Origin of the sequence: Butyrivibrio sp. TB (genome assembly GCF_900110805.1) — a bacterium.
GTDB classification, from domain to species: domain Bacteria; phylum Bacillota; class Clostridia; order Lachnospirales; family Lachnospiraceae; genus Butyrivibrio; species Butyrivibrio fibrisolvens_C.
Genome location: NZ_FOER01000006.1, coordinates 115,343 through 173,013, shown reverse-complemented (window position 1 = coordinate 173,013; position 57,671 = coordinate 115,343). Strand labels below are relative to the sequence as shown.

Genomic DNA, 57,671 nt, shown 5'->3' with positions numbered 1-57,671 from the left:
TGCGCTCATCGCTATTTTTAATGTCAAGTATTTCCCTAAGTCTATTAACAACCGCCTTCTCATCAATATAATCCAGAACACTTTCTTTACCTTCCTTGGCTTTTTTCTTCCTATCCATCTGTCTGGCAGAGCCAAAATCATGCGATACAAAATCTTTTTCCAAAACAGCTATTAAAAAACGGTGATTCATATCCTCGATTATTCGATTGATAGCGCCTGTTAATTCTCCGCATTCATACAAGTCAAGAAGATGTCTGAAATGTCCGCCTGATCTATAGCAGGCAAGGCTGTGCTGAATATTCCTTGCTATAGCAGTATCAATATATCTTCGGGCTGTTTCATCATCCCTAAAGGAAGCTTCTTCGTCCAAAAGATCATCTTCAAAATGTGTCTCGCCAGCTTTAAAGGTGCCTCCGTATCTAATGTATTCATCTATATCATCTATGCCAAGGAGCTGTGAATACTCTCTAAAAGGGATAAACGTAGTATGAATAGTATAAGATCTGTCATATAGCTCATCATCTGTAGATAGCAGAAGTCCCAGTGAATCCGTTCCGGAGAGAATGATCTTCATGCCAGTCATTGCATAGACATCAGACAATATGGATGCTGAATCAATAAAATCACTTATAAGTGTGACTTCATCTATAAAAACGTATTTGATACCAGATAATTCTAACTTCCTAAGATCTCTGTTGAGCATTGCCATTGTATCTGTTGTAAGCGCTTTGATATAAGCAGTTTGATTTAAAGGAAGTTTAGATATAGCCTGCAATACAAGAGTAGTTTTTCCTGTACGTCTTAGTCCATATACAAGGCAAACCTTACCATAAGAGTCATTTTGTATAAACTTCTCTAATAAGTCAAAACATTCTCTATGTCCGAACTTGCCAACACCTTTGTACATAGATTCAAGTGAACTTCCCATCACTACTCGCATTTCATAAAAAGCACCTGTATTCACCTTCTCTATATCGCTTAAATACAAAGTACTTGCTGTATTCATCTGGGACGTTAGTTCGGTATCCTCATAATCATTTATCAGAGTGCTCTTAAGGATTTTCTCTAATTCTTTACGTCTCTTAACTTTGTATATAACATCTTCTTCGTCAGCTTTTTTGACATAAGAACTCTTCTTAACGCCATCTTCATACCATTGAAGATACATCCTGCGCTTGCCTCGAATAGTCTTATATGTAATATTACCCTTAGGTAATTTTTCTATTGCATTTTCAATCTTTATGTCGCGTCTGTTTTCATACATATGGCAGTTCCTCCATATTTTTATTTTAATCCAAAGGCAGCCCTAAAGCAACCCCATCAACTCTGCTATGGAGTTGCTACAGGGTTGCTTTAAGGCTGCTTGATGGGACTAAAGGACAGCTTGATGATGCTAAAGCTACCATATCCGAGAAAGATGTTGCTATATCTATGAAAGACGCTGTCACCATTGATCTACAATTAAGAATCAAAGAATTAGAATCCAGATTACTTAAATAATTAATTTAAAAGGGGTTGTCCCCTGTAATTTACGTTTAAGAAGTCATACTTTGCATAACATGAAGCATATATAAAGCATATGGGGTTTTCTTCCTTGCAGTATATACCAAAAGCCAAACTATCGTAACTAATTTAAGACTATACATCCCGAACAGTATATGCTAAAATATCCTTCGTGTTCACATCTAGAGCACTGTTATCACAGTCTTTTGACTGTCATGGCGAATTCTCGCCAGTATTCCACTAACCGTTAGGTAGAACTGGAACTATATTTTTTACAAGGAAGGAAACTGTATGCAAAGTAAATACCAAAGTTTAAAGCACTATTTTCCTGTCATTAGGACACGTGAAGAGATACTTATGGAGATAAGGAGGTCACCTAAGCTTAGTACTATCTTCGATTCGTGGACTACCGAACATCAAGATCTGTTTCTTGATATCTGCACTGGATCCAAAGGGGTTAAGATGCTTTATGACAGCTATTTTAAGGAAATTCTGAATCCCGAGACAAAACCCGAGAGATTATCATGGCTTCTTTCTGTTATTCTGTCTCAGAAGGTAACTGTAAAGCATCAGCTTGCTAATGATAACAACAGATTAGGCGACGAAGCATCTCTTGTCATCACTGACATAGTCGTAGAACTTGAAGATGGGACAATCGCCAATATAGAAGTTCAAAAAATCGGCTACAAATTCGCCGGCGAAAGGGCTTCTTGCTACATGGCAGATCTTCTGATGCGTCAGTACAAACGCATCAAGACGAAGTGTAAGGATTTCGGCAAGAAATTTAATTATAAAGACGTGCCACCTGTCTATACCATCATATTCATGGAATCAAGTCCATCGGACTTCAAGAATTATCCTAACGTTCTGATGCACACCTTCAGGCATAGATCTGATTCCGGTTTAGAGCTAAAAATGCTTGAAAACTGTATTTTTATTCCTATTGATATTTTTAGGGATAGACTCCATAATGAAGGTATAAAAGATGACTTCGATGCCTGGCTCACATTTCTTGGGTGCGATGATATTGAGTATATCAGTACTCTGATAGAGAAGTATCCGGATTTCAAGCCAATGTATCAGGATCTTTATGATATATGTCTCAATGTGGAAGAGGTGATGCAGATGTTTTCCAAAGAACTCCAAGAACTGGATCATAATACAGTTATATATATGATTGATGAGCTTCAGGATCAGCTCGATGAAGCTAACGCTACCATATCTGAGAAAAATGCTGCTATATCTATGAAAGATGCTACCATCGCTGAGCTTCAATTAAAGATCAAGGCATTAGAATCCAGATTATCAAAATAAAAAAAGTAAAAACGGTCTGCCAATGCAGACCGTTTCATTATATACAAATGTAAACAAAGTGTAGTTGGCAGAGGATATATTATAGCCGTAGTCCCGCTTCATTCCAAAAACTGATCCACCAGGGCATAGACATCATCTATCGTATAGGCAGGAGTTCCTACAACGCCTGCTCCGCCGCCTGCTACGCTTTCTGCAGAGTATCCGTCAAAATATACTGTGCTTTCAAGATTCTTGGAAGAATTGTACTGCTCACATCCTGCCATGTTGCCTTCTGCATCATACAGATACATGTCATATGCTATGACGCTTCCACCATAAATAGTTTCTATTCCGGTCATGGTGCCATCTTCGGACCACATAGGGATGCACACGTTCCAAGTGTCAGAGCTTGTATACATTCCGTATACATACTGATTTGTTCCTTCATAGAAATTGAAAGCGCAAGCCAGCATGGTACCTTCTGCATTATAAGATATTATAATATCCGGTTCATACTCGCCATACTGATAACAGGCATAAAACAAAGCTGATGCTACTGCTCCGTCCTGACCGTATACAGTTTTATATCTGACTCTTCCTGTACTGTCCGAGTATGTATCAGACATAAGTTCATCTATTCTTCTTTGTATATCATCTTCGCTTGCCATGAAGATCTCAGCTATTCCTGAATTATAGCGCGCCGCTTTATTAGCAGCATATTCACTATTATCTGTTTCTGAAGATGAGTCTTCATCATTATCTGCAGAATGGCTGTCACCAGATTCATCATCTAAATCCGAATCAGAGTCTTCCTCTTCTGCATCACCGGATGATTCCACGGTATCTTCAGAATTACCATTTTCACCATCTCCATTGCCTGCTGCGCCATCTTTAGCAGCAGATTCCGATTCGTCACCTGATTCTTGCATAGAAATCTCTTCATCAGAAGTTTCGTCATCAGAAGTTTTTTCATCAGATGCCCCTTCCAAGCCGGAACTATCCTCTCCCGATGAATTCTCAGATGAATCATTTGATGTTGCAGCCAAGCTTCCTCCAGTCGCTGAACCTGCGCCTGTTGCACCAGCGTTACTTTGTTTCTGGGCTTTAAGCAGTTCATTGGCCTTATTAAGAAGCTCTATCGCTTCATCCTTATGCCCTTTTCTAATAAGAACCTCTGCCTGGCCCAGATATCCATCCGGATTATCAGGATCTAATTCCTGCAACTTGATAAAATCAGCTTCTGCGCTGTCAAAATGCTCTATGCTATCTCCAAGGCACAGATAGGCACTGCCTCTGGCCTTATAAGCATCTGTAAGGCCATCATCTATCTCTATCGCCTTATCGATATACTCAATAGCTTTGCCTGCAGCCACATCGTTGACACATTTCCAGCTAAGGATCTCCAGCGCAGGATCAAGATACTCATAAGGATCCTGCAAGGGTTCTTCTAGTGTTGATGCACTGCCTGCAGCATCACTTACATCTTTTGGCGAACCATCCGGATTTATAGCGATAGCTTCTGATCCTATATCAGGGTCTTTATGCACGCATCCGCTTGCAAAAGTCATATATACCGATAATGTTAAAACGCTAACTATTAGTAGTGATCTTCTTTTCAAAAAACTCTCCCTGTTTTATGTATTTTTTATCCCATTCATTACTATACTAACATCTTAACCTTTAATAATGCTTAATTATCCTCAAATGCATGTATGAACAGTCCGCTAAGGAGCTTTGGTTCAAACCATGTAGACTTAGGCGGCATAAGTCTTCCGGCATCAGCAACTGCAAACAGCTCACTAATAGCTGTCGGATACATTGCAAATGCTACCTTCATATCCTCATGGCATCTTCTTTCAAGCTCCTTAAGTCCCCTTATTCCACCTACAAAGTCAATTCTCGAGTCGTTCTTAGGATCTTTAATACCAAGAACAGGTCCCAGTATCTCATTTTGAAGTATTGATACATCAAGTCCCTCCACCGCATCATCTGTGCGCACAGACTCTTTGGCAACAAGTTTGTACCATTTATCATTCATGTACATTGATACATGGTATTTGCCGGAAGGCTTAACAGCATCACTCCCTGCTTCTTCCACATCATACTTTTCCGTAATTTTGTCCATGAATTCCTGATCTGTAAGACCATTCAAGTCCTTAACCACACGGTTATAGTCCATTATCATGAGCTCATTTTCCGGGAAAAGAACTGATAGGAAAAAATCATATTCCTTGTCACCTGTAGGGTTCGGATCCTCCCCGCGCCTTTTAAGTGCAACCTTAACAGCTGACGCGCAGCGGTGATGACCATCTGCAATATATATTGAATCTATAGTTTCAAAAGTATCGCTGATCTTCTTGACATCATCCTCATCTGCGCAGACCCAAACTCTGTTAAGTGTCCCGTCACCTGATGTGAACTCATAAACAGGTCTTTGCGTATACTTTATCTTCTCTACAGTTTTGTCTATCTCTTTGTTATTCCTATATCCCAGGAAAATAGGTCCTGTCTGAGCATTACAGCTATCGACATGGCGGATACGATCCTGTTCTTTTTTCTCAAGAGTATTTTCATGCTTTTTGATCACATTATTTATATAATCATCAACACTTGCACATCCTACAAGGCCTGTCTGTGTCCTGCCATTCATAGTCTGTTCGTATACATAAAAGCATGGAACAGAGTCCTGAACATAAGTTCCATCATCTATACGCTGCCATAGAAGATCATGCGCCTTCTGATACACATCGTCTGCATACATATCGTGTCCTACTTCAAACTGAGTTTCAGGACGGTCTATCGCAAGAAATGAAAGCGGCTCCTTGTCCACTTCTTTTCTGGCTTCTGTGGAATTATATACATCATAGGGAAGTGCTGCGCATCTTGCAGCAAGTGATACTTCAGGTCTAAATGCTTTAAAAGGTCTTATCGTTGCCATATTTACCTCATCTTCTCTTCATAGCCGGTGTACTATTTCAAAAAACGGCTGCTACACCTTGTTATTTAATGATTAAAAATATATCTTATTCAGATCTGTTACTGAAAAAATATATGACTCAAACTTTCCTCTTGGACAGTGAAGTTTGAATATATGAATCTAAAAAAACAAACACATATACAATGATATCAAATTTTGAGTATCATTTGGCATTTTTTATGTGTTTTTTGGTATGTTAATATTTTCTTTTACAACATAACAATGATCTATAAACAGATTGTCCCGGCATATCCATTGGTAATACTGCCACGGCTGATCGAGTAGGCTGACTCCTACTCGATTTCGCACACGAACATTCCGCACTTAGTGCTCCATGTTCTTACGACCGGCAAATGAATTTGTAGGTCTTGTGCAACAAAAAGGATGCCACGCCAAAACGCGACATCCTCTATCCGATGCTAAGGACTATGCTATTACCTGTACATCGCAGTGTTGGTTAAAGAACCCAAAATCCGGGTCTGTAAGAGATAACTCAATAAATCGAGTTATCTCTGGACCTAAAATCCAGGTCTGTTGGAGATAACTCAATAAATCGAGTTATCTCTGGGCCTAAAATTCAGGCCTGTAGGAGATAACTCAATAAATCAAATTATCTCCGGACCAAAAATCCAGGTCTGTTGAAGATAAATTGCTATATAGATCAACCTATCTCCAGCCCCTCATAGGGCTTATCGAAAAAGTCTGCAATATAATATCACAGATCCTTACGAACTACTCTTACGCGGAATACGCCTTCGATCTCCTGAAGCTTCTTAACAGTTTCATCCTTAATGGCATCTTCGAAATCCATGATTGTATATGCATATTCACCCTTGGACTTATTAGCCATATCAGTGATGTTGATGCCTTCATTACCAAACTCTCTTGTGAACTTGGTGATCATGTTAGCAACATTCTTATGGAAGATTACAATACGAGGTCTTACACATACACCGAGGTTTACATCAGGATAGTTAACTGAGTTGGAGATATTACCATTCTCAAGATACTCCATCATCTCCATAACAGCCTTGATAGCGCAGTTATCTTCAGACTCTTCTGTTGATGCGCCAAGGTGTGGGATTACGATGCAGTTGTCATGACCTGCAGTAGTTGTATTCGGGAAGTCAGTTACATACTTGCGGATCTTGCCGGAATTGATTCCTGACAGTACTGCAGCTTCATCGCACAGAATATCCCTTGCAAGATTAAGAAGGATAACACCCTTTTTCATCTTAGCAATAGCTTCTGTACCGATCATGCCCTTGGTAGATTCAAGAAGAGGTACATGAATAGTAATAATATCACACTTTGAGTATATATCATCTACATTAGTTACATGGTGAACATCTGAAGACATGTTCCATGCAGCATTAACAGAAAGGTATGGATCATAACCATATACATCCATTCCAAGAAGCTTAGCAGCATTGGCAACTCTTACGCCGATAGCACCAAGTCCGATGATACCGAGCTTTTTACCCATGATCTCATTACCTGCAAATTTCTTCTTAGCTTTCTCTGTAACCTTGGCGATCTCAGGATCTCCGGCATTGGCCTTAACCCATTCTACGCCACCGATGATATCACGTGATGCAAGGAGCATAGCAGCTATTACCATCTCCTTAACACCGTTGGCATTAGCTCCGGGTGTATTAAATACTACGATACCCTTCTCAGCACACTTCTCAAGTGGGATATTGTTAACGCCTGCACCTGCTCTAGCAATACAAAGAAGATTGTCTGAGAACTCCATATCATGCATTACAGCACTTCTTACAAGAATACCATCTGCATCGTCTACATTATCAGTTGCTTCAAAATTCTCTGTGAAGTTATTAAGACCGATCTTGGCAATCGGATTTAAACATTTATATTTGTACATAGCTCCTCTTTCTGATGCCTGAATGCATCAAGTATATGATCTAACGACTTATTGACCGTATATATCAAAAAAATATATTTTGCATGTTTCGTGATTCAGTGAATCGGAAAGCAATAAGGCCTTTCGAACAATTCAGATCACGCCTTATCATTCACTGTGTTTTAGAAAAAATCAGCCATTAGCCTTCTCGAACTGATCCATGAATGCAACAAGCTTCTCAACACCTTCCTTAGGCATTGCATTGTAGATAGAAGCTCTCATACCGCCAACTGTTCTGTGTCCCTTAAGTGATACAAGCCCCTCAGCAGTAGCCTCTTTGATAAACTTGGCATTGAGCTCTTCAGAATCTGTTACGAACGGAACGTTCATAAGAGATCTGTCTTCTACGCGAACTGTTCCCTTGAACATCTTGGACTGATCAAGATAGTCATAGAGGATCTTGGCCTTCTCTTCATTTCTCTTCTGCATCTCTACAAGACCGCCCTGAGCCTTAAGCCACTTGAATACAAGGCCGCAGATATAGATAGACCAGCAGTTAGGTGTGTTGTAAAGTGAACCATTGTCTGCCTGAGTCTTAAACTTGAGCATTGTAGGTGTGAACGGAAGTACATCATCACGGATAAGATCTTCACGAATGATAGAAATAACAAGACCAGCAGGTCCTACATTCTTCTGAACACCGCCGTAGATAATTCCATACTTAGAGATATCTTCAGGCTCAGAAAGGAAACATGAAGATACGTCAGCAACAAGGTCTTTACCCTTAGTATTAGGAAGTGTATTGAAGTGAGTTCCATAGATCGTATTGTTCTTGCAGATGTATACATAGTCCATATCATCTGTGATAGGAAGGTCAGAACAATCCGGAAGATATGAGAATGTCTTATCAGCGCTGGAAGCAAGCTGCACAGCTTCACCATAGATAGAAGCTTCCTGACATGCCTTCTTAGCCCACTGACCTGTGATAATGTAACCTGCTTTCTTATTCTTCATAAGATTCATAGGGATTGCTGCGAACTGCTGACTTGCTCCTCCCTGAAGGAAAAGAACTTTATAGTTATCAGGGATGTTGTACAGATCTCTCAAGTCCTGTTCAGCTGTCTGGATAATAGAATCAAAAGTTTTGGAACGATGGCTCATCTCATTAACTGACATGCCACATCCATGATAATCAAGCATTTCTCTCTGTGCTTCTAAAAGAACCTCTTCCGGAAGAACTGCCGGACCAGCTGAAAAATTGTAAACTCTAGACATTTCAACCTCCACCTGAATATATATTATTTTTCACACCGCCGCTTTAATCTGCGAAAATTTAAATGTTAAATATATTCTAGTCTTTAGTCTGAAAATGTCAATATCACAAAATTAATTTATTTTGATTTATGAAAAATTATTTTTGCACATTCGTCTTAAATTATCACTTGTTATTTTATTCTGTGAAAATTCCTGCTTTCGTTGCTGATACTGGCTTTTCAGTAATTTAACATATTTATTTCAACCTCTTATCAGCTGATTTTTCGGGCCATTTTTTTAAAATTATCCAATGCATTTATCTAATTTTTGAGGAATTTTTCAATATTTTTTTCATTTTTTCTTTTGAAAACACAGATTAAATTCACTCTATCATAATCTATATTTACGTTTTACGATACCCTTATTCTTTTTATACCGATATTTTGCACATCCCCGTATTCTCTAACAGCTTGCATCCATGCATTTTTATGCACCAATTACACCTTAATCATGCATTTTTACCCCCATACCACATACCAAGCAAGCAACTACCAGTTAAGCTTAATGAATCTCGCGACATCAAGTCAGTTTTAAAAATGGATCATTTCTTAACCTCATGTAGCGAGCAAAGCGAGTAACTAATGGCTCAAATTGGTAGAACTCGCGACACCAATTTGTTTTTGAAAGTGGAAAACTTTCAAACTTCAGCCTTTAATCTAATGCCGCAAGCCAAGCAACTAACAATTAAGCTTAAGGAATCTCGCAACATCAAGCCGAATTAAAAAACGGATCATTTTCAATCTTTTCATCTATCACTAATCCACTAATCTTTCTTTATTGAACCCGCGTTATTTCCGAGTCGAAGGGATGTTCTCAACTTTACTCTGGGCCGCAGCGGTATACTCGAAAACTTTGCCGAGACTGACGGAATATAAAACATTGCCGCGCTATTTAATTGTTTTATAAAATTCATGAGCGTGATAGATGGAGCTTTTTATTCTGCCAGGGGTCCACATGTCTGAGCGAAGCGAGTTTGGACCCCAGAATAAAAAGCTTCAGATATCATGCCATGAATTTATAAAACAATTAACAGCGCGGCAATGTTTTATATTCCGCCAGCCTCGGCAAAGTCTTCGAGTATACCGCGACTCAATGATCAAGCCAACTCACCAGTCGAAGTTTAACTGTCGATCATAGGTATGCCTACTTGCTTTTTACTGTCGTTATGTTATTATAGAAATAGTCGTCATATCGTTTCTTTTTCAAAATGAAAGGACTAGGAATATGGCAGTTGGAGCTATAAAAGCAATGCGTGCATATAGCAGTGTTTCTTTTACTCAGCCTCTTAATTATGCCCTTACCAATAATTCCGAGGTATCATCTGCATATGCACAGTCTGTACAAAAACCATCAGAAGTATCTGGTACTATTGACCCTGTAAGTCCTGTCGGATATCCCAATGCTCAAAAGATCACCAAGAAACTAGATCCCACCAAAGCCAGTGCTATGTTCAATGAAGTTGCCAAGTCTTTTAATGGCAGCATAACTGGTTACGGATCCAAAGGAACAGGCAATTCCTACAATACAATCGGACAAAACATCGACATAATGGTCTAAGAAAAGCCACCGCCTAATTATGTTTTTTCTGCAAAGCTGATCACATATCAGTCAGCCATCTTACAATAGCATTTGTATCTTTTTACTTGAACAAACAGAGCAGTCATATAATGATTGCTCTATTTTCAATTAAAAGCACCAAGGAGGTTGCATATGATGGATTTCTCAATCACTCTCAAACCTGACAATTCCCAGATATCCGAAGCAATTGAATTCGTAGAATCTTCTCTATCCAAATGCAATATCAAAGGTAACGATATGACAAAGCCTTTACTCCTTACAGAAGAGCATCTTGTAGAACTTGTAAAAGTCGTTCCTGCTGATAATTCCATAACAATTAAAGTAAGAAAGTTTTTAGGAAAGACAACTATAACCATGCAGGCTAAAAGTACATCCCCGATAAGTGTTGGCACCCCTGATTCCAATATCAGTTTTGATGGATATGAATCCGCTCCAAATGCTGAAGCCGCTATCAGAAGCATGATCATAAATGCTAACAGAGATGTGCTACGTCATAGTTACAGAAACGGAACCAGTACAATAGTTATAACAGCGGGCGAATCCAGCCAGAAGAACCTCATGCGCGTTCTTTTCTCTATGGTTCTCGCATTAGTAACCTGCATTATAGCACGTCTTTTGTTGCCTGCCTCTGTCTGTACCTTCATCAACGACTACATCTTTATAACGATCAAAACGATATTTCTCAATGCCCTAAAAACGATCATAGCGCCACTTATTTTCTTCTCAATAGCAGCTTCCGTCTCATCGATCACTGATCTTAGCGAATTTGGCAAGATCGGCATTAAAGTAATGGCTTTCTATACATTCACCACTATAGTAGCTACTATTATCGCTTTAGTTGCATATGGCATTATAAATCCAGGTTCTTTTAACGAATTATCATATATGGCTCAAGGAGCAGAAGTTACTGAAAGTCAGGAAATGGTAAGTTTTCTTGATACTGTGATAGACATTATCCCTGACAACTTCCTCGGAGCATTTGTTAATTCTGCAACTCTCCAACTCATTTTCCTTGGATTGCTTGTAGGAGCTGTAGTTCCTCTTATGGGGGATCAAAGAGAAAAAATAGCTTCTTTTCTTTCTTCAGCAAACGAATTATTTTTGCGCATTGGAACTGTCATCACAAAGTGTCTTCCTATAGCTGTATTTGCTTTTATAGGATCCATGGTCCTGACTATGGATACCACTGTGATCAAGACTCTCCTGACAGTTTTTATATGTATCATTTTAAGCATGGTAGCGATGATGATCTTCTACCTGGCAGTCATAGCCATACTAACCAAATCTAATCCTGCCACTTTTTTCAAAAATGCACTTCCTGCCTGGCTCAATGCTTTTGCACTTTCGTCAAGTAATGCTGCCATGACATTTACAATGAACACTTGCGACAAAAAACTCAAAATATCCCCAAAGCTTTATTCATTCTCCATCCCACTTGGAGCAACCATTAACATGGACGGCTTTGTAATCGTCCTTACTATATCTTTCCTGTTCCTTGCCAAAGCATTTGGTCTTGAACTTACCGGCGGTGATATCTTCACCTTGATAATAACCATAATACTGTTATCATTTGGTGCTCCGGGAATCCCAGGAGTTTCTACTATATGCATGTCGGTTCTTCTGATGCAATATCACATTCCAATGGAAGCTTTAGCTCTGTTTATAGGTATAGATGCTATAGCAGATCCCTTATGTACAGCCAATAATGTTTTTGGAGATATAGTCGGAACCTTCTGTATAGCCCGAAGAAACGGCATGGTTCAAGACTAAGTATCAGGAAGCATCCACTATTTGCAACTCACTGCATATAGTTCAATAAACATTACTGAATTCTCCCATCATTTGCATCTAAGGCACACAAAAAGGATGCCGCTTGATTGCTTTTTGCAATAGCGGCATCCTTTTATCATGTCTTAAGAGTATATTTGGGTTTGAAAGTGGAACACTTTCAAACTTTCATTTCCTGAGATATAGATCACTCTTTTTCGAAAGTAGTATCATGAATCTCAATTTCATCATCGTCAAATTCAAAATTTGATGTGTAATATGTGTGATAGAATTCGGAATCTTCGAACTCTAAGCCATAGAATACAACATATACATCATGGCCATCATCATAGCAATAATAGGATAATGTCTCATCATCACCATCATTATCATATGTAAGTTCACCATTCTTGAATGTAAGTGTTACATCTTCTGCGTCATCAGAAACATATGTTCCGTTTGGTCCTACCTTATAGTTCTCTGCATAGTAATACTCTATTCCGTCCATAGTAAGGACCTTTTTCTTCTTGTCATACTTGTAGCTTGCAGATGGATCATCTTCCATATCATCTACAAGATCGTCAAGCTCATCCTGGATATCATCCTCATCCATATCAAGCTCATCTTCAAAATAATCAAGAGCTTCTTCTGTAAATGCAATAGACTTTGGATCTAATACAATCTTGTCCTTTTTAACCTTGTACTTGGCAGTAAACTCTACGCCCATCATGTTAAATGTTATCTTGCTGCCTTCAAAAGTCATAGTTGTATAACCATTAGTGTAAGTGCCCTTTAATCCACTTCCTCCAAAGATTGCCTTTAAGATAAAGATAACTACGATAACAGCAACAATACCTGCGCCGATCATGCCAAGCTGCTTGTTGTCAAGCTTCTTGACAGCATCCTTAGCCTTAGTTCCTGCTGCATTCAGGCTCTGACCTGCATTCTGAAGTGCCTGATTCATCTGCTGAGCCTGAGACTTTGGTGCCATTGCTGCTCCGCAATTAGGACATGTAGATGCTCCTTCAGGTACCTGTGTTCCACAATTTCCACAAAACATACTTTTCTCCTCCATTTGAGTAATACTTTTTTTCAATCTTACATACTTTACCATATATCACATACAAAGGCAACTGCAACGCTACATATTAATGCAATCTGATTTTCCAATATATACATATCTAAAACACAAACTTGCTTCATAAGCTTTTAATTATCAACTCAAACTCCCCACTTGCAAAACACGCACCGCCCTTTGCCCCTCATAACCACAAAAAACGGTATAAAGGCACCAAAGTCTAGATGCCTTTATACCGCACATTAAAACTATTCAGATATAAACATGATCACTTCTTATAATCTGTACTGCCAATAGTAAACTTATCTTTCTTGGCATTAAATGAAAATCCGCTTACATAGTATTCAGCATAAAAATCCGACTCATCAAATTCCTCTCCGTAGAATACTACATATACATCTTTTTTATCAACATATACATAATAAGTAAACTGCTCATCATCGCCATCATCGTCATATGTAACTGTGCCATTCTTGAAGGTCATGGTGATGTCATCATCATCTTTGTTTGTATACTTGCCACTTGGACCTTCCTTGTACTGCTGTGCATAGAACAACTTTTCTTTGGTCTCTTTATTTTTCAGAGTATTGGCTTTCTTGTCATAGACATAGATAAACTCATCTTCATCAACATCCATTTCTTCGAGTAACATCTCTATAAGCGCATCCATATCGTCATCTTTGTATGCATCATACAAAGCCTCGCCATACTCACTGTATTCTGCCATTTCTTCAAGAGAGTCTTCGAGTTCATCCTCATCGATATCTAAAGAATCAGCTACAACTTCCCAGAAATTATCTGAAAGCTCCATTGATTCAGGATCAACGATTATCTGGTCTTTCTTCTGAGTGTACTTAAAAGACATCTCCATACCGGAAAAAGTAAAGCTCATACGACCTTTCTCAAAGACAGCGATAACCTCTCCGTCCGTATAAGCTCCCTTAGGTCCGCCACTACCACCAAGAACAAACACTAAAACAATAGCAAGTACTGCAACAGCTACGCAGGCGCATATAATACCTATAAGCTTACCACTTATCTTCTTGGAGGAGCCGTCTCCTGCACCTGTCTGGCTTGTTGATCCTCCCTGAGGATTCTGGTACTGATTATTCTGATACTGCGCACTCTGTACAGGATCCTGAGTCCGAGATTTTGGCGCCATCTGTGCTCCGCAATTAGGACATACGCCAGATCCGTCCGGAACCTGTGCTCCACAATTTCCACAAAACATTCTAATACCCTCCGAAATAGTTTTTGAATAGATTAACAACACCATCACTTTAGCGCCATCACCGGATTATAAGCAAGGCAATCCGGCAAATTACAGAATTATATGTGACGCCTATATCATTATACCATATTTTACTTTATATAATATATTAATGCGTGTTATATAGTTATTTAATCATATTGTTTATAGTTTCATTGTAACATTCAAGGTATATCCATCCCCCCAAAAAAGCCCCCACATAACCAGCACAACGTCCTCGAAGACATCATGGGGGTATGTACCCTCTAGCATACAGAAAACAAATTATTGCCACGCTTTTTATCATTTTATAAAATTCATGAGCATGCTAGATGGAGATTTTTATTCTGCCCGGGGTCTGCATGTCTGAGCGAAGCGAGTTTCAGACCCCAGAATAAAAATATCCAGATAGCATGCCATGAATTTATAAAATGATTAAAGCGTGGCAATAATTTGTTTTCTGTATGCTTGAGGGTACATACCCCCACGATGTCTTCGAGGATGTTGTGCCATCAAACTATAATTTAGTTTTTGTGTTACAGATTCTTTTTCTGCTGAGCAAGCTCTTCCATCTTCTCATCAGTAAGTATATATTTCTTACGGAACCAGAAGAAAGCGACTACAAGAAGTGCTATAGGAATAAGAGTCATTATCATACGAAGGCCCATCTTAGCGCTTTCCGGAACTGCCAGTGAGAAATCGATATTGTGCTCTTCTTCCGTTGTAGCAGCATCACTTAAATTAAAGATTCCAAGTGCAACTGAAGCTACAAACGCAGCGATACCACTTGCAAGCTTAACAACAAAGGTCTGCATAGAGAAGATAACGCTTTCATCGCTTCTGCCAAGCTTAACAAGGCCGTAGTCTACAGTATTGGCAAGGAAGATCGTGATAAGTACGTTGTTAACACCACTTGCTGCCATAACAAGTACACCAGGGATAAGGTATATAGGAGCAACTCCAGCGCCTGACATAGCTACTGCAAGGATCACAATATATCCTACAAGAGACATTCCAATACTTACATAGAATATCTTGATACTTGTCATGAACTTTCTAAGGAGTGGGAACAGGAACATCATAGCAAGGATCTGTGATCCTCCGCCCACCATATTGAACAGAGTATAGTCATCATACCAGGTCACACCGCCAAGGTCATATTTATAGAAATATATAACAAGGTTAGATGTGATATAAAGTGCCGAGTTCACAAGTACTATGGTGATTACTGCTGCCATTGCCTGATCGTTCTTAAGAAGAGCTGAGAACATCTCGCCAACAGAAGCTGTTTTCATATCAACAGTAGATTTTTCCTTAATAGTAACACAGGTAATTACGATGAATAATACAAATAAAACAGCTACAACACCTGCAAGAATCATGAAACCAATTCTCTCAATATCCTTGGCTGACTGACTTGCTGAAAACTGTGATCCAAGCTTTTGTACCAGCTGCATTGTGAAGATCGTTGTAATAGCAGATCCAACACCTGCGCAGCTTCTGGCAAGTGTAGTAAGGCCTTCACGCTCTTTGCCACCTTCTGTAAACGCAGGGATCATTGACCAGTAAGGGATATCCATCATGGTATAGGTAACGCCCCACAGGATATAGAACACTGCTGCCCATGCCGTAAGACCTGCAGCATCAAGTTTAGGCGGACAAGCGAACATCAGGAAAAGAACTACTGCATTAGTAAGTGTACCGATAAGAAGCCATGGGCGAAACTTTCCCCATTTGGTCTTGGTCTTAGCAACAATAACACCCATGATAGGATCGTTAAAAGCATCAAATACTCTGGCTACAAGAAGTATAATTCCCATTGCAAAAGCATTAACACCTATAACATCCTGGAAATAATACAGTACATAGCTTGCAGAAAGCATATATACCATATCTTTACCGACTGCCCCCAGTCCATAACCGGCTTTTTCAACCGCACTTAGTTTTTTGTTATCCATAATCATTAATCCTCTCTTTTAAGCCCCATGGCTATTTTGACTACATTATAAGCACCGTCATAAAGACCGGCTTTCTTATTGTTTACGATATTCATGCACATATTTTCAAGGAAATGTTCGTCCCAAAGGAACATATCCAGCATCTGCACCGTATGTCCCATATCACGGCACTCAAGTGTTCCATCGCCTACTTCAGCAGAGTGGATAGCTCCCCACATCTCATGCTTGCCTACTCTTCTGATAAAGAGCTTTGGAACAGGATAGAATGCCAGCTCCGAAGGCTTGGTAACAAGCACGTCACAGCTTCTCATAAGGAGGTTGGTCGCATATACAGCTTCAAATATGTTCTCATGATAGAATCCATGAATACCTGTTATATCGTTTGCAGGATCAAGCGCCTTAGCAGCAAAATCCTCTGTGTCTTCCCAGTTATTCATATGCTCCGACACACATGCTCTCATTCCCGGGATCTCATTTAAAAGTTCATCCCACACATTCCTGTAATCGCCAACATTGACATATAAGGCAGCCCTGCCCTTCTCAATAGCAGGAAGCAGATGCTTTATGATACCTGCAAAGATCTCTTTCTGAGCGCCTGCTCCTCCAATTGTAAGAAGGAATCTTACAGGTTTTCCGTTCTTTTTTCTATCGATTCTGGCCTGGCAGTCTTTTTCTATATTAGAGACAAGCTCATGATCAATATAATGTCCAGTATAGACAAGTGACTGATCCGGCATCGGATTACAGGTCTTCTTGCCATTCATTCCATTAAGGATCCTGTAGCCCTGGTATGAATTATGAGTCTGGATCGTATGAACGCTGCCTTCAGATAAGTGAAGTGCCATAGGCCAGTTATCCGGGATTGCATTGACAACATACTTCATTCCTGCATGTATAGCCGCCTGAGCAGGCCATACATGGGTTCCTATAACAGGTATTTCTTTTGGTATATTCTTGTAAACCGGCGCCATAAGCTCAGCGTTCTTTTGATCTGAGCAGTTATAGGACAGTCTTCTGAACAGCTCATAGTTGACAGGTTCCCATACAAGCTTATTGAACACCGGATTCTTAGAAAGCCTTGATCCAAGTGAATACAGCTCGTTCTGGCCTCCTATAAGCTTGGTACAAGTTGTTGCAGGAAAAGAATTAAGATCCAGCCAGTAAGGCTTGTATCCAAGAGCCTTGGCCGCTGAAGCCATCGCCATAGAGATTCTGTAATGACCAAATCCCATTCTTATGTTGCCTACGATGATTCCTTTTTCAAGGTCAAAAGAAGTATCGCCGCTACCTTCATTAACTCTTATATCCGATACTCCAAGAGACGGGCCTATATATGGATTGTCTACTATCTTAACATCATATGAGGCATTTGAATCATCGCCGTATTTAGCGGCATTTTTTATCTTAGACTTTACAGCACTTTTGTAAGTCCTCTCCGGCATTTCGTTACCAAAGATCACTTTTGCTCTATCCGTCATATCATTCCCCTTTTTGCATTTCTATTATTATTGGCAATTGAACCATTCACTGTTTCATCACTCGAATTATTCGCTGATTCAATTAACTTTTTCATTCATCAAAGAGCTGGCCTCGAACTCTACAGTCCTTGTATCAAACTCCGTCTGAATAGTAAGACTTGCCTTGCCATTTTTGCCGGTAGTTTTTATATAGCAGCCTCCCATTCCGCCCTGAAGTGACGCAAGTGCCGGTCCATATATTTCTATAGGTCCACAGGTCTTGAACATCACAGGTTCACATGCAAAAGGTGCTACGTTACCATTTTGGTCTACTGCTCTTATCCTTACAGCCGCTACGTCATAAGTCTCCGCCTCTTTGAGATCTGTATGATCGATCTTTATATCAAGGCGAAGCTCCTTAGACGGTGACTTGATCACCGTTTTGACAACCTTTCCATCCTTAACTGCTTCAAATCTGAACTCAGTGGATTTACCGCCCCAGTCACCTATATATTTATTGTATAGTTTGGTGGCATCTTCAAAGGTCATATGCTTGATAGTCACAAGCTTTCCAGCCTTCAACGCTCCCTTAAGGCCTATTCCGCCCATTCCAAATCTTGCTGCCCTGTTCATAAGATATTTGATATCATCACACTGCCTTTTTGGTAATGACTCATTTTCTCTTATCTGATCTCCTATATAGTCATCTATAAGCAGCGGACCATGAAGCATATTCTTGTACGGCGAATCAGCTTTTTTGTATTCATGAATGAATATATCGTTTTTATAAAATCTCACACTATCAGCATTGGTGATCATCCATACATCACCTCTGATGCACTCATCATGTTCACCTATATCCATTGATGATGATATTTCAAGGACAGGATGTTCATCTGACTGGCTTTCATATACAGCTGCTGCAAGCTTTGGATTTCTGAACATATCCATAACTCCGTGATAGCATATCCTGTCGCCTGAGCCAAAATCCTTGTGGGTGTTGTAATCAAACATACACCAACCAAAAGAACCTGCAATATCACTATAAGATGCTACCTTATCAATAACATTGGCATGTCTTATTGCATGCTCTGCACGCCTCTTTTCCGTATCAAAGCTCTTGGTAGGGAACATATGTCCGTTATATTCGGTTATAAGATATGCGTGCTTGTCATCATCCGTGATCCTTTTTCTGGGCGCACATCCCGGTCTCTTACCATCATGTGAGAAGTCATTATATGTATATACATCCTCAAAAAGGTGGCTGTGATCCTTGGCTCTTACGCCGCCAGTCTGCCTGCTGTCATCAAGGTTGTGTGCAACCTCATTGGTCTTTTTGTAAAAGTCATCATCATCGACAGATTCATTGATCCTGACGCCCCACAGCATGATGCTCGTATGATTTCTATACTGTGTGATCATCTCTTTAAGATTTACAAGCGCCTGATCCTTCCACTGACTGTCTCCGATATGCTGCCATCCGGGGAATTCCATAAATACCAGAAGTCCCAGCTCATCACATCTTCCAATAAAATCATGTGACTGAGGATAATGAGATGTTCTTACAGCACCTAGAGATAGCTCATTACGGAGTATATTAGCATCCATGACCTGCATGGATCTTGGCATTGCATATCCTGCATAAGCATAGCTTTGATGCCTGTTAAGGCCTCGTATCCTAAACTTCCTGCCGTTAAGATAGAATCCGTCATGTTTGAATAGCATCTTCCTAAACCCAAATCTGACTTCCTTCTCATCTATAACTTCAGTGCCTCTTATAAGTTCTACTCTCAACACATACATTGCCGGATACAGACTATCCCACAGCGACACAGGAAGTGTCCTATGACTTATAGCCTTGACCACATCATCCATCTGCGCTGTCCCAAGCAAGGTCTCCTCGCGGTACATATCAGCCTTAAGATTATCTGATTCTATGTCAAAAGCACTTCTTGCACCTGCAGGAATATTAGAATCCCCGGCAAGGCCTGCTTCTGTAAACCTCCTAAGCCTAAGTCTTACATTAAGACTCTTATCTTCCTTTAAAAGAGTTATGGAAGCCTTGATCTTTGCTTCTGTTTTATTAGCAGAAGGTTCTCTATCGTTATAAACATATCCACCTGGGATAATGCCTCTTACAAATATATCTTTTATATAGTTATCAGGCACGATCTGCAATGAAACAGGTCTGTATATCCCTGTATAAGTCATGTAATCAACAACATGTCCAAATGGTGGTACATTATCCTTCTCAGTTCCCGACACTCTAAGAGACAGAACATTGTCCTTATCATATCTGATATGATCGGTGATATCTGCTTCAAAAGCTGTATAACCGCTACCATGACTGCAAATATATATATTATTAATATACACTTCTGATACATGAGCCACTGCTTCAAAATGTATGATGATCCTCGATCCCTTCCAGGAAGGATCTGCCTTAAAGCACTTACGATAACCGCATACTTTCTGATATACAGACTCATCAAAATAGTGAAAGCCTGTAACCTTAGCTGTATGCGGAATACGCACAACTTCAAGATCCTTGTCATCAAAAAAATCTGTGTGGATCTCTTCGCTGTAATTATCTGTGAATTTCCAATTGTCATTAAATGGGATATATTGTCTCAAATCAGCCTCTTTCATAAACGTCAATCTGATGGAAACGCATTTATTACATTGCCGTTTCTATATACTTATTGTACTAATATGCTGCTAAATTAACAAGAAACCAAAGTGACGAATTTCGTTTCCGCAAATTGTGCACTTTTCCAGCAGATATAGTAGAGATCAATTTGGGGCATCTTGTACTTTTTACTTTAAAAAAAGGCCGGAGATCACTCTCCAGCCTTTTTTTACCATTTCTTTTTTAAAGTTCAAATGAACCTGTTTCCTTGCCATTGGCAACATAATAAACTCTGTTCTCTTCCGGTTTAACATAAAGATCAAGACTCTTAAGATCCTCAGCCTTGTTGCCAAGTTCTGAAGTCCAGAACTCTTTGGCGTTCTTTACGATATCATCGTAAGAGATGTTCTTTTCAGCATACTGAAGTTCAATCTTTGTTTTGACTGAAGCAGTAGCTTTCTTTGTAACTGTCTTCTTTGCAGCCGGCTTCTCAGCAGCCTTCTTAACCTGTGCCATAACTTTTTCCTCCTCATAGGAAGCCTGTTAAAAGTACTCAGGCCATATTTTTTCTTCTATGCTTACAAAGAAAAATTTACGCTTTTTTGTTAATCTTGTCAAGCCGCGCCGCTACTACTTATTATAGAAAAAGGATATATGACAGCAAGTTTTCATCCGCTTTCCACTAATGTCTGACTTCAGAATAGCCAAAACCATTGCATATAGCTGTGATTCTGGTTCCATCCTGACACATCTTACAATTGTCATGACTATAGGAGACATAGTCAGGAATGTCGGATTTATTAAAGAGAGTGTTGATCTCATATCCGGCAATTGATGTCCCGGCTGAGAATATTGTAGATACGCCGCTCACATGTCCGCCGTAATACTTGATACCCTCAATAGCTCTTGTTACAGTCGTACCTGTAGTCATAGATGCAAGAAGCAGAAGTACATGCTTCTCATTGACCATCATAAGCATATTGTCACGGAATATAAGCTGGCCAGACTGATCATACTCAGGAGTCACAACATAGATAGTCTTATGCCTGTTCATAGACAGAATTCCGGCTTTGGAGAGTTCATCTGCAAGATATGCTCCGATCACCTCAGTTCCATCCATGCAGATAATGGTATCAATTACTGTTGTAGCCATATAACTCTGACTCATAGCCATAGCTACAGCTCTTGCTTCTGACTGCCTTGTTTTCATGGTAGTCATATCCATATAGTAATTGATATGAGAATTGGGTGTTACGAAATGACCTGGAATAACCTTAAGTGCGATATCCGGGTACTTCTTGGAATAGATCTTTGTATACTCTAACATCACTTCTCCGTTCCGGGAGCAACTAACTCCCATAGACATGTTGATGGATACCAAAGTTAATACAAATATGACAGCCTCTTATATACCGACTGTATAATGATCACATAAATATTTTATCACAATATCGTTTGTTTTTGGTAGAATATATTATTGATATTTTATACAAAAAACGCAGAAGTCTTCATCATATCCTTTTTTGCAAAGAAATAAATGAATCTTCTGCGTTTTATCTATTTTAGAGCAAATAACTTATATAAAGCTGACTATACAAAACTGATCATGAAAAATCCAATAGGTGTGTTGCGATCGTAAAATATGTAAGAAGCGATATTGCATCTACGATAGTTGTGATCATAGGGCTTGCCATTACAGCAGGATCAAGACCGATCTTTTCTGAAAGCATAGGAAGTATGCAGCCTACACACTTAGCTATGATAACAACAATGAACAAGGTCGCACATACGATCAAAGCAATCGAAAGACCTATCTTATCAAAAAGCAGCAGCTTGGCAAAATTGGTAAGAGCAAGTGTGGCACCGCACATAGCAGCAACCCTTATCTCTTTCCAGACAGTTTTGAAAAGATCCTTGAATTCAATCTCATCAAGTGACAGTCCACGAATGATCGATACACTAGCCTGTGAACCGGCATTACCGCCTGTATCCATCAGCATTGGTATATAAGCTGTAAGTACAACATACTTAGCAAGCGCATTTTCAAAGCTTGTGATGATAGCTCCTGTAAATGTAGCACTTATCATGAGTAGAAGCAGCCATGGCATCCTCTTTTTGTAAGTAGCAAATATACCGGTCTTGAGATATGGCTTGTCAGATGGCACGATAGCTGCCATCTTCTCGATATCCTCTGTAGCCTCCTGCTCCAGGATATCCACTACGTCATCGACAGTTATGATGCCGACCATACGGTTTTCGTTATCAACTACAGGCATGGCTGTAAAGTCGTACTTCTGTATCTTACGAGCCGCCTCTTCCTGGTCATCCATTGTTCCTATAGAGATGACGTTGTCATTCATGATGTCACCGATGATAGAATCTTCGCTAAGTATCAGAAGATATCTAAGGTCAACGGTTCCAACCAGAACACGTCTTGCATCCAGAACGTAGCAGATATTAACTGTCTCCGAATCAAGACCTATTCTGCGGATTCTCTCTATTGCCTGGCCTATTGTCATATCCTTTTTAAGATCGACATACTCCACCGTCATGATAGAGCCGGCCGAATCATCCGGATATTGAAGTAGCTGATTGATATCCTTGCGCGTTTCAGGGTTGGCATGCGCAAGAATCCTCTTAACGACGTTGGCAGGCATCTCCTCTAAGAAATCCGCAGCATCATCAGCATACAGGTTGTTTACAATGTTTGAAGTCTCTCTGTCTGACAGGAATCGTATAATATACTGTTGGTCGTCAGACTCAAGATTAGCAAATACTTCAGCAGCCATATCCTTGGGAAGAAGGCGGAAAAGTTTGAGTGAATCTTCATCCTTCATTTCTCCCATCACAAGAGCAACATCAACTTCCTGCATGTCAGCGATGAGCTCACGGAGTTTGTTATACTGCCTGGTTTCGAGGAGATTACGAACGATCTCCTGATAGTTCTTTTCTTCCATGGCTATTCTCCTTTGGTTTTAATGCTGTGCACAATCGGGGCGCAGGGTTATCGTTACTTGATTTATGACTTTCCTTCATTAAAACCACCTCCTTTACCATGGATTATCCTACAAAATCCGCATAGCGGACCTATGAATCAAACTCGGGTATCCTCATGTAATATAGCATGAATCTGATCCTGGGATTAAAAAGTCAGAAGCAGAATGTGCTTCAACTTTGAAAGGCCGAAATCGTGTTTCAGCTATTCGATAATAACACAATTCCGGCCAAATGTATCCCCATTTTTTTATTTTTGCAAAAAATATTTTGTCTTAATTATTTCTCTACTATTTATTAACGTGATCTCGATATTTTTCTTCGAATTCACTAACAGGAAGCGGCTTGGAATAGTAGTATCCCTGGAATATATCGCATCCAAGTTCACGCAATGACTTGACCTGATGTTCATATTCCACACCTTCTGTAATAACCTTCATTTTAAGTTCATGAGCAAGGCTTATTATGGATTCAAGGATTTTCTTACTCCTTTGCTCATTTTCTGTCTCATGAAGGAATTCCATATCGATCTTTAGTATCTCTGCAGGCATATCTTTTAACAGACTAAGAGATGAATACCCTGTACCAAAATCATCAATCTCAAAATCAAAGCCAAAATTGTTGAGTTTGCCTATAAGAGTCAACTGCCTTGTAGGTTCTATCATAAGTGCAGTCTCTGTAATCTCAAGTTTGAGCTTGGAAGGTGATATATCATACTTATTCACAAGTCCTGTGAATTCCTTAAATACATCCACATAGTAGAAATCTTTGGGCGATATATTAACGGATATATTAAGTCTTTCAAAAGGTGTGCCCTTCCATGCTGCCAGCTGCCTCGCCGCAAGCTCCCATACATGAAGATCAAGCTTGTACAGACATCCTGTTTTCTCCAGAATATCTATAAACACTCCGGGAGTTAGTATTCCGCGCTTCGGATCATCCCATCTTACAAGAGCTTCAGCCCCTATCACTTCGCCAAGAGGAGTAACTTGTGGCTGAAGGAATATAACAAACTGATTCTTGTCTATAGCCTGCTCTAATTGATTAGCAACCTGCCTGTCATGGAGGATATCCGACATCATTTTGTCATCATAAGTAACTATAGTATTGCCGGGCTCATCGCGGATGGTGCTGATAGCCATATTGGCTCTATCACACATGAGAGATACTTCCATCTCAGGATTGGTTATATTATAGATTCCGCAATGGATAGTCATGCTGTAATAAGAGCTTGCTATCAGTTTAGACACCTCTGCAAGCTGCTTACTCATGTCAGTAGCATCGTACCTGTCTTTGGTGGTCAGAATAGCGAACTGATCCGCAACTATTCTGGCTGTGACATCTTTTTGATACGTACCTGTATTGATCATAGCCGCGATCTTCTGGATTATCTCATTACCTTTGTCAAATCCAAACAGATCATTTATTATCTTAAAATCTCGTACGTTAGTGCAGATAAGCATGTAATCAGATCTGGGTTCTTTTTTTAAAGTCTCTTTGACAATCTCATAGAAACCTTCCTTGTTATAAAGACCTGTAAGCTCATCGTGGGTCAATTTATAATGCTCGGATATAATGGCGTTCTGCTCAGCAGTATGATCAGATATACTATAGAATCCGCCGATCTTATTTCCTCTTCTATCCCTAAGAGTGCCTCCATCTATCTGAAGATACTTTGTACCAAGATCTTTGCCTTTTATTTCTTCGATCCATCTGTCGTATATCTTATTACGACCATCTCTTTTTTCAAGAAGTTCATCTATCTTAGCCTTCAGCGCATCCAGATCATCAGCAGGAATATTGAGAAGTTCAAAGGTTATCTCATTGACAAGTGCAAGATTGCCATCATTATCATAGGCCACAAGTCCACTGCTTTGCCTCTTAAGAGACTCTTCCATGGTTCCGATCTTGATCTTCTCCGGTACATAGTAACTCATGATGTAATAATTAAGCATTATCATAAGAGTATTTAGAAAAAGAACTACAGGAACCGGAAAATCCAAATAAAAATTAACTCCAAGTATAGTTTCAAGGCCTCCAAACAAAGCAACTATCGCTATATATCTTATCTTATAGATTCCCTTGGAAGTAAAGATCCTTATTATCGATGGCACCATAAATGAAAGCGATATAATAAAGCACACTACATAATGAAAATATGCCGGTTCATGATTATCTATAAAAACTCCAAGATCAAGGAATCTGGCCGGCTTGTCATTAATTACATGTACAGAAAATACAAATCCTGTAAACATGTTGAATATAAGTAAAGCCGTATCTACAACCAAAAGACCTCTTATGATATACTCTACGGTTTTAGTTTCATTAGATGGGTATATATAGCTGGTAAAAAGCTTATAGAACATAAAGAATTCATATGCGATGAAGATATAATACATCGACTCGCACGCCATCACAACACCACTGTATGTAGTGCATGCAATGACCATATTTGCTGTTATCGACAGCATAGATGCCCCAAGCGCCCATACTGAATAGATGCTATAGAGCTTGCCAAGCCTGTTAACAACATATATAGATATGGCATTAACTATTAAGATTAGAAAAAGGCATATAATTGCCGCATAATTAATCATAAAAACCACCCGGTTATTATTGCTGCTTAGGATGTCTTGGATTTTGAGATATGATTTCGATAGATCTAATAATCTCCTGAACCACCATGGCATCATATTGATTGTTCTGAGCTTCGACATTTAGAAAGATCGCACCCTTTTCAGAAGATGTATATCTTGGCGGCAGATGATTAAGCGCAAGATTGGCTATATCCTGTTTGCATTCATCACAGGTGCACACATTGGGAAACATTGTGAGCACATTATCAAGCTTATCTACAACTATTTTTTCCATATAATTTGTGAGCTGCATATTAACCCCTTCTCTATGTAATCACCTTATTCCAAATAACATAGTTCAGCCAGTCCTGATCAGGTAGATCATTTATGCAAGGCAGGCATAGGCGGTGCCTATGTTCCTTATGAAGAACGGATTTATATTTATATTTATATTTATGATCATGTAAAAAAATATGATCATTCCCCGTAAGTTTATCGGTCAATTTCAGTGAATTATTAACTTCGCCTTATTCTCATAAGTTCAAAAAATCCCACACCGTCATCTGCTCAGAATCCGGTGTGGGATTTTAGTATTTATAATAAATATATTCAGTTGATCATCTTACGATGTCTTCATCACCAAATGGATCTCCGCATTCAGGACAGAACTTAGGAGGATTTGAAGGATCTTCAGGCTCCCATCCGCACTTATCGCACTTATATACAAGAGCTCCTTCAGGTTTCTTCTCGCCGCATTCCTGGCAGAACTTGCCCTGATTGAGTTTGCCGCACTTAGGGCAGTTCCATCCAAGCTGAACATCCTCCGGCTTCTTCTCACCACAGTTCTGACAGAACTTACCTGTATTCTGAGTACCGCACTTAGCACATGTCCATGCATTTGCACTCTTAGGCTGCATAGTAGCAGCTCCAAATCCACCATCAGCTGCTGTATTGTAATTATTAGCAGGAACCTGTCCCTGCTGACCCTGGAATGAATTCATAGCATTAAATCCTGCATTCTGTGCCATGTTCATACCCATGAATCCCATCATCGCGCCGTTGGTATTCTTGGCAGCATCTCTCATAGCATCAGCTGTAGCACCAACCATAGTAGCCTGTGCCATACCCGGATCTCTGTTAACAGCAGACTTCTGTATATCCTTGATCATCTTCTCATCTTCTTCAGATGCCTTTACAGAAGATACACCAAATGATGCGATCTCGATACCACGCTGGTCTCTCCACTTGGAAGAAAGCTCCTCATTAAGAGCCTGAGCGATCTCAGCTGTATGTCCCGGGATTGCAGAATATCTTACGCCCATACCTGAAATCTTGGCAAATGCAGGCTGAAGAGCTGTAAGAAGCTCTGACTTAAGCTGAGAATCAATCTGTGATCTTGAATAATCACCTGAAACGTTGCCACATACATTGGTATAGAACAAAATAGGATCAATGATCTTGTAGCTGTATTCACCAAAACACTTGATGGAGATATCAACGTCAAGTCCTACATTCTGATCTACTACTCTGAAAGGTACTGCATTAGCTGTACCATACTTGTTACCAAGAATTTCTTTTGTATTGAAATAATATACTCTCTGATCCTTAGGAGCTTCGCCGCCAAATGTAAATCTCTTACCAATGCTTGCGAATGTTGCTCCAATGCCTTCTCCAAGGCTTCCTGAGAAGATTGATGCCTCTGTAGAAGCGTCATATGTGAATTCACCAGGTTCTGCACAAAGCTCAACGACCTTGCCCTGATCTACGATTATCATACACTGTCCGTCTGCTACTGCAATAACAGAACCTGTAGTAATGATATTGTCACTTCCCTTTGTATTAGATGAACGACCTGAAACTCTCTTGCTTCCTTTAGTTACAAGAACATCGTTCGGAATAGACTCACAATAGAAATACTCTTTCCATGAATCAGCAAGAACGCCACCCGCTGCCCCTGCTATAGCTTTAATAAGACCCATTAGAATATCCTCCTTATAATTCCATGATAGCTATACAATTGATAATGTGCCGCATCTGTATAACATTATATCAAAGACATATTAATATTTCATTAATAAATTACAAGGATATAAACCATCTAATTTAGTTTTTACGCTAGAATAAACGGTGCTATTTTTTAAGATAAAGTTTGAAAGTGTTCCGCTTTCAAACCCAAATTGGCGTCGCGAGCTCTACCAATTCAAACAATTTAGCTGCTCTCTTTGCTCGCGACATAAAGTTAATGATCAGGTCAAAATATCTTCTTGATATTTTGAGTCTATAGAAATTATAATAGTAGCGGCCAAATTTGGTTAAATTTTTTAAATCAGGATAGATCATTATGGAAAACAAATCTAAAAACCCTTTAGGAAGTAAGAAAATATCAACTCTATTAAAAGAGTTCGCGATCCCCAGTATCATAGCCATGCTTGTTGGCTCTCTTTACAATGTTGTCGATCAGCTTTTTATCGGACAGAATATTGGAGAACTCGGCAATGCTGCAACCAATGTTGTATATCCTTTAGTACCTGCCTGCATTGCAAGTGCTCTTTTGTTCGGAATAGGAGGAGCGTCCAACTTCAACCTTGCAATGGGAAGAGGCGAAAAAGACGGAGCCAAGTATTATATAGGTAACGCTGCATCCATGGCATTTCTGATCGGATCTATAATTGCCATATTCTCAGAGATAGCATGTAATGACATGCTGGTATTTTTTGGTGCATCCTCTAATGTATATCCTCTGGCAGAAAGCTATTTAAGGATCACAGCCGTAGGCTTTCCCTTCCTTATCTTCTCTTCCTGCGCCACACATATCATAAGAGCAGACGGAAGCCCCAAATATTCTATGAAGATGAATCTCACAGGTGCTATTACCAATATCATACTTGACTATATATTTATCTTCATATTCGGATGGGGGATGTTCGGAGCAGGATTTGCAACAATAATAGGTCAGATCATCTCAGCTGTAATGGGAGCTGTATACCTTACAAGATACAAGACAGTCAGACTAGATATAGCATCTTTTATCCCCAGATTATCAGTTGTTATCAGTATCGCTTCACTGGGTGCAGCCAACTGTTTCAACCAACTGGCAATGATGGTTCTGGCTATCGTACTCAATAAAAGCCTTAATTACTATGGCGGACTGTCACCCTATGGTACAGATATCCCTCTTGCAGTATCCGGTGTATCTCTTAAATGCATGCAGATAATGATGTCCTTTGTGATCGGTCTGTCACAAGGACTTCAGCCTATCGCAAGCTTCAACTATGGAGCAAAACAATATGCAAGGGTTAAAGAAGCCTTGTTTGGAGCCTTAAAAACAGGTGCTGTGATAAGTTTCTTAGGTTTTATCATCTTCCAGGTATTCCCTCATCAGGTTATCGAGATGTTCGGCCAGGGTTCTGAAGAATACTTCGAATTCGGAGTCAGATACATAAGAATCTATTATCTATTCCTGTTTACTTATTTCATACAGCCAATAGTTTCAAACTTCTTCTCAGCTATCGGCAAACCTATCAAGGGAATCTTCCTATCGCTTACAAGACAGGTAATATTTTTCCTTCCTCTTCTTCTGCTGCTTCCAAAGTTCTTCGGAATAAACGGAATCCTCTATGCAGGAGCAATGACAGATCTTATCGCTGCAAGTGTATGCAGCATCGTAGGACTTAAGGAGATAACAAAGCCACAGTATTCAAAGACTTCCGCTAATTAAAATCGCCATATAATGCAGCAATAAAGACCGTGAGGATTATTCACGGTCTTTTTGATTATCTGATCATGTATACTGAAAGTATTAATCAAAGCACATAATATATGATAGGTGTCAAAAGATCTTTTTGGCATCTTATGCCAGTCTGAAGTTCTTATATGCTTCCAGCCCCTCAGTAGTCCTTTGGACATATACAATTCCCTTGTGACCTGCAGCTTCCTTGATAAAATCTATAGCAGCTTTCCTCTTTTCAGGAGTAAGTCCCCTAAAAGGTTCATCCATTATCAGAACATCCGACGGAATGCAGCAGGCTCTGACTATACATATACATCTTCTTACATCCTCCGGAAGTTCACAGACAGGTCTTCCCAGATATTTTGTGTCAATGAGCATCTCGAGCTCCTGGGCTGCCCGTCTTTCGGAATATCTGTTATTTACCAAAACAATATTTTCTTCTGCAGAAAAATACTCACAAAGTCTGTCTTCCTGAAATACTACTCCTGCATTGACCCTGTCATATTTATAGTCTCCAAGCAGTGATACGTAGCCCTTATCCGGCTTTCTAAGCCCCAGTACTACATCTACAAGAGTAGACTTGCCGCTTCCTTCAGGGCCTGTAACAGCCCATGTATCGTCTGAACTTATCTCAAATGTCACGTTATCAAGAACTTTCTTGCCATCCAAATTTACAGTTATATTCTTTGCCTCAATTGTCATATTAACCTCTTGCAAACTTATGCCTTTTCTAGTCTTGGTCATATACTTCTTATTTTATATTCATTCTTCTACTTTGCTTCCCTTATTAAGCCGGTTCTTATACATATTCGGAAAAAGAGCCGGAAGATATATATACTTAATTCTTGTCATAAATGACAGATGATATATATCCGCCATCTCAATCATTTTTGGATCAACTTTCATTTTCTTTTCTCCTTTTTCACTATTTGGGGAGGTTTGAATTATTTATTTAAAATAATGTGCGATTACTTCTTGCACCAATCGCGCTAATATGCTATTATTATGGAGTTGCAAACGCCGGTGTGTCGGAATTGGCAGACGAGGCAGACTCAAAATCTGTTTGGGGCAACTCAGTGCGGGTTCAAGTCCCGCCACCGGCATTTGTATGAAGGAATTTATAGTTTAGGCTATGAATTCCTTTTTTATTATGCCCCGGATCCACATGTCTTAGCACAGCAGGTATGGACCCGGGGCATAAGTAATTCCAGTTATCATTCCATGAAATTATAAAGCAATCATCCCTCACTCAAAGAGGTCAAGCCCCCATATATAGCCCCAGCCATACTCCCAGCTTACATCGCTGTCTTCCTCGATCTTGGCTTTAGTGTCAGTAAAGCGCTTCTCTTCTGCCGAGTCTATAACTGTGTTCTCACCATAAGCATAATCAACAGTCATTGTGATACCTATCTTGTCATAAGAATACGTAAATACTTCATTAAATTCTTTTATCTTCTCATTGATCGCATCACAATCAAAGTCCTTCATAGTAATAGTGATTCTCTTAAGCCTATGATCTTCACTATCAAAATAAGCAGTTATATCAGCGTTAGGAACAAGCCCATAATTCTTTATATAACTCTTTGGAATATCCTCATAAATATTTAATTCATCTATTGTTTTTACAATGGCATTAGGATTTAGCTCACCAGTTACTTTATAATAGTATCTGTCGTTTATCTTAGCCTTATCTTCTGCCAGTTTCAGGCTTCCATTAAGGTATGACGCATTAAAAAGAGCCGTTATGATATATGAATTATATGAATCATCAATTGAATAACTATTTGCTTCGTGCCTGCTAAGTCTATATGTATCACCATTTAAATGATCCAATATGATATAAGCGATATTACCATCACCGACAGAACTGGTATCTTTTACATACAAGCTGTCGCCTTGCCCTTTCCATACCTCTGTAACTTCTTCTATCCTACTGCTTTCAGACTTATAGCTTGTACTTTTCTTACAATCAATCGTTGTCTTGATCTTAAGTTTTATATTTTCATAAGAATCAAGGCCATAAGCGCTCTCATTGATAAGACTATACGCCGTTACTTCGTTCACAATTTCTTCTTTATAAAAGACTCTCTTCAATGTAAAAGTTCCTGCAAGAATACAGATAACAGCAACGGCAAGAGATACTATCAGCTTCTTTTTGCTTATCTTTTGATGTATCTTTTTAGTATCCTGCAAAGCATTCTGACTATCCGGAGTTAAAGTAACCATTCCGGATATTTCATCTATCACATGGGATTTTATCTCATTCCTGGCATTGATTATCTGCTCAGTTTTGATAACCGGAACCTTAAGCTCCATCTCATCTGTGAGCTGTTTCATGGATCTGGTTCTTAGTTCAGGAGTTATTGCAAGTCCGTGCATAAGTGCATCTTCCTGTCCGCCCAGAATCTCAGCTCCCATCTTAGATGGTCTTACCAATGTGTCCCCTCCTACTCTTTCATCTGCGCTCACAGGATTAACTCCCGTCAGCATATAATAGAAAGTAGCACAAAAAGCATAGACATCAGTCCATGGTCCCAAAGATATGTTCTTTTGGTATTGTTCTATAGGGGAGTAGCCTGACCTAAGAACCAGGATCTCATCACTATCATCCGGCTTATCAAAACGACTTGCAGATCCAAAATCAAGGAGCTTGGCACGTCCATCCGGAAGAACCATGATATTGGAAGGACTTATATCACGATGAATAAGCCCTCTTTCGTGTATACGTTCAAGGACTTTGATAACCGGACTTAACATTTTATAACAGAAGTCAAATGTTACATCAGGATTCCTCTTACGGAACTGCTCAAGGGTCATGCCCTCAAGATATTCCATAACTATATATACTGTTTCGTTTTGATTGAATATGTCACTGACCCTGACAACACCCGGTTCATCTGCAAAATCACCAAGTGTTCGTGCCTCCAGAAGGCACTTGTTCATTTCATGATCATAGACTGACTTTTTAGAAGGATTTATTAAGACGACATTATCGGATACCTCTGTATCTCTTTGAACAAGACGATCCGGATAATACTCTTTGATCGCAACCTTCATATCAAGGCGCAGATCACAGCAGCTATAAGTTATTCCGAATCCGCCCTGACCTATAGCTGCTCCGATATAATATCTATCCTGCAGAACTGTTCCTATCTGCAGCATATATTTTTCGTTTTTGACTTTTACATCTTTTCCGCAAAAGCCGCAATGTGTAAAATCATCAGGAATCATCTCCTGACAATGCGGACATCTGATAATCCCCAATTATGCCTTCCTCCGACAGCTGCCCCAAAATATGATCAAGCGAATTTGATACTGAGCCTGATCTTGCCCACTACAATCTCTGTTCCTGAGTATATAGCAGCGCTTTCTTCAATCTTCTGCCCATTCACAATGAGCGGATTAGTCTTACTCTTGTTCTCAATATATGTCTTACTTCCGGCACAATAGATACGACAATGTACGCCTGAAACTGTATCATCATAATCAAGGCATACCTGATTGCTCTTATCATAGCCTATATATACACCTGACTCAGACAAAGGAAGTTCAAATATCTTATCAGGTCTGTCTATATCATTTATCCAGATTTTGCCGGGAGAATCAAACAAAAGCATTGTATCTCCCGAATCTCTGTCTCCAAGATCTACAAACTTAGTACGATGTACATTATCACTTTCAGCTGCTTTCTTAACACTACCACCTTTACCTGCAACATTCTTTAATGCTTTGTTTGCAGTTTTGTTTGCAGCTTTTTTTGCAGCCTCGTTCTGTCTATTATATTCTGCATTATTTTTTATATATACAAGAAGGACTATTATGAAAGCTATCAACAATACAATAATAGCCACCAGAATATACCAGTATTTTTGTAATATTTCCATTACTTATCATGCCCTTTCACTTTTAGATAACAGATATCTCATCTGTTCTGCAAGCTTTACTGTTTTATCAAGATCTTCTTTCAAGGCATCTGTTACAGCATCTTCTTTGGTTCGGAACATGTCTGCCTCTTCGCCTTTCCATGAATCAAATGTCTTTTCATCACTCTCAACTATGACATTAAGTACATCTTTCTTAAGGGCATCTGCAAGCTCTTCTATCTTAAGTACCCTGTCTTTCAAAAGTTCAGGAGTTATCGTATTTTTATCTGCCATAAAACACCTCTATAATCAATTCAACAGATCAGAATCAAATACATCTGTCTTAGTGCTTGTCTTTGTATCTTCCGGGAAGTGATCCGCATAATCCATAGCATCATCAATGATATCTGCAAAAATATCCTGATGCACATCACTGCTTTCACTTTTCCAATAACCGCTCATATTTCTGACGGTATTGCTTAGCTGCTCTATTTCTTTTTTCATATTATTCATAATACAACCTCTTGTAAAGACCGTAAGCTCGTGCATGTGATCAAATAAGAAAATGATCCTTATATACTGATTGAAGAGATAACATCACGAACTTCGCTTCTCATTCTATTATAATTATCAGCTGCAAAACGTATACAACGGCTATACTCTTCTATACCGCTTTCTACGTTATCTCCCTGCTCTTTAAGCTCCTTGGGCTCGTCCTGTCTTAAGTTTCTGATCCTTGTAAGGTGCTCTGAAACTGACTGGGAATCTCTTACAAGCTGATCTATATCCACCATTATCCTGCTCAACTTTCTTCACCTCCTATGTTCCTTAGACTATCGCCACTTACAACACGTTCATAGGAAGCTCGCAGTGGTTCAAGATCATTGAGGATTCCGAGCTCTCGTCCCTTGATAATAAAGCCTGTTCCATCAGAATGATCAGCGATAAGCTTCTCTCCATCTTCATAAATTCTGGATATGCTGTGAAGAGCTATACCCATCTGTCTTATTCTAAGGATATCCTTAATAAGACCTGCATTGATATCCCTAGCCTGACTACATATATCATCAAAACCCTCATAAGACTCCAGTTCTTTGATAAGCCTTTGAAGTTCAAGTGATCTGTCTTCCAGCCTCTTACAGATTTTAACTCTGCTATCAGCTGCCTCTTTTAAAATATCTGTATCAACTCTCATAATCAACCTCTACTAAAACAATAGCAAGCGCTCTGCGCTGCGTACCCCCTGCTGAGAAAGCGTTTTACCTTTTTCCAAGATCCTGTTTTGTGAGACTGAACATAGCATAAGATCATCATCGTCTCCCATCATCTCACACTGTTCTTTCTGGCACAGGATATCTTTGATCTCTGTTATAAGTTCAAAGACAGTCTTGGACTCATCCAGACTGAACTGATAATGCCTGTCAAGAGATACAACCTGCAAATCAACAAGTATCATATATTCGCCCACATCTTCTCATAAGCCGGCCATACTTCCATTCCTTCATCCTCTGAAAGAATATCTCCTGCCGGACACTCTATGCACCATTCTGAAAATCTGCCACGAAGCATCATTCTGTACTTGGTCACAACACCGTCACTTCCTCGCATGAATGACATCGCAAAGACAGGAGTAAGTCCTGAACTTTTAGAAGCTTCATCCATCCATGTTTCAAGATCCATAACATCCATCTTCCTGACTGCTTTGAGATTCTCTCGTTCAATATCTTCAGGATCTATAGCCTTTATGAATTCATTGCTGGCATCCTCTGATCCGGGAATATTCTCTTCAAGATCAAAAGATTGTCTGAGCCAGTCTTCAAAATCCTCTTTATCAATAGCTGTGACGATTATCCTGTCTTGTCTATGGCTGTCAGCTTCAACTAAAGTAACTCCTTTATCGCTGATATAGATGAATTTCTGATCCATCTCCTTGTCATAAGGAACCAGCATTATCACTTTCTGAGCAGAAAGTAAAGGCTCCATAAAATCCATAGCCTCTTTAGAAGGATGGATATCATCTGCTCTCATGGCAGAATCCCTTTTACTTTCATCAAGCACATCTTCATTTACAGGAACTTCAAGCAGACCATCTCTTGCAAGTCTGAATGCACTTGAAAGCATCTGAAGATCATCAATTTCGTTTGCCTTTGGCAGAGCCAGTGAACAGATTCTGTCCTTTTTAGCAGATAAAAGAAGGACTGAAAGATCAAGTCTGCTCATTATATAACCGTTATTCATTTTCAATTCCATACTCTTTGATTTCCTTCTTATATGTTCTAGATACAGGTACTACGTCGCCATTCTTCATGATGATAACGTTCTCCGAAATGATAATGCTGTCTGCATGAAGCATATTGACTATAAAACTTCTGTGACATCTTCTAAAATGATCCGGAAGTTTCTTTTCAAGATCATCAAGTGTCTCATACAATCCGTACTCCTGATTCTTGATCCTGACAAATACCTTCTTATCTCTGGCTTCAAGAAAATCGATAAGGTCAAGCTGGAGATATTTCTGTGCATGACCTGTATAGACACTTATAAGCTGGCCTCTGCTCTTGGAGAGCCTGTCACGGATAAGGTCAAAAGACTCCTCTAATACTTTATCAAGAGCAACAATATCGAAAGGCTTTAAAAGAAGCGCATCCGGTGCTATTCCGGCTCTTACATAGAGCATGGGATTGGTCCTGCTGGATGCAAAGAGGAACAAAAAGGCTGTCGGGTTGTCTTTTCTTAATGAAAGAAGCTTATTGCCCGCTCCTCTGACCGTAGTATCCCATACTAAAATATCGTGTTTCCTGACTTCTTGGAGCCTCGCCATTGCCTCATAGAAATCTTCTGTATAACAAAAATCCCAATAATCATCAGTATACTTGGCCGCATAATCCGGAACGAGTTCTTTCAACATGCGAGTTTCAAGCATACTGTCCACTAGTGAAAGATAATAAACCATATTAACCTCATGTGTTATAAATTGTTTGAATCATAAGCGCCTTATGCAAGCGGAATCACTACCTGTACCGAGCCCTTATCATTATATGATGATGTGATACCGGATCCGGGCTTTCCTGCAGCAGTCAGCTTTCTATACGGAACACCATCAAATCTGAGTATACTCTGTGAATCAGCCATACCGCCGAGATGTATACCATTTTTATAAGATGTAAAGCTTTCGTATACCGAAAGTCCTGCAGCATCCATTCTCTTTTCGTCGTCGTAGGCTGCAAAGAAATATATATCAAGCAGGCTGCCTTTCTCAAACAGATTGGTAATTGCACCCGCAAGATTATGACTTGCGCCTTCCGAACCATGCATCATCAAAGTAAAGCTCACAAGATCATCTATGAAAATAAAATACGGATGACCTTCTTTTCTGATCTCACGAAGGATATCTTCATCACTTACACCCTCATCTTTAAGTTTGGACTTAAGAGCATATCTTTCTTTAAAAACAGGAATTATATTTTTAAGCCATCCAACCACGCCGTCTACTTCCGAAACATATCCAAAGCCCATATTTGAAGCATCGTTTTTAAGCTCTTTCCTGCCGCTTGTTTCAAATACAGTCACTTCCCTGGCGCCGATAAAGCGGCAGGTTCTGGAAAGTATACGGATAAGATTGGTCTTACCGCTTCTGGGTCTTCCACTTATCAGATACAGATATGTCATATCAAGATCAATACTCTCGATACGTGCACTTGTAATATTATAACCGAAAGGAAGCAATCCTGCATCAATATTTGTTAAAGAATCCTTAAACAATGACCATGACGGTTTATCAGGAATATAAGGTATAGCCATAGCTTTAGGCCCATGATAGCTCATAGTTTCTTTAGAAAGTATATCTTTGATACTTTCAGTCCTTGTCAGATCATCTTCGCACAAGCTAAGCGCTGTCTGGAACTCAAGCGTATGACCGGATGATATTATAAGGCCCCTTCCTGCTATGGATTCCTGAGGCATTATCTCTATCTGCGATGTACGAAGTACATCCATGTAGCCGACTTTATCAGCCATCTGCAAGCAGAATATGTTACGTATACTCTCAGACATTCGACCAGGGATATCCCTCATTCCAAATCCACTACCGGAGATAAGAAGATATATGCCAACAGATGCACATTCCCTTGCAATCTGAATGATGGCATCATCATATGCGCCTTCCGTCTTCTCACGCAGTGAAGCCATATCATCGATCACAACAATGATCGCGGGATCCTTAAAGCCTTTTTCTGCACGAAGTCCGTCAAATCCTGCTCCCGCATACTCTTTTCTTCGCCTTACGATCTCATCCTGTATCATACAGATAAGATTGGGAACCTTCCGGATATCTGTATCATATACTATTCCGCCTGTATGGGCATCATCTTCAAAAGCTTCAAACGCTCTTCCGCCAAAATCAATGATATAAGCGTTCAGCATAGAAGGGTCATAACTTTGATATAGTGAAAAGACAACCGTCTGCAAGAACGTACTCTTACCACTAAGTGTCATACCACATACAGCTGTATTGCCACCTCTTGAAAAATTGATAATAAGAGGCATCTGATACTGGTTAACAGGATCGTCTATAAGACCTGCATAAGCCTTGATATCAGCGCCGCCCATAATATGTGGCCATCGGCCGCTGTTATAGGATGCCTTCTTGTAACCATCGAGCAATTCCAGTGATAGTTTTTTGGGCAGTTCAGGAAGCCATAACGGACTATTATTGTAGAGCTCAAGTTCATTCGAACATTCGATTATATATTCAATTACACTTTCAAGCTCAGTTTTTTCACGTCTTTGAGGCAGTCTTATATTCTCCGTCTCAGAGCGCTCTATGATCCTGTCTGCGAGAGCATCATTATCCTTGCCAAGCTCAGGTTCTGCCACAAGTATCTCATCTCTTAATCTTACAAAATTAAGATAGAGCATATCTTCATAAGCTGTACCTACAAGCGAAGCTTCATTTTTGACAAGATCAAGGATGAATTCATGACGAAGAGCAGCTTTGCGGCGGCTTTCAAGATAGTTACCAATAAGTCCTTCACGACCTGTGTTAGTGAGAAGTCTTGCTGTTATCTTGTGACCTGATCCATCCTTATCATAAGCCTGACCTGTATAACCTGACTGAAACTCTTTATAAAGCTCATCACTTCCTACCTGCAGGATAGCTCTACCTGTAGTTGACAAAAATGCTGCGTCGCTTTTGTGGAGCATCTCAATACTATCCTTCTGGTCCTGTACACGCAGACAGATTCTGAACTTTGAGTTACTCCAGATATTATCATCCACAGTTCCTGAGGGCTTTTGAGTAGCAAGTATCAGATGTACTCCAAGGCTTCGACCTATCTGCGCAACACTTATAAGCTCGCGCATAAAATCAGGCTCTTCAGCCTTAAGCTGTGCAAATTCATCTATTATTATCAAAAGATGCGGAAGCGCAACTTTAGTCTCACCGTTTTTATAAAGCCTTGTATATGCATCAATATTATTAACACCGCTTTCTATAAAAAGGCGCTGCCTGCGTCTGTTCTCACTTTTTATTGCAACCATTGCGCGGCGAACAAGTGCTCCGGACAGGTTAGATATCTGGCCGGCCACGTGTGGAAGCTTTGCAAATGCATTGCCCATTCCGCCTCCCTTATAATCGATAAGGAAAAAGGCAATATCTTCAGGGCTGTATTCTACAGCAAGCGACAAAATAAATGTCTGCAGAAGTTCAGACTTACCACTACCTGTAGTTCCTGCTATAAGTCCATGAGGGCCATGATATTTTTCATGCAGGTCAAGAATACAAGGACGTCCCCCGGCTATCTGACCGATGCGTCCTCTTATTCCTTCATAGGTGCGGTTTCTGCGCCATCTGTCCTTGATATGCAGATCTTCCGGGCTTGATACACCATACATATCAAAGAAGCTGACTTCATCCGGAATCTCACCGCCTCCGCCTTCATTATCAACTACAACAGTTGACAAAGTACCTGAAAGCTCATACAAGATCTCAGCACTTATATTGTCAAATTCTATCTCTCTTCCGCTGCCTCTGCCTTCGCGGATGTAATACATACCTTTATAGTTATTATCATTTTCTATAACAAGGTTGCAGGCATTTGGAAGATCAGCCACATCCTCAGCCATAAGAAGTGTTGTAACAAAAGGAGCATTCTCGTGATCTGAAAGATACTTGGTTATGAGCTCTCCTTCAAGAAGAGACTGATCCTCTACTATGATCACATAGTGCGGATGCTCTTTTTCAGGATTCTTGACATATTCCCTGAACACAGAAGTAAGGTCATAACATACATCACTTACCTCTTCCTGTTCAAAAGCTATATATCTCCTCTTCCTGTCTTCAGACCATACATGAGGAAACCAAAGGGCAAAGGACCAGGATTCATTATTGCCTGATATATCACTTGCTGTAATGAAAGCAAGCTTTACATCCGTATAGCAGTTCTGAGTTGTGATCTGGGCTATAAGATCATAAACTATCTGGTATGAGCCCCTTTTACCGTTACCACCGACTATACCAATAAGATTCTCTCCGGAGAGGTCCACACATACAGGAACATCTTCAAGCATCTTGTATTTTTTGGATATATCAAGGCACCTTTTATCAAGCTCATCATCATAGAAAACATTGTCACCTTCAGGCAGTTCCACCTTCATCTGAAAAGGTATACTGCCCTTGCCGACTCTGTGATACAGAAAATCCTTGTGGGTAGTATTTCTGCTCCAGAGATTATCCGGAAGTCCCTTTTTAAAATCGCAAGCTTCTTCAGCACTCTTATATCTGTCGTTTAAGATCTTCTTGTTTCTTTCACAGTTTGATGAGATCTTCTCTTCCATCACATCAAGATACTCAGAATAGTCCTCTCTTATACGATTTATCTCTTTGGACACCCTTGTATATGGCAAAAGAGAATCATTGGCGATCATATGGGCACTTGCAGGAAGATGCTTTAGGATTATCTCATCTGAACAGAGCCTGTCCATATTACGAGGAGGTCTGTGATAGATAACCTTATAATTGTCAGGCATCACCGCATAATCAGGTGTCTTTTCATCTCTGCCGGTATCTACGCTACCCTGCAGCTTATTATCTATCCGCATGAGCTTATCTGACAGAGTCATATGCGAAGTCTGATCTATAGCAAGCACATCACCTGCATAGACCATATATAGTCCCCAGATATTGATCCTGTCGCCAAAAATCAGCTTTCTGGAACCATGTATAGCAATATCATTAATAAATGTTCCGTTAGTACTTTTATCAGTCAGAATCCATCCGCCTTCTTTAGTGTCAGCTTCCATCACGGCATGAAGGGATGAGATAACCTCTCTGTCAGATATATGAAAAGAATACTTTACATCACTATCATCAGCGCTTCCTATAGAAAGTTTTACTATATTACTAAGGTCATACTTCTTGTATGCAATAAAGGGTTGTTCTTTTTCCCTTACCATGACCGCAAGACGTTCACCGTATCTTGTACGCAAAGAAAGGCTATCGCCCTCTTTGAGGTCGTAGCCGGCATTCTCAATCTTGCAAAGCGGAAGTTTTACAGAGTTTATTTCATCAGATGATAGAAATCTCCATTTTCCGCCTATATTTTCCAAAAGAACCGCAACATCTTCTTCGATGCGGAATTTTCTGCTCTCTATACGAAGAGCAAGCCTTCTGTTAACTCCCGCCGGAAGAACAAATTCCTTAAAGGCGCTTTCGGAATATATTGTAATAGCTATACTCATGTCAATTCCTGCACTATATACTAATTATAGTTTTTTATCTTTTCTTGTATTTATTTAAATATATTTCTTTAAATATACTTCTTTTGCTGTATTTCTTTTTACGGTATTTCTTTTTACTGCTTTTCTTTTACTACTTTTCTTTTTCTACTTTTCTTTTACCGCTATTCTTTTACTGCTTTTTTACTGCTTTTTCTTCTTGGCCCACGTAACTTCATAACGTCCTCTGTCAAGGATCTTGCTAAAGTCACTGTAGTTAAGCGGCTTATCAAAAAGGAATCCCTGTGCACTGCTGCATCCAAGTCTTAGCAGAAAGTCAACCTGATCACAGTTGTCTACGCCCTCTGTTATAACCTGAAGTCTTAAAAGGCGAGCCATTGCAATGACAGATCCAACTATAGCTTCATCCTCTCTTGTCAGGACCTCTTTGTCGATAAAAGATTTATCGATCTTGATCTCACTTACAGGAAACTCACGTATTACAGACAATGATGAATAGCCTGTACCAAAGTCATCAATAGATGTGGATATATCATTATCTCTCATCTGTCTAAGGAATGATAAAAGTCTCTCCTGCTCATCTGAATAAGCTGTCTCCGTAACTTCTATAATGATCTCATCCTTATCAATACCGTATTTGTCCATTATATTAGTTATGATCGAAGAAATATTGGGTATCTCCAGATCCCTTTTTGAGAAGTTAACAGATATCGGCACTACAGGCCTTCCAGCTCTCTTCCTCTCAGCGATCATACGGCATACCTGCCTTAAAATAAAGAAATCAAGCTCGCTTATTCTGGTAGATTTCTCAAGAATCGGAACAAATCCATCAGGAGAGAGCATCGTTCCTTTATAGTTCCATCTTACAAGAGCCTCTGCACCTATTACTTCTCCTGTCTCAAGATTGACTTTGGGTTGATAATAGGTTGTGATATTCCCGTTATTGATAGCACTTGTAAGCCCGTCATAGATCTGCTTGTCATAATCGATCTCGTTCTTGATCTCAGATGTCATCCATACAACATTTCTGCGCTTCCTTCTTGCATAGTTGAGCGCAGCTCCGGGCTGACCTATAACTTCGCCTGGATGGTGGATGTTGCCGCTTTCAAGATCATAGATTCCAATAGTTGCCTTAAGAGTCACAGGTATTCTCTTACCCTTATACATTCCATAAGTCTGAATGGACTTGATCTGGTTTAAGAAATACTCTGATCTGTCCTTCTTGATAAAAGCAACAAAATTATCTCCTCCAAGATGACCTACTTCTTCATCTTCGGTGAGCCTTTTCTTTAATTCTCTGCCGTAGCGTTTTAAAATGACATCAACTTCCTTTTCATCGAACTCATAATTAAGAAGTCCGAAACCACGCAAGTTGAAATAGAAAGCAGTGTAGGCATCGTAAGAGTTCTTCTTCACACATTCAAGAACTTTTGCCATATATCCCGCCTGATTAGGGAGCCCTGATACTTTCTGGGTTACGTAGGCTTTTTTAAGTCCCTTCTTAAGATACATCCTTTCGACATGAATATACATTTCAGAAAGAAATATTCTAAGTGTCTCTTTCTCTTCTTCTGTAAAATGTCCATCTTCACAAGTTGAAGTACACAAAAAACAGATATTCCTGTCGGCCGGGCCAAAAGAAAATATCTCCTGATATTCAGACAGCTCCAATCCCTTATCTTTTACAAACAAGGGACGGGAGACTCTTTTTTTATCAATAATAATGTTGGTATCATTTGGTGTAAATGATACTTCTAAAACAACCTTCCCCAATGGCAACCACTTTGATACTGCCTCAAATGCTTCCTGAGATATCTTGATCGAATTATCATCCTTCAACAAGATCTCTGAAAACTCCCTAAGTGTTTTGCTTTTTAATACCTCGTTCACTATAGTCCTTTCCCAATAAGATTTCAGATGATCAACCTTCTAAGGTGTCTACGATTGTAGGCAGGAACTGTTTCTTACGTGACACAACGCCTTGCAGATATGCTCCGTTATTTCTTGTTTCAACTGAAAATCCATTTTCTATAATACTCTCTGCACCGTTTCCTGCAAATACGACGTCAGATGATTCTTTTAATATATTTGTAAGCAGGAAGAATATCATGTCTATTCCGTCTGCTTCAAGTGTCTTATCAAGTTCAGATACAACTTTCTTCTTGATGTCGGCAAGCTCTTCTGCGCTCATGGAGTTGATCTGTCCTATACCGATAGTCTTATTGTCAACCGTGAACTTCTTGAAATCCTGATGTATGATCTCAGGACCTGTCTTAGATCCAAGGTTGCTACCTGCATGGAACATCTCCATAGCAAACTCTTCTGCATTAACACCGGCGATCATCGAAAGCTCTGCACCGGCATTCTTGTCAATCTGAGTGCATGTAGGGCTTCTGTACATAAGTGTATCAGATAAAATGGCAGCCATAAGAAGACCGGCTGTCTGAGGATCTATATCAACATGATTCTCTTTATACATTAAGTATACAATAGTAGAAGTTGATCCCAGAGGCTGATTTCTAAAGAAAACAGGTGAAGACGTAGAAATAGTACCAAGCCTGTGGTGATCTATGATCTCTAAAAGCTCAGCAGATTCTATGCCGTGTACTGCCTGATTCTTCTCATTATGGTCTACAAGTATGAGCTGTTTCTTCCTTGCACCCAGGAAATTACGACGTGATATCATTCCCACATATCTGTCGTACTCATCAAGGACAGGGAAATATCTATGACGTTCCTGAGCCATAACTTCCTGAATGTCCTCAATATAATCATCCATATGGAAGGATACAAGTCCCTCACTCTTCATGAAGTGATCTATAGGCATACTACTGTTAACAAGTCTTGATGCCGTAAATGTATCATGAGGAGTAGTGATGATACGACAGTTGTGAGCAACTGCCTGCTTCTGTATAGTCTGTGCAACTTCTGCGCCGTCGCAGACTATGATACAGTCCGCATCCATTTCAAGAGCGCACAGCTGAGTCTCATAACGATTGCCAAGGATAACAACATCTCCGGAATCGATGATATTCTCCATAACTTCAGGACTGGCTGCAGCAACTACGACTTTACCCTTTTCGACATTGCCTTCTTCACTTCCTACTATCATCTTGCCATCAAGAGTCTTGACTATGTTCTTGTATGAAGTTCTGGCACTTGCGAGTATATCTGAATCATATACATCCATGTAGGATGTAACGATATCATTGGTAGTGATGATACCCTGAAGCTGGTCATCCTTGGTAACGCACACAGTTACAACTCCGGCATTACGCATGATCTCCCACGCATCTTTCAAAGATGTATCGCCTGCTGCGCCTGCAAGATCCCTTATCTCCAGATCCTTGACCTGAGTTCTTACATCAGTCAGCATCAAAGGCTTTTCTACTTCAAATCTATCAAGAACATAGCTGGTCTCCTCATTAAGATGACCTGCTCTTCTTGGTTCGTATGCTTTTCCTGTTATGATAGTCTTAAGCCTTGCATAGGCAATAGCCGCACAGACGCTATCAGTATCAGGGTTCTTATGTCCAACTACAAATACAGGACGTTCTTCTTTCATATAATAACCTCATAAATTTAAATCTGCACAAATACATTCAATTCTTTTCGTCAATTTTCCAAAAATATTATATCATAACGCTTAATAGTACAGACTAGAAATAGTCGTATAAAAATTATTAGTTTTTATACAACTTCAACAATAACACATAAAACATCCAGATTAAAACACCTATATCATTGTCAAGAATATACAACGGTGTTATATATTCAAGAATAGATATTGCTATTAAAGCAGTGCATCAATCTGCATAGTTGATCCTAAGCCCCTTAGGATAGTGATTTTTAAGTCTTCTTCCATCACTCTTGGCCCAGCCAAGACTGCATCCATCTGTCAGGATAAGATACCATCCATTATCAAGAGAAGCCGTAAGAGATAGTCCAGACGTGAAGTCCTTTATCTCCTTACTGTCACTTGGATAGTCATGGCTATTTTTCACATCCTCTTTTCTTAGGAAAAGAGCCAGTGAATGCGATGGTTCAAATCTGCCCTTCTTCATAGTTCCAAGATGAAGCCCAGGACGCATGACTTTGAGCCTATCGGTAGACGGCATAAGGAAAGGTGCCAGATATACATTCTCTCCGAAAGTAAAAAGAGTTCCGTAAAGTCTGTCCATGCCGGATTCGCTAAGTACATCCCCAGCGAATTCTTCCCAAAGCTTCTTGGCAAGTTCAAGATCGCTGCCGCCTTTAAGAGCCTTATTTTGCGCTCTTCCGGCATTTTTATCCATAAGTCTTCTGTCTTTGGCTTTTAGTTTCTTCTTGGGCTCCTGATCAGATCTAATTGAGTTTTTCTTGTCCATGCTATTGGAACTATAAGAATCAGCGCCTTTGCTGCTATCTGATGTGCCCTTGTCATCACAAGAGATAGTACTATCAAGAGTTTTCCTTTGCTCTATTCTTATTCCTCTTTGGAAACCGCCGGGACAGTAGGTTATTGTAGGAGCTTTCTGGTCTATATCACTAACAGACTGCTCACCATTTTCCTGACTTATATCATTAACCCTTTCAAGCACCGCAAGGAAGTGTCCTTCACCCTTAAGATGATGCGGCCAGAGCCTTATACAGTTTGCAAGCTGGTCTGCAACTTCTTTATTCAGCTTTTCTTTATTTGTTTTAACTTCATCAAGGCATCCTTCAAGGCCATAATCTTTATCATCCTGTGTGGAGGCAGCATTATCTTGAAGGTCCGGTTTAGTCCAGGTGCTCTCATCACTAGTGTCAATAAGCGCCCATGACGGATTGCCATGATCCATTCCTTCGTATAATGGAACCTCTACAACTCTAAATTCAGGGTGACGCAGCAGGAATCTGTATATAGTACCCTCATCTTCATCCGGAGCAAATGTACAGGTAGAATATACCAGCCTTCCTGATGGAGCCAGCATAGATGCTGCATTATCCAGAATCTCATCCTGCCTGTCAGCGCAGAGTCTTACATTTTCAGGAGACCAGTTAGTTACTGCATCCTCATTTTTTCTGAACATTCCTTCGCCCGAACATGGAGCATCAATAAGGATCCTGTCAAACCAGCCTTCAAATCTGGCTGAAAGATTCTGAGGAGTCTCATTAAGAACCATGGCATTGCCTATGCCCATTCTTTCGATATTCTCAGATAGGATCTTGGCTCTGCCTGCATTAATCTCATTAGAAACAAGGATACCGCTTCCCTGCATCCTGCCTGCTATCTGGGTACTCTTACCACCCGGTGCAGCGCACAGATCCAATACCCTCTGTCCAGGCTTGGGATCAAGATAGGCTACAGGCGACATCGCACTTGGTTCCTGTATATAATAAAGTCCCGCCATATGAAGTGGATGTTTGCCGGGTTCATCTTCATCATTATATACAAAGCCATTCTCTTCCCACAAAATCTTTTTGGTCTCAAAGGGAAGCTTTGAATACGCATCCTCTCTTCCACCCTGAAGTTTACAAGGGTTAATGCGAAGAGCCTTACTTCTTACACACTCAAAAGAGACCAGAAACGCATCGCATTCCTGGCCAAGCATAAATTTCATTCTGTTTGTGAACTTACTTGGGAGCATTTATTTCCTTCCGCAATAAGCCGTTATTGCGCTTATTTACTATTCTCCTTAAGGTACTTCTTAATGCCGGCAAAAGTGCTGACACTAATAATATGTTCAATCCTGCAAGCATCTGTCTCTGCCGTCTGCTCATCAACTCCGGCTGTAAGCATCAGAAACTTTGTAAGATTGGTATGTCTGTCATATACGCTCTTGGCCTTTTCAAGTCCAAGCTTCGTAAGTACAAGCTCGCCATCCTCTTCCACAGTAATATATCCATCTTCTTTCAAAATACCGACAGCTCTGGATACACTGGGTCTGGAAAAGTTAAGCTCATTGGCAACATCTACAGAACGTACACTACCATTTTTCTTCCTGAGAATATAAATGGTTTCAAGATAATCTTCACCTGATTCGTGCATAGGGTAAAGCCTCCTGTCTTTTAAAATAAGTGAATTAATCAACAAAAATATGTTAGCATATACTAACGAACTTCACAAGAGCATAACAGTTTTCTAATTGTAAAACATTTATAAACACAGTGCAATAAAAATAAAAGAAAAAACAAAATTTATACCATTCTTCCAACCATTTTATCAAGCTCATAAAGTGTCCTTTTTATTGATTAATTCAAAAAGAGCCGAAGTAACTTCGACTCTTTTATAGTTTTCAATATTTGGTTTTAATGCAACTTCGCAAGTATTATTTTGCGAAATCTGTTGCTCTGCTCTCGCGGATGACATTAACTTTAATCTGTCCGGGATATTCCATCTCAGCTTCAATCTTCTGAGATATATCATGTGCCAGAATAACCATATCGGCATCTGTAACCTGATCCGGAACAACCATAACACGAACTTCACGTCCGGCCTGAATAGCATAAGAGCTTTCAACGCCCTTGAAGCTGTTAGTGATATCTTCAAGCTGTTTAAGTCTTGTTGTATATGTCTCCAGCGTCTCTCTTCTTGCACCTGGACGAGCTGCTGATATAGCATCTGCTGCCTGTACCAGAACTGCGATCAGAGACTGAGGTTCAACATCACCATGATGTGCCTCTACAGCATTGGTGATCAGAGCTGACTCCTTGTACTTGCGACAGATATCTGCACCCAGCTGTACATGTGAACCTTCCATCTCATGGTCAACGGCTTTACCGATATCATGAAGAAGTCCGGCTCTCTTAGCGATACGGATGTCAAGACCAAGCTCGCCTGCCATCAGTCCGCAAAGCTGAGATACTTCAATCGAGTGTTTAAGAACATTCTGGCCATAACTTGTACGGAATTTAAGTCTTCCGAGAAGCTTGATGATCTCAGGATGAAGTCCGTGAACTCCAGCTTCCATAGATGCTGCTTCACCTTCTTCTTTGATCTGAGTGGCAACTTCCTTCTTAGCCTTCTCAACCATCTCCTCAATTCTTGCAGGATGGATACGACCGTCTACGATGAGCTTCTCAAGAGCAACTCTCGCAACTTCACGACGGATCGGATCAAAGCCGGATATAACGACAGCTTCCGGTGTATCATCTATGATAAGATCTACACCTGTCATTGTCTCGAGTGTACGTATGTTACGACCCTCACGTCCGATAATACGTCCTTTCATCTCGTCACTAGGAAGCTGAACAACTGAAATAGTAGATTCAGAGACATGATCTGCAGCGCATCTTTGGATAGCTCCTATCACAATCTCCTTAGCCCTCTTATCAGCTTCTTCCTTAGCCTCGGCTTCGATGTTCTTGATCATGACTGCCGATTCATGCTTGACATCATCTTCAACGATCTTGAGCAAGTACTCTTTAGCCTGATCAGCTGTAAGTCCTGAGATCTTCTCAAGTTCCTTACGTCTCTCCTCATCAAGCTTCTGAATCTCCGCGGTCTTCTTGTTAAGATTTTCCTCACGGGCACTCAGACTCTGCTCTCTTCTTTCAATCGCCTCTGATCTCTTCTCGACATTTTCCTCTTTCTGCTGTATACGTCTCTCAGAGCGCTGAATTTCGGCTCTGCGGTCACGAACTTCTTTTTCCAGGTCATTCTTAGTCTTCAGAGACTCTTCCTTTACCTCAAGGAGTTTTTCACGTTTCGTATCTTCTGCAGATTTGAGGGCATCGTCAATGATCTTTCTTGCTCTTTCTTCAGCACTGCCGATCTTGGCCGCATCATTTTTCTTATGACGGGCATTGTTAACATTAACGGTAATGATGACAGAAAGTGCAGCTACTACTACTGCTATAATTACAGCCATAGTAATACTCATTACAGGAGCACCTCCTTATTCAGTTTTCATTGTACAATATTTTGTATATCATGCCCAAAATCAGCATTTGTTTATACAATTTTACAACACTTTTAGTTTACCCCTGTAAAGGCTCTCTGTCAAGGCTACCATGATACTTCCAAGGCTATAAAAAGAGCTGTATTCTGGTTTTTACAAAATACAGCTCTTTTGTCTTTACTTATTTTGCGAAAGTCATTTATAAATAGCCTTAATTATCGCTTTGAGATTCGCCTGAGCTTTGCTGGGTTCCCATCTGTCCGCCGTTTCGAGAGCCCATTCCGCCTCCCATGGGAGCGCCCATGGATGATCCTGTAGAAGATGCATCCCCAGAACATACTGAATCAAGTGTTATCTCTTGTGTCTCTTCATTAACCGTAACAGTATAGGTCTCCCCAATGGTAAGCTGTTCACTACTGAATATCACTGCATTACCGCTCTTTGCAGCTGTGTATTCGTAGATCACAGTGCCTTCTGCATCTGTTATCGTTATAGTATCTCCTGATTCATAGCCGTTTTCGATAGTAACTATAAATGAATTCTGCTCAGAGTTATCTGAGAATGCTTCTATCATTCCGGTGCTTCCAAGAGCTATAACTGTTCCGCCATTGACGATCAGTTCGCCGCCGCTCTCAGTTCCGGAATCAAGTGCTGCATTGCCGCCATTCTCAGGTCCGTCTACGATCACGTTGCCGCCATAGATGATAAGGTCTCCGTTGGAATCAAGACCATCGCCTGCTGCATTGACATATATATTGCCACCATAGATCGCCAGACACTGGATCTGAGTAGTAGTTGTTGTAGTATTAGTAGTATCAGCGTCACTGCTACCAGCTGCTTCTTCAGTATTTCCACTAGGCATTGCACCTTCTGGCATATTCTGATCAGTTGTAGCATCTGTACCCTGTGATGCATTCTGGTCAGTTGTAGCATCTGCACCCTGTGATGCATTCTGGTCAGTTGCACCATCTGCATCCTGTTCTGTTGAAGTATCTGCATCCTGCGATACATTCTGATCTGTTGTAACATCTGTGCTCTGAGACCCATTCTGCATAGCTGTTCCATCTGTATTAGGGGCCATCTGAGCACCGGAACCTGCGTTCATGCCACGGCCACCCATGCCGCCCATGCCTGCACCGCCCATCATCATAGTCGATGTATCAGAGCCGCCTCCGGCGTTCATACCATCATCAGTAGCTGTTACACTTACGTCACCGTCGTAGATATAGATATAATAACCTTCTATGCCTTCATAGCTTGTCTCTATTACTATAGTACCGTTTTCAATATCTACCTGATTCTCTGCATGTATGCCATCATCACCTGTAGATATAGTGATATCGCCATCGGATATGAGAACATCTCCATCACTGTGGATTGCATCATCACTACTGTTAATAGTAAAGGTTCCACCGGATATAGTGATGCTATTGCCGGCTTTGATACCTTTATAGCTATCTGATTCTTCTGTTGTATCATCACTTGTAGTGTCTGAATCTGTTGTTTCTGTATCCGCTGTTTCTATATCTGCTGAATTTGTATCTGTACCTGCTGTATCTGCCACTTCCGAGGTACCTGGTTCAATCGCCGCATCTGCGCCAGATGATCCATCGCCTTCTCCTGCGGCATCTTCACCACTCATATCAAGTGTATCACCACCTGCCTGCGGCATCTCGACGCTCATATCAGGTGCATCACCGCCTGCCTGCGGCATTTCACCGCTCATATCAGGTGCTTCTCCGCCTGCCTGCGGCATCTCACCGCTCATATCAGACATCTCGTCTTCTGTTACTTCACTATCTGCATCTTCAGTATCTTCATCAGATGACCAACTTCCGGCATTCTGCATCTGTCCATCTGTACTGCCCATACCTTGCATCTGGCCTCTCATGCCGCCCATTGCCATCTCATCAGTATGCGAAGCCCCATTTTCATATCCGCCGCCGGTTGTAATATCGAAGCTTCCGCCGGATATATTTACATCCGTAACTGCAGATATTCCGTCATGATCAGCTACTATCGTGAAGTCGCCGCCTGTTATAGTCACATATCCCTTGTCTTCATCCGAAGTGTTATTGGCTTTAATGCCATCATTACCCGATGTCAGATTGAAGGTACCATCACATATACGAACCGAGTCTTTGCCAAGAAGTGCATTGTCATCTGCTGTAACAGTGATCGATCCTCCTGTTATTACCAGATCATCCTTACTCTTTATACCATGACCGCCTTCTGCAGCTACAGTAAGAGAACCTGATCCATTTATTGTAAGATCACAAGAAGCGAATATCGCCGCATCTACGTCTGCTGCTATTGCAGCTTCTGAGCTAAGATCATACGATGACACTACATTATCTGACCCTTCTTCAAGTGTTATGAATACCTTGTCAGCTGCCGCTACATATATTCCCGGCAGAGAGTCATTGGTTATAGTAGCGCCGTCAAGAACAATCTGAACCTTGGCATCTGATGCATTTACGATCACCTGCTGATTCTCAAGTTCTCCGCTAAGTACATAGGTACCAGCTGTAACTATATACAGATCTCCATCAAGCTCATATGCACCGCCGCTTGTATATCCATCAATATCACTAAGGTCTATATATACAGCTGTCGCTTCCGTATAGGACGGATCAAGATCTCTATCTGAAAAAATACCCTCTTCATCTGCCGACACATCAGAAGTAACTACGCTTACGCCCAATCTCTCGGCATTCATAAATAAGGCAGTCAGAAGAACAGTCAGGATAGTAATTATGATACAAATCAAATTTGTATGTTTACTAAAAGACATAATTTTCCAGCTCCTATCTGTTTTGATTCTAAACTTATGTTTCAATTAATATCGGCAATAGAGGCACCTCTAAATCGGATATAATAACTCTATTGCCGCTATATTTTGATTTTTTATTACTGATACTCGCCGTTATAGCTTACAAGTACTGCACTTTCTACATGAGGCTTATCGCTAAGAGCTGTTACAAAAGCTGTATCCTCAGAATTGAGCCTTACTTCATATGTAAGTTCGATATTGCCCTTACGAGCTGTCTTACCCTTTAAGATAAGCTTATCTGCATTAGACTTGATATATTCCATAACATTTTTTTCGGCGATAGCATCATCAAGAGTAACCACTATGATATAAGGTTTTACATAAGTCTTACGATTTACAAAAAGTACAAGGATAAGGCCGATGATAAGACTTCCAAATACTGCAAGTGGAATCATTCCTGCTGCAAGTACGATACCTACTGCTATAGACCAGAACAAAAATGCTATATCAAGCGGATCCTTGATCGCAGTCCTGAAACGAACGATAGATAACGCACCGACCATACCTAGTGAAAGAACTACATTAGATGTTACTGCCAGAATTACAAGTGTTGAGATCATTGTAAGTGCTATAAGAGTTACGCCAAAGCTTGGAGAGTACATAACCCCCTGGAATGTCTTTTTGTAGATAAAAAAGATAAATACGCCAATTCCAAATGCCAGAACCAGGGCGATTACCATATCCAAGATACTTACCGATGTTACATTTTCCAAAAAGCTTGATTTAAAGATATCACTGAATGTCATTTTACTATCTCCTTTGATTCATGAATTATTCGATGTTATGAGGTAGGTGTCAAAAGTTCCTTTTGACACCATATGACTACCGGATTGTTCCGTTTCTTCGAAACTCTCACATCTACGTTCCACTCCGGTCGGCGCAAAGCAGACATCCCCCGGATGTCTTGCGCCCTCAAACATTCGCAAATCCGCACTACGTGCTACTTTGCTCATGTTTGGCGGGTCATAAATTCATATTCGATTTCGAGCAAGCTCGAATCGAAATGACTTTTGACCCTTACGTCATGTTATTACACACTACTAAAAATATACTTTCAGGCTTTCAAACTGCATTATTCAAAAACCCTGCATATAGCATATTTTGAAAATGCTGTAGCTCTTGTATCTTCAACCTGAACTATCTGCCTTACTATGTCAGGAAGAAAATTGTCCCATTTTACTTCCAGTATTATCACATCAGGTGCAACAGGGATTGTCACACAATCCGGATTTAGAAAATCCGTACAGCGAAGGCCGCTCCTAATATGATGATCAAGTGTCACCCGAACGTTACCTGCCGGATATGTGAATGGATCTCTTGTATAATCAACTATTGTCTTGGGTCTTAGTCCGTCATTTTTCATACCGCGATATAGTTCTCTTACAAGCGGATGATCATGATCTTTCATCCATTCAAAATCGTTATTAACAATCCTTTGGCATTCATTGGAAGTAAGTGATGCCGATTGCTTAAATCCGATATCTACGCGTTTGCTTTTTTTCTCAAGATGAATGACTGATGTATTGTTATTGTAGAAACGGATACGATATTTATCTCTGTCTCTAACGCCATCGAGCTTCTCTTTCAAAGCTCTGTCATCATACGAGTCAAAGTACAGACTCCTTATCATATAGCAGCCCGTAGGCCCTACATGTTTGTCCTGTTTTAGAACGGCTCTGAGTCTTTGCCTTAGGACGTAGTAATCAGTCAAGCTGATACTGTGTTTGATTTCATGTCTACCTTGCATATACTCGCTCTCCTTTGAACACGATTATATGGGCCTTTCCTAAATCGAACTTAAATCAAATCTTAAACAATAATTATTAATCAGCTATTCACCATAGCGGTACAGCATCATCAAAGCGGGATGTTTATATTACCTGCACCAGCACAAGATCTCAAAAAGCCCCTTGGCTTGATGCCAAGGGGCTTTTTGCATATCTATCTTAATCCATATCCATAGCTTTGTAGATCAGTTCTGTGCTGTATCCTTTTCGGTACAAGAAAGCCATGATCTTTTGTTTATCTTTATAATCCATCGAAGGAGAATAGTGTTTCTTGATAAGAAGATGACGGATCTGCTCAAGTTCTATATCTTCATCTTCTGTGTCGTATTCCTCTTCCATTACTTCGGCTATCAGATCTCTATTAATTCCTTTTTGAATAAGATCCTGCTCTATACGTTTACGGCTTCGGGATTCCTTATAATATCTTGCATAATCAGAGGCATATCTTCTATCATCCAGATACTTGTAACTCTTAACATAATCAATGGCATCTTCTATACACGAATCAGGATAGCCTCCGTCACCCAGTTTCTCTCTAAGCTTATATTCAGTATAGTCGCGCTTTTGCAAAAGGTTCATAGCTCTAAGGATTGCCCTTTTTCCAAGGACTTCCCTTACAATAACGTCATAAGTTATCTGGTCTATCTCCTTATCCTGCTCAAGCTTATACTTACGGATCTCTCCTTTATACAGGAGAAAGGCTTTCTCTCCGTCTATATATATCTGGCTTCTTTTCTTGTCATATTCTTTGATAGAAGTGATGATCATAATAACCTCATGCCTCGAATTTAAAAGTAGCGACCCGGATCTATGTCACGGACCGCCACTGTAAATTTTGAATACTCTGTTTAAGCTTCTGCCTTCTTCTTAGAACTCTTCTTGGCAGTCTCATCAGCTTCAGCTTCTGTAGCCTTAGCAGCCTGTGCCTTAGAGAACTCATCTAAAGGAAGGTTATAGAACTCGCGAACCCTGCCTTCGATCTCAGCCATGATCTCAGGATGCTCTTCAAGGTAAGCCTTGGCATTCTCACGGCCCTGACCTATCTTCTCGCCATTGTACTGATACCATGCACCTGACTTGTTGACAATATCGATATTAGCAGCAAGATCAAGGATATCACCGGACTGAGATATTCCCTTACCGAACATGATATCGAACTCAGCTGTCTTGAATGGCGGAGCGATCTTGTTCTTAACGACCTTGACCTTAGTGTGGTTACCTACAACTTCACCGCCAACCTTGATAGAATCTGTACGGCGTACATCAAGACGTACTGATGAATAGAACTTAAGAGCTCTACCACCTGTAGTAGTCTCAGGATTACCAAACATGATACCAACCTTCTCACGAAGCTGGTTGATGAATACTACTGTACAGTTAGACTTGCTGATAACAGCTGTAAGCTTACGAAGAGCCTGAGACATAAGCCTTGCCTGAAGACCTACATGTGAATCACCCATCTCACCGTCAATCTCCGCCTTAGGTACAAGTGCTGCAACAGAGTCAACTACTACAATATCAATGGCTCCGGAACGAACCATAGTCTCTGTGATCTCAAGAGCCTGCTCACCACTGTCAGGCTGAGAAATATAAAGATTGTCTATATCTACTCCGATATTCCTTGCATATACAGGATCAAGAGCGTGCTCGGCATCGATGAAGCCTGCAATACCGCCTCTCTTCTGAATCTCTGCAATCATATGAAGTGTAACTGTTGTCTTACCTGAAGATTCCGGTCCGTATATCTCTACGATACGTCCTTTAGGAATTCCTCCAAGTCCAAGTGCAATATCAAGACTAAGGGAACCTGTAGGTGTTGTCTCAACACTCATCTGATTAGTAGGGTCACCCAGTTTCATAACTGCGCCTTTACCATATTGCTTTTCAATCTGTCCAAGGGCAGCCTCAAGTGCTTTTTGTTTTTCTTCTCTTTCCATGTTTTCCTTTCCTGCGCAGATGCGCACGACCCCTCGTAAAAAGAGATCTCTCCTCTCCGGCAGATATTTTAATATTTTGAAAAAAATATAGGATGTACTTCTATGTACAGGATCAAAAAACGCATCCTATACATATTTAGAATTGCATGACTGTAATTCTATGTACTAATGATATAACTAATGAAATCCAGTGATAATGCGATAAAATCATCTCCCGCCACATTGATCACATGATTTATTTTAGGGTATATCCTGCCGGTTGTCAATAATTTTAGCATTTTTTATGCTAAACATTTAATCTTAAATGCTGAAATGTCTGGCAGATATGCCTCAGATATTTTCAGAACTTTAAGAACACTAAAATGTTAGCATGAAAGAGACTTGTTTGCAACTTCTAAAAAACGGCAATCAAATATCGTTTTTGCGCTATCTGATCGCCGCTTTTATTTATATTAATCGTCATACTTCTGATGTTTTATTATAACATCGCCAAATCGTTTAGCCTTCAAGAACATTCAGCTCATCATCAATAGCTCTTGAAACAAACTGATTTATAGTGATTCCTTCATTAGCAGCATACAATGCAATTTTCTTATGCTGCTCTGGTTTAATTCTTACATTGAAAGTCCCTTTATATTCACGTTCAGGTTCTTTTCCAATCTTTTGACAGTAATCAAGATAATTATCTATACAGTCATGCATGGACTGAGTAAGCTCTTTTACTGACTCTCCATGAAAATTTAAAGAGTCATTTATTCCAAGAACGTGTCCAATAAAAATCTGATCTTCCTGATCAAATTCTACCTTTGCGTGATATCCATTATATTCCATCAACGAACTTATCATCCAATCTCACCTACTTCCTTTAAAAACGCTATAATCATCTTTACATGATACCTGTATAGCTCATTGCCTGGGTGTGGTCCATCAAATTGAATGATGCGTTTGGTTTCAATATGATAGTAACCTATTCCAGATCCTCTTCCACCCTCAAACTTTTCACAACCGCACTATTTCATGAGTGTATCAAGTTCCCTGATTGTAAAACTTGTTGGTGCAGGTTTTGATAACAATTTTTCTAGTAATTTGGATTTTTTTTGGCACAGCAATTCCTCTTGCAACTATTTTATAGTTACAATATAGCATTTTGCAGTACACATTTCAATTGGACTAGCTGTATAAGTTTTAGCATATCTTAATCAAAAAGAAACTTCATCCGACATAGCTTCCACTACATCAAACAAAGTTTCGTTATCCTATTACTATCACCAGTTTATAATATTGCAAAAGCTTTACACCTGGAACATCAAAAGAGACAACTTACCAAGTATAAGTTCTCTTATCACAAGCCCCTTATCCATCTTATCCTGTGAAGATAACTTCACAAGCTTATCTATAGGATATATTTTTTCAGTATACTTATCTTCCACCCCATCAACGTGAGGCCTGCTCAGAACCGAGCACCTAAGCCTAATTCGGAGCTGTCTGCAGACTCTATAGTCGAATCCCTCATCAGTCATGAAATAAAAGTGGCTTTCAAGCGTTGCGTTCTTATCAATATCCTTAGCTATATACTTTTCAATTATAGTTTTGAATTTGAAAGGTACAAAACCTGAAGTCATAAGCTCATCATAGCTGTATCTGGCTCCGATATAGTACTTCTCAAAATCCTGCATTATATATTTAAA

General features: G+C 40.0%; 43 protein-coding genes, 1 tRNA gene and 1 pseudogene (2 of these 45 running past the window's edge). 5 read left to right on the top strand and 40 right to left on the bottom strand.

Annotated features, from left to right (window positions below; translation table 11 throughout):
• Nucleotides 1–1,264 carry the 5' portion of a DUF6788 family protein gene (locus tag BMX21_RS05790; protein ID WP_092042274.1) on the bottom strand. 590 nt of this gene lie to the left of the window's left edge, so the window shows 1,264 of its 1,854 coding nt (coding positions 1–1,264); the start codon lies at nucleotides 1,262–1,264; its stop codon lies off the left edge, out of view.
• Nucleotides 1,265–1,794: 530 nt separating this feature from the next.
• On the opposite strand from BMX21_RS05790, the gene BMX21_RS05785 reads away from it, so the two are divergent.
• Nucleotides 1,795–2,817, top strand: a complete 1,023-nt coding sequence (locus BMX21_RS05785) for a PD-(D/E)XK nuclease family transposase (RefSeq protein ID WP_092042272.1) — start codon at nucleotides 1,795–1,797, stop codon at nucleotides 2,815–2,817.
• 98 nt (nucleotides 2,818–2,915) lie between these two features.
• Here the strand turns inward: BMX21_RS05785 and BMX21_RS05780 are convergent, their stop codons facing one another.
• The 4 genes from BMX21_RS05780 to serC form a co-directional block, all read right to left on the bottom strand.
• Nucleotides 2,916–4,415: a tetratricopeptide repeat protein gene (locus BMX21_RS05780; RefSeq protein WP_092042269.1), complete on the bottom strand. Its 1,500-nt coding sequence runs from the start codon at nucleotides 4,413–4,415 to the stop codon at nucleotides 2,916–2,918.
• A 71-nt stretch (nucleotides 4,416–4,486) separates the two neighbouring features.
• A complete protein-coding gene (locus tag BMX21_RS05775; protein ID WP_092042266.1) occupies nucleotides 4,487–5,734 on the bottom strand; it encodes a DUF1015 domain-containing protein in 1,248 nt (415 codons plus the stop codon).
• A gap of 754 nt (nucleotides 5,735–6,488) precedes the next feature.
• Entirely contained in the window at nucleotides 6,489–7,658 is a 1,170-nt protein-coding gene (locus BMX21_RS05770; RefSeq protein WP_027204918.1) for a 3-phosphoglycerate dehydrogenase family protein, read from the bottom strand.
• 171 nt (nucleotides 7,659–7,829) lie between these two features.
• Complete coding sequence (serC, locus tag BMX21_RS05765; protein ID WP_022758900.1) at nucleotides 7,830–8,912, bottom strand: 3-phosphoserine/phosphohydroxythreonine transaminase; 1,083 nt, start codon at nucleotides 8,910–8,912, stop codon at nucleotides 7,830–7,832.
• Nucleotides 8,913–10,175: 1,263 nt separating this feature from the next.
• Between serC and BMX21_RS05760 the strand changes: the two genes are divergently transcribed.
• The gene (locus tag BMX21_RS05760) at nucleotides 10,176–10,508 is read left to right on the top strand and encodes a hypothetical protein (protein ID WP_092042263.1); all 333 of its coding nucleotides are present in this window, start codon (nucleotides 10,176–10,178) and stop codon (nucleotides 10,506–10,508) included.
• Between the two features lie 153 nt (nucleotides 10,509–10,661).
• Nucleotides 10,662–12,299 carry a dicarboxylate/amino acid:cation symporter gene (locus BMX21_RS05755; RefSeq protein WP_092042261.1) on the top strand — a complete coding sequence of 546 codons (1,638 nt, stop codon included), beginning with the start codon at nucleotides 10,662–10,664 and terminating at the stop codon, nucleotides 12,297–12,299.
• 205 nt (nucleotides 12,300–12,504) lie between these two features.
• Here BMX21_RS05755 and BMX21_RS05750 read toward each other — a convergent pair whose 3' ends face one another.
• The 11 genes and pseudogenes from BMX21_RS05750 to BMX21_RS05700 form a co-directional block, all read right to left on the bottom strand.
• A complete protein-coding gene (locus tag BMX21_RS05750) occupies nucleotides 12,505–13,356 on the bottom strand; it encodes a zinc ribbon domain-containing protein (protein ID WP_177173941.1) in 852 nt (283 codons plus the stop codon).
• 286 nt (nucleotides 13,357–13,642) lie between these two features.
• Nucleotides 13,643–14,605, bottom strand: a complete 963-nt coding sequence (locus tag BMX21_RS05745; protein WP_092042257.1) for a zinc-ribbon domain-containing protein — start codon at nucleotides 14,603–14,605, stop codon at nucleotides 13,643–13,645.
• Between the two features lie 554 nt (nucleotides 14,606–15,159).
• Entirely contained in the window at nucleotides 15,160–16,587 is a 1,428-nt protein-coding gene (locus tag BMX21_RS05740) for a glycoside-pentoside-hexuronide (GPH):cation symporter (RefSeq protein ID WP_092042254.1), read from the bottom strand.
• Nucleotides 16,587–18,059: a DUF6937 domain-containing protein gene (locus tag BMX21_RS05735; RefSeq protein ID WP_027204923.1), complete on the bottom strand. Its 1,473-nt coding sequence runs from the start codon at nucleotides 18,057–18,059 to the stop codon at nucleotides 16,587–16,589. The genes BMX21_RS05740 and BMX21_RS05735 overlap by 1 nt, the downstream gene beginning before the upstream one ends.
• Nucleotides 18,060–18,137: 78 nt before the next feature.
• Nucleotides 18,138–20,672: a glycoside hydrolase family 2 protein gene (locus BMX21_RS05730; RefSeq protein ID WP_242952880.1), complete on the bottom strand. Its 2,535-nt coding sequence runs from the start codon at nucleotides 20,670–20,672 to the stop codon at nucleotides 18,138–18,140.
• 238 nt (nucleotides 20,673–20,910) lie between these two features.
• Nucleotides 20,911–21,186, bottom strand: a pseudogene (locus BMX21_RS05725) (DUF6465 family protein); the annotation flags it as partial.
• Nucleotides 21,187–21,349: 163 nt separating this feature from the next.
• A complete protein-coding gene (locus tag BMX21_RS05720) occupies nucleotides 21,350–21,994 on the bottom strand; it encodes a phosphoribosyltransferase (protein WP_092042248.1) in 645 nt (214 codons plus the stop codon).
• Between the two features lie 277 nt (nucleotides 21,995–22,271).
• Complete coding sequence (mgtE, locus tag BMX21_RS05715; protein ID WP_022752949.1) at nucleotides 22,272–23,624, bottom strand: magnesium transporter; 1,353 nt, start codon at nucleotides 23,622–23,624, stop codon at nucleotides 22,272–22,274.
• Nucleotides 23,625–23,951: 327 nt separating this feature from the next.
• Nucleotides 23,952–26,258 carry a putative bifunctional diguanylate cyclase/phosphodiesterase gene (locus tag BMX21_RS05710; RefSeq protein WP_177173940.1) on the bottom strand — a complete coding sequence of 769 codons (2,307 nt, stop codon included), beginning with the start codon at nucleotides 26,256–26,258 and terminating at the stop codon, nucleotides 23,952–23,954.
• A 16-nt stretch (nucleotides 26,259–26,274) separates the two neighbouring features.
• Nucleotides 26,275–26,550 (bottom strand): late competence development ComFB family protein, encoded by a 276-nt coding sequence (locus BMX21_RS05705; protein WP_022752947.1) that lies wholly within the window; start codon nucleotides 26,548–26,550, stop codon nucleotides 26,275–26,277.
• Nucleotides 26,551–26,854: 304 nt separating this feature from the next.
• Entirely contained in the window at nucleotides 26,855–28,216 is a 1,362-nt protein-coding gene (locus tag BMX21_RS05700) for an SPFH domain-containing protein (protein WP_092042243.1), read from the bottom strand.
• 362 nt (nucleotides 28,217–28,578) lie between these two features.
• On the opposite strand from BMX21_RS05700, the gene BMX21_RS05695 reads away from it, so the two are divergent.
• Complete coding sequence (locus tag BMX21_RS05695) at nucleotides 28,579–29,955, top strand: MATE family efflux transporter (protein WP_092042240.1); 1,377 nt, start codon at nucleotides 28,579–28,581, stop codon at nucleotides 29,953–29,955.
• Nucleotides 29,956–30,087: 132 nt separating this feature from the next.
• Here BMX21_RS05695 and BMX21_RS05690 read toward each other — a convergent pair whose 3' ends face one another.
• Together BMX21_RS05690 and BMX21_RS19340 are read right to left on the bottom strand one after the other, a co-directional pair.
• Nucleotides 30,088–30,669, bottom strand: coding sequence for an ATP-binding cassette domain-containing protein (locus BMX21_RS05690; RefSeq protein ID WP_027204928.1), 582 nt, complete (start codon nucleotides 30,667–30,669; stop codon nucleotides 30,088–30,090).
• Nucleotides 30,670–30,729: 60 nt separating this feature from the next.
• On the bottom strand, nucleotides 30,730–30,873 hold the full coding sequence (locus tag BMX21_RS19340; protein WP_155243817.1) for a hypothetical protein: 144 nt from the start codon (nucleotides 30,871–30,873) through the stop codon (nucleotides 30,730–30,732).
• Between the two features lie 113 nt (nucleotides 30,874–30,986).
• Here BMX21_RS19340 and BMX21_RS05685 point away from each other — a divergent pair.
• Nucleotides 30,987–31,070: transfer RNA gene (locus BMX21_RS05685), tRNA-Leu, on the top strand.
• Between the two features lie 142 nt (nucleotides 31,071–31,212).
• On the opposite strand, the gene BMX21_RS05680 is transcribed toward BMX21_RS05685, so the two are convergent.
• From BMX21_RS05680 to BMX21_RS05570, 22 genes are all read right to left on the bottom strand, one after another.
• On the bottom strand, nucleotides 31,213–33,231 hold the full coding sequence (locus BMX21_RS05680) for a serine/threonine-protein kinase (RefSeq protein ID WP_092042235.1): 2,019 nt from the start codon (nucleotides 33,229–33,231) through the stop codon (nucleotides 31,213–31,215).
• A 35-nt stretch (nucleotides 33,232–33,266) separates the two neighbouring features.
• Nucleotides 33,267–33,851, bottom strand: a complete 585-nt coding sequence (locus tag BMX21_RS05675) for an FHA domain-containing protein (RefSeq protein WP_022752941.1) — start codon at nucleotides 33,849–33,851, stop codon at nucleotides 33,267–33,269.
• A 6-nt stretch (nucleotides 33,852–33,857) separates the two neighbouring features.
• Complete coding sequence (locus tag BMX21_RS05670; protein ID WP_022759040.1) at nucleotides 33,858–34,124, bottom strand: hypothetical protein; 267 nt, start codon at nucleotides 34,122–34,124, stop codon at nucleotides 33,858–33,860.
• Between the two features lie 15 nt (nucleotides 34,125–34,139).
• Nucleotides 34,140–34,343, bottom strand: coding sequence for a hypothetical protein (locus tag BMX21_RS05665; RefSeq protein WP_027215465.1), 204 nt, complete (start codon nucleotides 34,341–34,343; stop codon nucleotides 34,140–34,142).
• 59 nt (nucleotides 34,344–34,402) lie between these two features.
• Nucleotides 34,403–34,636: a hypothetical protein gene (locus BMX21_RS05660; RefSeq protein ID WP_022752938.1), complete on the bottom strand. Its 234-nt coding sequence runs from the start codon at nucleotides 34,634–34,636 to the stop codon at nucleotides 34,403–34,405.
• A complete protein-coding gene (locus BMX21_RS05655) occupies nucleotides 34,633–35,025 on the bottom strand; it encodes a hypothetical protein (protein WP_022752937.1) in 393 nt (130 codons plus the stop codon). The genes BMX21_RS05660 and BMX21_RS05655 overlap by 4 nt, the downstream gene beginning before the upstream one ends.
• Nucleotides 35,026–35,037: 12 nt before the next feature.
• Nucleotides 35,038–35,286 (bottom strand): hypothetical protein, encoded by a 249-nt coding sequence (locus BMX21_RS05650; RefSeq protein ID WP_022752936.1) that lies wholly within the window; start codon nucleotides 35,284–35,286, stop codon nucleotides 35,038–35,040.
• Entirely contained in the window at nucleotides 35,283–36,080 is a 798-nt protein-coding gene (locus tag BMX21_RS05645) for a hypothetical protein (RefSeq protein WP_022752935.1), read from the bottom strand. Before BMX21_RS05645 ends, BMX21_RS05650 begins: the two co-directional genes overlap by 4 nt.
• Nucleotides 36,061–36,783: a LytR/AlgR family response regulator transcription factor gene (locus BMX21_RS05640; protein WP_027204931.1), complete on the bottom strand. Its 723-nt coding sequence runs from the start codon at nucleotides 36,781–36,783 to the stop codon at nucleotides 36,061–36,063. Before BMX21_RS05640 ends, BMX21_RS05645 begins: the two co-directional genes overlap by 20 nt.
• 41 nt (nucleotides 36,784–36,824) lie before the next feature.
• Nucleotides 36,825–41,567, bottom strand: a complete 4,743-nt coding sequence (locus tag BMX21_RS05635; RefSeq protein WP_092042233.1) for an FtsK/SpoIIIE domain-containing protein — start codon at nucleotides 41,565–41,567, stop codon at nucleotides 36,825–36,827.
• Between the two features lie 180 nt (nucleotides 41,568–41,747).
• On the bottom strand, nucleotides 41,748–43,454 hold the full coding sequence (locus BMX21_RS05630) for a GGDEF domain-containing phosphodiesterase (RefSeq protein WP_092042231.1): 1,707 nt from the start codon (nucleotides 43,452–43,454) through the stop codon (nucleotides 41,748–41,750).
• Between the two features lie 31 nt (nucleotides 43,455–43,485).
• The gene (locus BMX21_RS05625) at nucleotides 43,486–45,129 is read right to left on the bottom strand and encodes a putative manganese-dependent inorganic diphosphatase (RefSeq protein WP_092042229.1); all 1,644 of its coding nucleotides are present in this window, start codon (nucleotides 45,127–45,129) and stop codon (nucleotides 43,486–43,488) included.
• A gap of 241 nt (nucleotides 45,130–45,370) precedes the next feature.
• The gene (locus BMX21_RS05620) at nucleotides 45,371–47,173 is read right to left on the bottom strand and encodes an RsmB/NOP family class I SAM-dependent RNA methyltransferase (RefSeq protein WP_092042226.1); all 1,803 of its coding nucleotides are present in this window, start codon (nucleotides 47,171–47,173) and stop codon (nucleotides 45,371–45,373) included.
• 32 nt (nucleotides 47,174–47,205) lie between these two features.
• Nucleotides 47,206–47,574 (bottom strand): metal-dependent transcriptional regulator, encoded by a 369-nt coding sequence (locus BMX21_RS05615; RefSeq protein ID WP_092042222.1) that lies wholly within the window; start codon nucleotides 47,572–47,574, stop codon nucleotides 47,206–47,208.
• A gap of 280 nt (nucleotides 47,575–47,854) precedes the next feature.
• Complete coding sequence (gene rny, locus BMX21_RS05610) at nucleotides 47,855–49,408, bottom strand: ribonuclease Y (protein WP_022752928.1); 1,554 nt, start codon at nucleotides 49,406–49,408, stop codon at nucleotides 47,855–47,857.
• A 229-nt stretch (nucleotides 49,409–49,637) separates the two neighbouring features.
• Nucleotides 49,638–52,220: a carbohydrate-binding domain-containing protein gene (locus BMX21_RS05605; RefSeq protein ID WP_092042219.1), complete on the bottom strand. Its 2,583-nt coding sequence runs from the start codon at nucleotides 52,218–52,220 to the stop codon at nucleotides 49,638–49,640.
• 116 nt (nucleotides 52,221–52,336) lie between these two features.
• Nucleotides 52,337–53,005 carry a DUF4956 domain-containing protein gene (locus tag BMX21_RS05600; RefSeq protein WP_022752926.1) on the bottom strand — a complete coding sequence of 223 codons (669 nt, stop codon included), beginning with the start codon at nucleotides 53,003–53,005 and terminating at the stop codon, nucleotides 52,337–52,339.
• 326 nt (nucleotides 53,006–53,331) lie between these two features.
• Nucleotides 53,332–54,006, bottom strand: coding sequence for a polyphosphate polymerase domain-containing protein (locus BMX21_RS05595; RefSeq protein ID WP_092042216.1), 675 nt, complete (start codon nucleotides 54,004–54,006; stop codon nucleotides 53,332–53,334).
• Nucleotides 54,007–54,205: 199 nt separating this feature from the next.
• The gene (locus BMX21_RS05590; protein WP_092042213.1) at nucleotides 54,206–54,814 is read right to left on the bottom strand and encodes a regulatory protein RecX; all 609 of its coding nucleotides are present in this window, start codon (nucleotides 54,812–54,814) and stop codon (nucleotides 54,206–54,208) included.
• An 80-nt stretch (nucleotides 54,815–54,894) separates the two neighbouring features.
• Nucleotides 54,895–55,983, bottom strand: a complete 1,089-nt coding sequence (gene recA, locus BMX21_RS05585) for a recombinase RecA (protein ID WP_022752923.1) — start codon at nucleotides 55,981–55,983, stop codon at nucleotides 54,895–54,897.
• A 498-nt stretch (nucleotides 55,984–56,481) separates the two neighbouring features.
• A complete protein-coding gene (locus BMX21_RS05580; RefSeq protein ID WP_242829121.1) occupies nucleotides 56,482–56,814 on the bottom strand; it encodes a type II toxin-antitoxin system HicB family antitoxin in 333 nt (110 codons plus the stop codon).
• A 461-nt stretch (nucleotides 56,815–57,275) separates the two neighbouring features.
• Nucleotides 57,276–57,671, bottom strand: partial view of a hypothetical protein gene (locus tag BMX21_RS05570; protein ID WP_027206221.1) — the 3' portion only. Its footprint extends 24 nt past the window's final position; 396 of the gene's 420 nt are visible here — the last part of the coding sequence; its start codon lies off the right edge, out of view; its stop codon occupies nucleotides 57,276–57,278.

Bases quoted from the DNA above. Each gene is read 5' to 3' on its own strand.
- BMX21_RS05600 (WP_022752926.1), bottom strand. From the start codon at position 53,005: ATGACATTCAGTGATATCTTTAAATCAAGCTTTTTGGAAAATGTAACA.
- BMX21_RS05755 (WP_092042261.1), top strand. From the start codon at position 10,662: ATGATGGATTTCTCAATCACTCTCAAACCTGACAATTCCCAGATATCC.
- serC (WP_022758900.1), bottom strand. From the start codon at position 8,912: ATGTCTAGAGTTTACAATTTTTCAGCTGGTCCGGCAGTTCTTCCGGAA.
- BMX21_RS05740 (WP_092042254.1), bottom strand. From the start codon at position 16,587: ATGATTATGGATAACAAAAAACTAAGTGCGGTTGAAAAAGCCGGTTAT.
- BMX21_RS05785 (WP_092042272.1), top strand. From the start codon at position 1,795: ATGCAAAGTAAATACCAAAGTTTAAAGCACTATTTTCCTGTCATTAGG.
- BMX21_RS05595 (WP_092042216.1), bottom strand. From the start codon at position 54,006: ATGCAAGGTAGACATGAAATCAAACACAGTATCAGCTTGACTGATTAC.
- BMX21_RS05580 (WP_242829121.1), bottom strand. From the start codon at position 56,814: ATGGAATATAATGGATATCACGCAAAGGTAGAATTTGATCAGGAAGAT.
- recA (WP_022752923.1), bottom strand. From the start codon at position 55,983: ATGGAAAGAGAAGAAAAACAAAAAGCACTTGAGGCTGCCCTTGGACAG.
- mgtE (WP_022752949.1), bottom strand. From the start codon at position 23,624: ATGGAAGAAAAGAACTATCAGGAGATCGTTCGTAATCTCCTCGAAACC.
- BMX21_RS05640 (WP_027204931.1), bottom strand. From the start codon at position 36,783: ATGGTTTATTATCTTTCACTAGTGGACAGTATGCTTGAAACTCGCATG.
- BMX21_RS05700 (WP_092042243.1), bottom strand. From the start codon at position 28,216: ATGGGTCTTATTAAAGCTATAGCAGGGGCAGCGGGTGGCGTTCTTGCT.
- BMX21_RS05735 (WP_027204923.1), bottom strand. From the start codon at position 18,059: ATGACGGATAGAGCAAAAGTGATCTTTGGTAACGAAATGCCGGAGAGG.
- rny (WP_022752928.1), bottom strand. From the start codon at position 49,408: ATGAGTATTACTATGGCTGTAATTATAGCAGTAGTAGTAGCTGCACTT.
- BMX21_RS05665 (WP_027215465.1), bottom strand. From the start codon at position 34,343: ATGAATAATATGAAAAAAGAAATAGAGCAGCTAAGCAATACCGTCAGA.
- BMX21_RS05620 (WP_092042226.1), bottom strand. From the start codon at position 47,173: ATGCTCCCAAGTAAGTTCACAAACAGAATGAAATTTATGCTTGGCCAG.
- BMX21_RS05760 (WP_092042263.1), top strand. From the start codon at position 10,176: ATGGCAGTTGGAGCTATAAAAGCAATGCGTGCATATAGCAGTGTTTCT.
- BMX21_RS05670 (WP_022759040.1), bottom strand. From the start codon at position 34,124: ATGGCAGATAAAAATACGATAACTCCTGAACTTTTGAAAGACAGGGTA.
- BMX21_RS05690 (WP_027204928.1), bottom strand. From the start codon at position 30,669: ATGACAATTGAGGCAAAGAATATAACTGTAAATTTGGATGGCAAGAAA.
- BMX21_RS19340 (WP_155243817.1), bottom strand. From the start codon at position 30,873: ATGAAAGTTGATCCAAAAATGATTGAGATGGCGGATATATATCATCTG.
- BMX21_RS05710 (WP_177173940.1), bottom strand. From the start codon at position 26,258: ATGATTAATTATGCGGCAATTATATGCCTTTTTCTAATCTTAATAGTT.
- BMX21_RS05745 (WP_092042257.1), bottom strand. From the start codon at position 14,605: ATGTTTTGTGGAAATTGTGGAGCACAGGTTCCGGACGGATCTGGCGTA.
- BMX21_RS05625 (WP_092042229.1), bottom strand. From the start codon at position 45,129: ATGAAAGAAGAACGTCCTGTATTTGTAGTTGGACATAAGAACCCTGAT.
- BMX21_RS05705 (WP_022752947.1), bottom strand. From the start codon at position 26,550: ATGCAGCTCACAAATTATATGGAAAAAATAGTTGTAGATAAGCTTGAT.
- BMX21_RS05770 (WP_027204918.1), bottom strand. From the start codon at position 7,658: ATGTACAAATATAAATGTTTAAATCCGATTGCCAAGATCGGTCTTAAT.
- BMX21_RS05675 (WP_022752941.1), bottom strand. From the start codon at position 33,851: ATGGAAATATTACAAAAATACTGGTATATTCTGGTGGCTATTATTGTA.
- BMX21_RS05635 (WP_092042233.1), bottom strand. From the start codon at position 41,567: ATGAGTATAGCTATTACAATATATTCCGAAAGCGCCTTTAAGGAATTT.
- BMX21_RS05650 (WP_022752936.1), bottom strand. From the start codon at position 35,286: ATGATACTTGTTGATTTGCAGGTTGTATCTCTTGACAGGCATTATCAG.
- BMX21_RS05655 (WP_022752937.1), bottom strand. From the start codon at position 35,025: ATGAGAGTTGATACAGATATTTTAAAAGAGGCAGCTGATAGCAGAGTT.
- BMX21_RS05590 (WP_092042213.1), bottom strand. From the start codon at position 54,814: ATGATCATCACTTCTATCAAAGAATATGACAAGAAAAGAAGCCAGATA.
- BMX21_RS05645 (WP_022752935.1), bottom strand. From the start codon at position 36,080: ATGGAATTGAAAATGAATAACGGTTATATAATGAGCAGACTTGATCTT.
- BMX21_RS05605 (WP_092042219.1), bottom strand. From the start codon at position 52,220: ATGTCTTTTAGTAAACATACAAATTTGATTTGTATCATAATTACTATC.
- BMX21_RS05775 (WP_092042266.1), bottom strand. From the start codon at position 5,734: ATGGCAACGATAAGACCTTTTAAAGCATTTAGACCTGAAGTATCACTT.
- BMX21_RS05720 (WP_092042248.1), bottom strand. From the start codon at position 21,994: ATGTTAGAGTATACAAAGATCTATTCCAAGAAGTACCCGGATATCGCA.
- BMX21_RS05615 (WP_092042222.1), bottom strand. From the start codon at position 47,574: ATGCACGAATCAGGTGAAGATTATCTTGAAACCATTTATATTCTCAGG.
- BMX21_RS05695 (WP_092042240.1), top strand. From the start codon at position 28,579: ATGGAAAACAAATCTAAAAACCCTTTAGGAAGTAAGAAAATATCAACT.
- BMX21_RS05750 (WP_177173941.1), bottom strand. From the start codon at position 13,356: ATGTTTTGTGGAAATTGTGGAACACAGGTACCTGAAGGAGCATCTACA.